51 protein-coding genes (2 of these 51 cut by a window edge) are annotated in these 57,671 nt (G+C 54.2%); 32 read left to right on the forward strand and 19 right to left on the reverse strand.

Going from position 1 to position 57,671, the window contains the following annotated elements; all coding sequences use genetic code 11:
* From F5984_RS20070 to F5984_RS20100, 7 genes are all read left to right on the forward strand, one after another.
* A protein-coding gene (locus tag F5984_RS20070; RefSeq protein ID WP_152126001.1) for a 4a-hydroxytetrahydrobiopterin dehydratase crosses the window boundary here: on the forward strand, positions 1 to 199 show its 3' portion. Its footprint begins 122 nt before the window's first position; 199 of the gene's 321 nt are visible here — the last part of the coding sequence; the start codon falls outside the window, past its left edge; it ends in the stop codon at positions 197 to 199.
* Between the two features lie 48 nt (positions 200 to 247).
* The gene (gene rsmI, locus F5984_RS20075; RefSeq protein ID WP_152126002.1) at positions 248 to 985 is read left to right on the forward strand and encodes a 16S rRNA (cytidine(1402)-2'-O)-methyltransferase; all 738 of its coding nucleotides are present in this window, start codon (positions 248 to 250) and stop codon (positions 983 to 985) included.
* Positions 978 to 2,201, forward strand: a complete 1,224-nt coding sequence (locus F5984_RS20080) for an Lnb N-terminal periplasmic domain-containing protein (RefSeq protein ID WP_246169184.1) — start codon at positions 978 to 980, stop codon at positions 2,199 to 2,201. The genes rsmI and F5984_RS20080 overlap by 8 nt, the downstream gene beginning before the upstream one ends.
* Before the next feature lie 45 nt (positions 2,202 to 2,246).
* Positions 2,247 to 3,059, forward strand: a complete 813-nt coding sequence (locus F5984_RS20085; RefSeq protein ID WP_246169187.1) for an inositol monophosphatase family protein — start codon at positions 2,247 to 2,249, stop codon at positions 3,057 to 3,059.
* Positions 3,060 to 3,150: 91 nt separating this feature from the next.
* The gene (locus F5984_RS20090; RefSeq protein WP_152126004.1) at positions 3,151 to 3,678 is read left to right on the forward strand and encodes a YfiT family bacillithiol transferase; all 528 of its coding nucleotides are present in this window, start codon (positions 3,151 to 3,153) and stop codon (positions 3,676 to 3,678) included.
* A gap of 299 nt (positions 3,679 to 3,977) precedes the next feature.
* Positions 3,978 to 4,136 (forward strand): FeoB-associated Cys-rich membrane protein, encoded by a 159-nt coding sequence (locus tag F5984_RS20095; protein WP_152126005.1) that lies wholly within the window; start codon positions 3,978 to 3,980, stop codon positions 4,134 to 4,136.
* A gap of 40 nt (positions 4,137 to 4,176) precedes the next feature.
* On the forward strand, positions 4,177 to 5,598 hold the full coding sequence (locus F5984_RS20100; protein WP_152126006.1) for a DUF4403 family protein: 1,422 nt from the start codon (positions 4,177 to 4,179) through the stop codon (positions 5,596 to 5,598).
* Positions 5,599 to 5,686: 88 nt separating this feature from the next.
* Here F5984_RS20100 and F5984_RS20105 read toward each other — a convergent pair whose 3' ends face one another.
* The 3 genes from F5984_RS20105 to F5984_RS20115 all read right to left on the reverse strand — a co-directional run bounded on the left by F5984_RS20105 (position 5,687) and on the right by F5984_RS20115 (position 8,356).
* Positions 5,687 to 7,276, reverse strand: coding sequence for an aldehyde dehydrogenase (NADP(+)) (locus tag F5984_RS20105; protein WP_152126007.1), 1,590 nt, complete (start codon positions 7,274 to 7,276; stop codon positions 5,687 to 5,689).
* Between the two features lie 81 nt (positions 7,277 to 7,357).
* Complete coding sequence (locus F5984_RS20110) at positions 7,358 to 7,813, reverse strand: GNAT family N-acetyltransferase (protein WP_185155587.1); 456 nt, start codon at positions 7,811 to 7,813, stop codon at positions 7,358 to 7,360.
* A 99-nt stretch (positions 7,814 to 7,912) separates the two neighbouring features.
* Complete coding sequence (locus F5984_RS20115) at positions 7,913 to 8,356, reverse strand: type I restriction enzyme HsdR N-terminal domain-containing protein (RefSeq protein WP_152126009.1); 444 nt, start codon at positions 8,354 to 8,356, stop codon at positions 7,913 to 7,915.
* A 108-nt stretch (positions 8,357 to 8,464) separates the two neighbouring features.
* Between F5984_RS20115 and F5984_RS20120 the strand changes: the two genes are divergently transcribed.
* The 13 genes from F5984_RS20120 to F5984_RS20185 all read left to right on the forward strand — a co-directional run bounded on the left by F5984_RS20120 (position 8,465) and on the right by F5984_RS20185 (position 24,872).
* Positions 8,465 to 9,238 carry an AMP nucleosidase gene (locus F5984_RS20120; protein ID WP_152126010.1) on the forward strand — a complete coding sequence of 258 codons (774 nt, stop codon included), beginning with the start codon at positions 8,465 to 8,467 and terminating at the stop codon, positions 9,236 to 9,238.
* 117 nt (positions 9,239 to 9,355) lie between these two features.
* Positions 9,356 to 10,552 (forward strand): tyrosine-type recombinase/integrase, encoded by a 1,197-nt coding sequence (locus F5984_RS20125; RefSeq protein ID WP_246169189.1) that lies wholly within the window; start codon positions 9,356 to 9,358, stop codon positions 10,550 to 10,552.
* A 1,084-nt stretch (positions 10,553 to 11,636) separates the two neighbouring features.
* Positions 11,637 to 11,963, forward strand: coding sequence for a hypothetical protein (locus F5984_RS26595; protein ID WP_185155588.1), 327 nt, complete (start codon positions 11,637 to 11,639; stop codon positions 11,961 to 11,963).
* A gap of 367 nt (positions 11,964 to 12,330) precedes the next feature.
* On the forward strand, positions 12,331 to 12,768 hold the full coding sequence (locus F5984_RS20140) for a hypothetical protein (RefSeq protein ID WP_152126011.1): 438 nt from the start codon (positions 12,331 to 12,333) through the stop codon (positions 12,766 to 12,768).
* Positions 12,769 to 13,120: 352 nt separating this feature from the next.
* Positions 13,121 to 13,309 carry a DUF4177 domain-containing protein gene (locus F5984_RS20145; RefSeq protein WP_152126012.1) on the forward strand — a complete coding sequence of 63 codons (189 nt, stop codon included), beginning with the start codon at positions 13,121 to 13,123 and terminating at the stop codon, positions 13,307 to 13,309.
* 307 nt (positions 13,310 to 13,616) lie between these two features.
* The gene (locus F5984_RS20150; RefSeq protein WP_152126013.1) at positions 13,617 to 15,227 is read left to right on the forward strand and encodes a tetratricopeptide repeat protein; all 1,611 of its coding nucleotides are present in this window, start codon (positions 13,617 to 13,619) and stop codon (positions 15,225 to 15,227) included.
* 813 nt (positions 15,228 to 16,040) lie between these two features.
* A complete protein-coding gene (locus F5984_RS20155) occupies positions 16,041 to 16,280 on the forward strand; it encodes a hypothetical protein (protein ID WP_152126014.1) in 240 nt (79 codons plus the stop codon).
* 59 nt (positions 16,281 to 16,339) lie between these two features.
* Positions 16,340 to 16,681 (forward strand): hypothetical protein, encoded by a 342-nt coding sequence (locus tag F5984_RS20160; RefSeq protein ID WP_152126015.1) that lies wholly within the window; start codon positions 16,340 to 16,342, stop codon positions 16,679 to 16,681.
* A 101-nt stretch (positions 16,682 to 16,782) separates the two neighbouring features.
* On the forward strand, positions 16,783 to 18,948 hold the full coding sequence (locus F5984_RS20165) for a polysaccharide lyase family 8 super-sandwich domain-containing protein (protein WP_152126016.1): 2,166 nt from the start codon (positions 16,783 to 16,785) through the stop codon (positions 18,946 to 18,948).
* A gap of 231 nt (positions 18,949 to 19,179) precedes the next feature.
* Complete coding sequence (locus F5984_RS20170) at positions 19,180 to 20,739, forward strand: NAD(P)-dependent alcohol dehydrogenase (RefSeq protein WP_152126017.1); 1,560 nt, start codon at positions 19,180 to 19,182, stop codon at positions 20,737 to 20,739.
* Positions 20,740 to 22,554: a serine hydrolase domain-containing protein gene (locus F5984_RS20175; RefSeq protein WP_152126018.1), complete on the forward strand. Its 1,815-nt coding sequence runs from the start codon at positions 20,740 to 20,742 to the stop codon at positions 22,552 to 22,554.
* Between the two features lie 11 nt (positions 22,555 to 22,565).
* The gene (locus tag F5984_RS20180) at positions 22,566 to 23,177 is read left to right on the forward strand and encodes a hypothetical protein (RefSeq protein ID WP_152126019.1); all 612 of its coding nucleotides are present in this window, start codon (positions 22,566 to 22,568) and stop codon (positions 23,175 to 23,177) included.
* 3 nt (positions 23,178 to 23,180) lie between these two features.
* Positions 23,181 to 24,872 carry a CocE/NonD family hydrolase gene (locus tag F5984_RS20185; RefSeq protein ID WP_152126020.1) on the forward strand — a complete coding sequence of 564 codons (1,692 nt, stop codon included), beginning with the start codon at positions 23,181 to 23,183 and terminating at the stop codon, positions 24,870 to 24,872.
* A 2-nt stretch (positions 24,873 to 24,874) separates the two neighbouring features.
* Here F5984_RS20185 and F5984_RS20190 read toward each other — a convergent pair whose 3' ends face one another.
* Positions 24,875 to 25,963 (reverse strand): acyl-CoA dehydrogenase family protein, encoded by a 1,089-nt coding sequence (locus F5984_RS20190; RefSeq protein WP_185155589.1) that lies wholly within the window; start codon positions 25,961 to 25,963, stop codon positions 24,875 to 24,877.
* A 189-nt stretch (positions 25,964 to 26,152) separates the two neighbouring features.
* On the opposite strand from F5984_RS20190, the gene F5984_RS20195 reads away from it, so the two are divergent.
* Genes F5984_RS20195 through egtD form a run of 4 tightly spaced genes read left to right on the forward strand, consistent with a single transcriptional unit; the run spans position 26,153 to position 30,962 of the window.
* A complete protein-coding gene (locus F5984_RS20195; RefSeq protein ID WP_152126022.1) occupies positions 26,153 to 27,685 on the forward strand; it encodes a T9SS type B sorting domain-containing protein in 1,533 nt (510 codons plus the stop codon).
* A 23-nt stretch (positions 27,686 to 27,708) separates the two neighbouring features.
* Complete coding sequence (locus F5984_RS20200) at positions 27,709 to 28,731, forward strand: SAM-dependent methyltransferase (protein ID WP_152126023.1); 1,023 nt, start codon at positions 27,709 to 27,711, stop codon at positions 28,729 to 28,731.
* 39 nt (positions 28,732 to 28,770) lie between these two features.
* Complete coding sequence (egtB, locus tag F5984_RS20205) at positions 28,771 to 29,967, forward strand: ergothioneine biosynthesis protein EgtB (protein ID WP_152126024.1); 1,197 nt, start codon at positions 28,771 to 28,773, stop codon at positions 29,965 to 29,967.
* Complete coding sequence (gene egtD / locus F5984_RS20210; protein WP_152126025.1) at positions 29,931 to 30,962, forward strand: L-histidine N(alpha)-methyltransferase; 1,032 nt, start codon at positions 29,931 to 29,933, stop codon at positions 30,960 to 30,962. The genes egtB and egtD overlap by 37 nt, the downstream gene beginning before the upstream one ends.
* Before the next feature lie 330 nt (positions 30,963 to 31,292).
* Here the strand turns inward: egtD and F5984_RS20215 are convergent, their stop codons facing one another.
* Positions 31,293 to 32,633 (reverse strand): tetratricopeptide repeat protein, encoded by a 1,341-nt coding sequence (locus tag F5984_RS20215; RefSeq protein ID WP_394367442.1) that lies wholly within the window; start codon positions 32,631 to 32,633, stop codon positions 31,293 to 31,295.
* Between the two features lie 449 nt (positions 32,634 to 33,082).
* Between F5984_RS20215 and F5984_RS20220 the strand changes: the two genes are divergently transcribed.
* The 3 genes from F5984_RS20220 to F5984_RS20230 all read left to right on the forward strand — a co-directional run bounded on the left by F5984_RS20220 (position 33,083) and on the right by F5984_RS20230 (position 37,941).
* Entirely contained in the window at positions 33,083 to 33,508 is a 426-nt protein-coding gene (locus tag F5984_RS20220; RefSeq protein ID WP_152126026.1) for an Hsp20/alpha crystallin family protein, read from the forward strand.
* A 263-nt stretch (positions 33,509 to 33,771) separates the two neighbouring features.
* Positions 33,772 to 37,161: a ThuA domain-containing protein gene (locus tag F5984_RS20225; RefSeq protein ID WP_152126027.1), complete on the forward strand. Its 3,390-nt coding sequence runs from the start codon at positions 33,772 to 33,774 to the stop codon at positions 37,159 to 37,161.
* Between the two features lie 105 nt (positions 37,162 to 37,266).
* Positions 37,267 to 37,941, forward strand: a complete 675-nt coding sequence (locus F5984_RS20230) for an START domain-containing protein (RefSeq protein WP_152126028.1) — start codon at positions 37,267 to 37,269, stop codon at positions 37,939 to 37,941.
* 69 nt (positions 37,942 to 38,010) lie between these two features.
* Here the strand turns inward: F5984_RS20230 and F5984_RS20235 are convergent, their stop codons facing one another.
* The 5 genes from F5984_RS20235 to F5984_RS26790 all read right to left on the reverse strand — a co-directional run bounded on the left by F5984_RS20235 (position 38,011) and on the right by F5984_RS26790 (position 42,487).
* Positions 38,011 to 39,300 carry a Y-family DNA polymerase gene (locus F5984_RS20235; protein WP_152126029.1) on the reverse strand — a complete coding sequence of 430 codons (1,290 nt, stop codon included), beginning with the start codon at positions 39,298 to 39,300 and terminating at the stop codon, positions 38,011 to 38,013.
* A gap of 3 nt (positions 39,301 to 39,303) precedes the next feature.
* The gene (locus tag F5984_RS20240) at positions 39,304 to 39,774 is read right to left on the reverse strand and encodes a LexA family protein (RefSeq protein ID WP_152126030.1); all 471 of its coding nucleotides are present in this window, start codon (positions 39,772 to 39,774) and stop codon (positions 39,304 to 39,306) included.
* A 167-nt stretch (positions 39,775 to 39,941) separates the two neighbouring features.
* Positions 39,942 to 41,465 (reverse strand): L-piperidine-6-carboxylate dehydrogenase, encoded by a 1,524-nt coding sequence (gene amaB / locus F5984_RS20245; RefSeq protein WP_152126031.1) that lies wholly within the window; start codon positions 41,463 to 41,465, stop codon positions 39,942 to 39,944.
* A 215-nt stretch (positions 41,466 to 41,680) separates the two neighbouring features.
* Positions 41,681 to 42,073, reverse strand: a complete 393-nt coding sequence (locus F5984_RS26785) for an HAD family hydrolase (RefSeq protein ID WP_246169194.1) — start codon at positions 42,071 to 42,073, stop codon at positions 41,681 to 41,683.
* A 42-nt stretch (positions 42,074 to 42,115) separates the two neighbouring features.
* Entirely contained in the window at positions 42,116 to 42,487 is a 372-nt protein-coding gene (locus F5984_RS26790) for an HAD family hydrolase (protein WP_246169196.1), read from the reverse strand.
* A gap of 30 nt (positions 42,488 to 42,517) precedes the next feature.
* Here F5984_RS26790 and F5984_RS20255 point away from each other — a divergent pair, with 30 nt between their 5' ends.
* Positions 42,518 to 43,153: an HAD hydrolase-like protein gene (locus F5984_RS20255; RefSeq protein WP_152126032.1), complete on the forward strand. Its 636-nt coding sequence runs from the start codon at positions 42,518 to 42,520 to the stop codon at positions 43,151 to 43,153.
* A gap of 57 nt (positions 43,154 to 43,210) precedes the next feature.
* On the opposite strand, the gene F5984_RS20260 is transcribed toward F5984_RS20255, so the two are convergent.
* From F5984_RS20260 to F5984_RS20270, 3 genes are all read right to left on the reverse strand, one after another.
* Entirely contained in the window at positions 43,211 to 44,008 is a 798-nt protein-coding gene (locus F5984_RS20260; protein ID WP_152126033.1) for an acyl-CoA desaturase, read from the reverse strand.
* 84 nt (positions 44,009 to 44,092) lie between these two features.
* Positions 44,093 to 44,758 (reverse strand): DUF4159 domain-containing protein, encoded by a 666-nt coding sequence (locus F5984_RS20265; protein WP_152126034.1) that lies wholly within the window; start codon positions 44,756 to 44,758, stop codon positions 44,093 to 44,095.
* 88 nt (positions 44,759 to 44,846) lie between these two features.
* Positions 44,847 to 45,545 carry a 16S rRNA (uracil(1498)-N(3))-methyltransferase gene (locus F5984_RS20270; RefSeq protein ID WP_152126035.1) on the reverse strand — a complete coding sequence of 233 codons (699 nt, stop codon included), beginning with the start codon at positions 45,543 to 45,545 and terminating at the stop codon, positions 44,847 to 44,849.
* 153 nt (positions 45,546 to 45,698) lie between these two features.
* Here F5984_RS20270 and F5984_RS20275 point away from each other — a divergent pair, with 153 nt between their 5' ends.
* Positions 45,699 to 45,962 carry a hypothetical protein gene (locus tag F5984_RS20275; protein ID WP_152126036.1) on the forward strand — a complete coding sequence of 88 codons (264 nt, stop codon included), beginning with the start codon at positions 45,699 to 45,701 and terminating at the stop codon, positions 45,960 to 45,962.
* A 29-nt stretch (positions 45,963 to 45,991) separates the two neighbouring features.
* Here F5984_RS20275 and F5984_RS20280 read toward each other — a convergent pair whose 3' ends face one another.
* The 6 genes from F5984_RS20280 to F5984_RS20305 all read right to left on the reverse strand — a co-directional run bounded on the left by F5984_RS20280 (position 45,992) and on the right by F5984_RS20305 (position 53,526).
* Positions 45,992 to 47,194, reverse strand: coding sequence for a vWA domain-containing protein (locus F5984_RS20280; protein WP_152126037.1), 1,203 nt, complete (start codon positions 47,192 to 47,194; stop codon positions 45,992 to 45,994).
* A gap of 92 nt (positions 47,195 to 47,286) precedes the next feature.
* Positions 47,287 to 48,141: an AAA family ATPase gene (locus F5984_RS20285; RefSeq protein ID WP_152126038.1), complete on the reverse strand. Its 855-nt coding sequence runs from the start codon at positions 48,139 to 48,141 to the stop codon at positions 47,287 to 47,289.
* A 100-nt stretch (positions 48,142 to 48,241) separates the two neighbouring features.
* Positions 48,242 to 48,802 (reverse strand): hypothetical protein, encoded by a 561-nt coding sequence (locus F5984_RS20290; RefSeq protein WP_152126039.1) that lies wholly within the window; start codon positions 48,800 to 48,802, stop codon positions 48,242 to 48,244.
* A 4-nt stretch (positions 48,803 to 48,806) separates the two neighbouring features.
* Positions 48,807 to 49,967: a M20/M25/M40 family metallo-hydrolase gene (locus F5984_RS20295; RefSeq protein WP_246169198.1), complete on the reverse strand. Its 1,161-nt coding sequence runs from the start codon at positions 49,965 to 49,967 to the stop codon at positions 48,807 to 48,809.
* A gap of 132 nt (positions 49,968 to 50,099) precedes the next feature.
* Positions 50,100 to 52,289: a glutamine synthetase III family protein gene (locus tag F5984_RS20300; protein ID WP_152126040.1), complete on the reverse strand. Its 2,190-nt coding sequence runs from the start codon at positions 52,287 to 52,289 to the stop codon at positions 50,100 to 50,102.
* 214 nt (positions 52,290 to 52,503) lie between these two features.
* A complete protein-coding gene (locus F5984_RS20305; protein WP_019987159.1) occupies positions 52,504 to 53,526 on the reverse strand; it encodes a glutamine synthetase beta-grasp domain-containing protein in 1,023 nt (340 codons plus the stop codon).
* A gap of 435 nt (positions 53,527 to 53,961) precedes the next feature.
* On the opposite strand from F5984_RS20305, the gene F5984_RS20310 reads away from it, so the two are divergent.
* The 3 genes from F5984_RS20310 to F5984_RS20320 form a co-directional block, all read left to right on the forward strand.
* A complete protein-coding gene (locus F5984_RS20310) occupies positions 53,962 to 55,785 on the forward strand; it encodes an LTA synthase family protein (protein WP_185155590.1) in 1,824 nt (607 codons plus the stop codon).
* Positions 55,786 to 55,870: 85 nt separating this feature from the next.
* Entirely contained in the window at positions 55,871 to 57,226 is a 1,356-nt protein-coding gene (mtaB, locus tag F5984_RS20315) for a tRNA (N(6)-L-threonylcarbamoyladenosine(37)-C(2))-methylthiotransferase MtaB (protein ID WP_152126042.1), read from the forward strand.
* Positions 57,227 to 57,446: 220 nt separating this feature from the next.
* A protein-coding gene (locus tag F5984_RS20320; protein WP_152126043.1) for an efflux RND transporter periplasmic adaptor subunit crosses the window boundary here: on the forward strand, positions 57,447 to 57,671 show its 5' portion. Its footprint extends 1,029 nt past the window's final position; 225 of the gene's 1,254 nt are visible here — the first part of the coding sequence; it begins with the start codon at positions 57,447 to 57,449; its stop codon lies off the right edge, out of view.

Below are 57,671 nucleotides of genomic sequence, written 5' to 3' on the forward strand. Positions count from 1 at the left end.
TCAGGAAGCCTTCGCGTTTATGACGCAGGTAGCCCTTATCGCCGAAAAAATGGATCATCACCCGTGGTGGTCGAATGTGTACAATCAGGTCAGAATTGAGCTAACCACCCACGATGCGGGCAACACTGTAACCGAAAAAGATCGGACGCTAGCCAAAAATATTGACCAGATTTTGAGCCGTATGGGCCGGACGGCCTAATTTTTGTCAGCGTCCGCTACCCTGTTTGCTTTATTTGTTCGCCTTTTTATGAAGTTATTTCTCGTTCCTACCCCGATTGGCAATCTGGAAGACATTACGCTCCGGGCGATCAATGTGCTTAAATCGGTCGATGCTATTCTGGCCGAAGACACCCGTACCTCCGGCATTCTGCTGAAGCACCTGGGTATCAGCAAACCGCTTCAGAGCTACCATATTTTCAACGAGCACGGGTCGGTACAACGGGTCATTGGGCAGTTGAAAAATGGTAAAACCCTCGCGCTGGTATCCGATGCAGGTACGCCGGCGGTATCAGACCCTGGTTTTTTGCTCGTGCGCGAATGCCTGCGTCACGACATTCCGGTGGAGTGCCTGCCTGGTCCAACTGCTTTTGTACCGGCCCTTGTTAACTCAGGCCTCCCCACCGACCGGTTTACGTTTGAGGGATTTCTGCCCCACAAAAAAGGCCGACAGACCCGTCTCCTTCAGTTGGCCAATGAAGAACGGACGATGGTCTTCTACGAATCGCCCCACCGGTTGCTGAAAACCCTCGGACAGTTGTCCGAGGTATTTGGTCCCGATCGACAGGCGAGTGTAAGCCGCGAACTCACCAAACTCTTTGAAGAAACGGTGCGCGGTACGCTAACCGAAATTTCGGCGTACTTTGGCGAGAAACCTGTAAAAGGTGAAATTGTCCTGTGTGTACAGGGTTGCGAGCCCAAGAAAGGAAAAGACAAAAAGGATTACCGGTCGGAGCAAGAGCCGACCGATGACGACGACGATGAATAAACTCCGCCTGATTTTGTTTAGCTGCCTGCTGCTGGCAGCCCCGAGTTGGCTCCCGGCTGCATTTGGGCAATCAATGCCCATGCCGACGCTGTCGCCCGAGGCCCGGGTGAGCCTGATTACCTACGGCCCCGGCAACGACGACATTTCGTCGTCGTTTGGGCATACCGAAATTCGTATTTACGACCCCTCGCTTGGTATCGACCGGAACTACAGCTACGGCGGTTTTAATTACAACACCGACTATTTTATTCTGAAGTTTCTGCGGGGCACACTCCCCTACTGGCTGTCGGTGCATAGCCTGTATCAGGCGGTGTATTACTACCAGCAGAATAACCGGAGCATTCGGGAGCAATTGCTGAATCTGTCGCTCGCCCAACGTCAACGGCTGTTCAATAATCTCGAAACCAACTACCTGCCAGAGAACCGGGAGTATCGATACAAGTTTTACTACGATAACTGCGCAACCCGCCCCCGCGACATGATCAAGGAGGCCTGCGGAGACAGCCTGCAGTTTCCGGCCCCGGAACAGCTCACCAAGTCGTACCGCGACTGGATGAACGACTATCTGGGCGAAAAACCCTGGGCGCAGTTGGGCATGAACATCGCCATTGGCCGCCCGTCGGATCAGGTGACAACCAACTGGGAGTCCATGTACCTGCCCGACAATGTGTTCAACCAGTTGGCACAATCGACCATTAAGCAGGCCAATGGCCAGCAGGTTCCGGTGGTGAGCAGCACACAAACCCTGTTTCAGCCGCAAAATCTGCCCAAACAAAACCTGCCACTCCCGCTCTATCCCGCGTTTGTGTTTGCCGTACTGGGGGCTGTACTTGGGTTTATCACCTACCGGCAGTACGTGCAGGGTCGGGTAAGCCGCTGGATCGACCGGGTGCTGTTCGGCTTTGCAGGTTTGTGCGGTTGGTTGTTGTTTCTGCTCTGGGTCGCTACCGATCATGGCGTGACAGCCTGGAACCCCTCGCTGTTCTGGCTCATGCCGTTGCACATGCCCTTAATTTTCTGGGTGACACGCCAACGTAATCAACGGTACATCAACCGTTATTTTGGGGTTACAGCGGCTTTAATCGTCATTGGCTTGTTTACCTCCGACGTGCCGGGCGGGGCGCATATTCTGTTTATGCTGACCCTGCTGATTCGCTGCGTCGCTAATATCCAACAGGTTCGCCGGGCGAACCGGGAGCTGGCCTTAGTCCGGTAAACCCTCGTCAGGCTCTATCGTTCAGCGTTTCTTTTCATTTTACCTATGATCTTGACCGACGCATTACTCGCTTCCATGTGCGCGATTGCACGCGATGCCGGGGCTTTTCTGTTGCAGGAACGAGCCCGATTTAGCCGTGACGACGTGGAGTATAAAGGCACCAACGATCTGGTGTCGTATGTTGACAAAGAAACCGAAAAACGGCTGGTGGAGGCCCTGAGCCAACTCCTGCCCGAAGCGGGCTTTGTGACCGAAGAGGGTACCACCGGGAGCGGCAGCGACCGGGCCGGTTTAAACTGGATTATTGACCCACTCGACGGAACAACCAACTTCATCCACGGCCTGCCTATTTTCTCGGTAAGCATCGGGTTAGCCGAGGGTAACCGGCCGATTGCGGGCGTTATTTTCGACCCTAATCGGGACGAATGCTTCTTCGGACGCGAAGGAGCCGGGGCTTATTGCAGTCGCGGTACGGCTGCGCCCGAACGGATTCGGGTGTCGGCAGCTACACAACTGAGCGACTCGCTCATTGCCACCGGGTTTCCGTACTACCGGTTCGAGGGGATGCCCAATTACCTCCGCATTCTGGAAGACCTCATGCACCAAACCCACGGTTTACGACGTATGGGCTCAGCAGCTATCGACCTGGCCTATGTTGCCTGTGGACGCTTCGAGGGCTTTTTCGAGTATAACCTGCACGCCTGGGATATTGCTGCTGGCACCCTGCTCGTGCGTGAAGCTGGCGGCATCGTCACCGACTTTGACGGGGGTGACTCGTTTCTGTACCGGGGCGACATTGTAGCCGGTTGCGGGGCCCAATCCGAACTCCTGGCAACTATTCAAAAATATTGGCGTTAAAGGGGGAATAAAGGAGGAAAGGAAAAACGGAAAAACCTCCCTCCTCCTTTTTCCTTTCTCCTTTCCTCCCTCCTCCTTTCCTCCTTTGTCTATGACCAACCTCCAGTATCCCATAGGTCCGTTTGTGTACGGGCAAGCTCACACCTTCGAACAGGTACGTGAAGCAATCGATCACATCGCGAATCAGGCTCATCGCTTCACCGAGCTGGTAGGTAAATGGGGCGACGACCGCCTGGATACCCCCTACCGCCCTGAGGGCTGGACCGTGCGGCAATTGGTGCATCATGTGGCCGACAGCCATATGAATGCCTACATCCGCACTAAACTGGCGCTCACCGAAGATAACCCGACCATTAAACCCTACGAAGAAGGCGAGTGGGCCAAACTTCCAGACTCGGTGCTGCCCGCATCGCACTCGCTGGTGATTCTGAGCAACCTCCACGACCGTTGGGTGGCCGTGCTCCGGGGCCTGAACGAAGCCGATTTCGACCGAACGTATTACCACCCCGGTAGCAACCGGACATTTACCCTCGGCGAGGTGATTCGGAACTACCAATGGCATGGCGAACACCACTACCAGCACATTTACCGACTTGCGGAACGGAATGGCTGGGTGTAGCCGTTATCCTACTGAAAGCGGTCAGTTTTTTGGGTAGGAAAGCAGAATTAAACTGAAGTATTTAAAACAGACGCTTTTGTCATCCCGACGAAGGAGGGATCTTACAATCAGTCAATTAGAAAGATCCCCGCTCCGGCGGCCCGGTCCTTCGTCGGGATGACGAACTAAAGTCCAAACTAATTTTGCTGCTTAATGAGTAATCGTTTACCAAGCTGATAATCAGCCTTCCCATTACTCGTTATACACTGTACATTACCCATTTGACTCTGTGTCAGCCGCTCTCCCAACCTGAAACAACTATGCAGGACGTACTCATTCTTTGCTTTTTCCTGGCGGCAGTGGGTTACCTCAGCTGGCGCGGCTACAAAGCCATGAACCGACGCGAAGCGGGCTGTGGCAAAGGGTGCGGTTGTGCCTCCGATAAGCCCCATGCGCAGGCCCTTGGGGCCAGACGCTAAGGTGGCTCAACTTTTTGTAACCCGGTAGGTTTGTCCAGTAATGAAAACTGGACAAACCTTTTTTTTATGCCTTTTCTTTTCTACGATTCTGCTTGCGGTTGGTTGTCAGCGTGTAAACCCGAAACCTCCCGAAGCAAAAGGGTTTGATGAGCCCATATCAGCCACTACGTCGTACCTCACAGGCCGCATCACGTTTGAACTGGCCGACCTCGAAAAGAAAATCAACAACGAGCTGGGCGTTGTCCTGGTGACGGAAGAAACCCTCAAGGGGCAGAAAGGCGAAAAATGGCAACTGCGCATAGAACGTAGCGGACCGGTGCGGCTTCGGTACAGCCGGGGCCGGGTGTCGTTTACTACCCCGTTGCGCGTCTGGATTAGCAATCCACTGGCCTTCAAACGACTGCAACGTAAGCGTGAGGCCGATCCTGATTTTTACAAGAGCAAACGCCCTCTGTGCGCTCTCACGGTCAATTTTGATACCCCATTGAAGGTAAACAACAACTGGTCGCTGACGACGAAAGCCCGCTTTGTTGATTATCAGTGGATCGAAAAACCCAAAGTGCGGGTATTGGGCGTTGGCCTGTCGATTCAGCGAATTGCCGAGCGGATTCTGGACGCCCGCAAGCAGGATATCGAAACGGCCATCGATAAGGCGGTTTCGAGTGAATTGCACCTCGAAAAAGAGATATCTAAAATCTGGCGCGACATTCAACGGCCGCTGCTTCTCAACAAACAACCCGATTCAGTTTGGCTGGTCCCCACACCGTCGAGCGTGATTGCCGGGCCTATTGTGGGAAATCAGCGATACATCACGATTCCGCTTCGAATTGGTTTCTCGGCAGCCACGCGTTTCGGCCCACGGCCCTCGTTCAACCCTTCACTCAAACTACCCGTACTGCGCAAAGTAGCGAAACTGGAGCCGGTTTCAGACCTGAAAGTCCTGTTTACCATTCCGTTTGCCGACCTCAACCGGGTTATCAGCCAAAACCTGTCGAAACGCGAACTGGAATTAAAAGAGGGGCTACTGAAAATAAAAAAAGCGTCGCTCTACGGAGGACAACGCTCTCTTATTCTTAAAACCGAAGTGGGCGGGGCTGTAAAAGGCACCCTGTATCTGCACGGTCGGCCGTATTTCGATACGTTGACAAACACGCTTCAGATGCGCAACGTGGACTTCGACGTGCATACCGAAGAACGACTGCTGGCCACCGCCGACTGGCTCCTGCACGATGACCTGCGCGACACCCTGCAAACGGCGCTCAAACTTCCGCTGGGCGATAAACTGGCCGCTATTCCCGATAAAATTGAAACGGCCTTTGCCCGTGGGAAAGCCGGCAAGAAAACAGACCTCGACATTGCTGCCTTCCGGTTGGTACCCCAGCGTATTGCCATCCGCCCCGAGGGCGTTCAGATTCTGATCGACATCAAATCAAAAGTGACCCTTCAGGTAGAGAAATTGTAATGAATGAGCGGGGCGCGTAGCCTGACTGAGCGAATTTGAACACATTTCAACTCGCTCAATCAAACTGCGCGCCCCGCTCATTTGCTACCTATTCTTTACCCCGCACGCCGTCGATTTCGCGCCAGATACCGAGTGGATTCTCTTGCTGTAGGGCAAGCGGTAACAACGCGTTCGGGAAGCTTTGGTAGGTGACCGGCCGCGCAAACCGTTCGATAGCCGCTGTCCCGACAGACGTGGTACGGGCGTCGGAGGTAGCCGGGAAAGGGCCACCGTGAGTCATGGCTTCGCACACCTCTACCCCGGTCGGGTAGCCGCCAAACAACACCCGACCAGCTTTTTGCTGTAACAAGGCGACCCAATTGTAGGCGCTCGTTTGCAGATCGCTGTCGGCGGCAAAGAGCGTGGCCGTGAGCTGCCCCTCCATGGTTTGCAGGCAAGCCGCGACTTCGGCCTCGTCCTGGCAAACAACCACGAGCGAGCTGGGGCCAAATACCTCGTGGCTCAGGGCCGGATTACTCCGAAAAGCCGCACCCGTGGTGGTCAACACCGCCGGGCGTCCTTCGGTAGCTTCAGACCGGGCATCGGTTTCCGACTCGGCCAGCACCTCTACCTCCGCCGAACGGCTCAGGGTGTCGAGCCCCGTGCGGTAATGGTCGCAGATACCGGCATTGAGCATGGTGGCCGGCACAGTGGCCCGGATCTTAGCCCCCAACGTTCCCAGAAACTCATTCAGCTTATCGGTCTGGGTCACAAACACCAGACCCGGATTGGTACAGAACTGACCAACGCCCAGCGTGATCGAGCCCGCCAGCCCTTCGGCAATGGCCGTGCCCCGCTCCTGCATGGCCCCGGCCAGAATCACCGTCGGATTCACCGAGCTCATCTCAGCGTATACGGGTATGGGTTCGGGACGCGCCTGCGCCACGCGCAACAGGGCAAGGCCACCCGCCCGCGAACCAGTGAAGCCAACAGCTTTGACTACCGGATGCCCTACCAGTGCCTGAGCCACCGCATTGTCGGCATGAACAAGGGCAAACGTACCATCGGGCATCTCTGTTTTGAGCGCAGCCGCCTGAATAGCCCGGCCAACCAGCTCGCTCGTGCCGGGGTGAGCCGGGTGCGCTTTTACAATTACCGGACAACCGGCCGCCAGGGCCGAAGCCGTGTCGCCCCCGGCAACCGAGAACGCCAGCGGAAAATTGCTGGCGCCAAACACCACGACCGGCCCCAGCGGAACGAGCATCCGGCGGAGGTCGGGCCGGGGTAAGGGCTGCCGATCAGGCAGAGCCGGGTTAATGCGCGCATCGACCCAAGAGCCTTCGCGCACGAGCCGGGCAAACATACGCAACTGCCCACAGGTACGGCCACGCTCGCCCGTGAGCCGAGCCATGGGCAGGCCACTCTCGGCATGGGCACGCTCGGGCAGAACATCGCCCAGGGCTTCGATTTCGTCGGCAATGGCCTCCAAAAACTCGGCCCGGCGGTGCGGGTGCAATTGGCTGTACGGCCCAAAAGCCGCACTGGCCAGCTGCACAACCTGCTCGGCCTGCGCGGGACTAATGTTGAAAAATGATTCGGGCAGCGATTCGTTGCGGGCGGGGGCTGTTGCCGTGTAGGCCGCGCCTTCGCCGGTCAGGGTTTGGGAGCCAAAAAGGCTCGCTCCGGTTATGGTTGACATGGTCTGCGTAGCCTGCCGGGCACTGACCGGTAAGCCAAGGGGCCGTTAAGCGTCTGGTTTGATGGCGTCGATGCCAGCCGGTCAGTGCCCGGCAATACGTTCGGCGGGTAGCTCCATATGACAGAGGTGAATACCCGGTGCCCAAAAATCGGGCTTAAAGTCGACTTGCACAAAGCCAAATTTGGCAAAAAACACGTCGGCGTGCTGCGATGTCCGCACGTCGATACGCGCCATGGCCGGGTAACGCCGAATTTCGGCCAGGCAATGGGCCACCAGTTGGCGCCCCACGCCTTGTTGCTGGCAGTCGGGCGCGACAAATACCCACGCCAGTCCTCCCCAGGTTTCGTTGGCACGGATGTAGTATCCCGCCGTACCCAGCACCCGGCCCTTGTCGACATACACAAACTGCGGGTTTTCGCGCCGGTTCAGGTAGTCGATCAGGTCGGTTTCTTCGTGGTCGGCGAAGTACAGGGGCGTGTTCTGCCGAAAAACAAGGCAGAGTGGTTCGAGGTCGTCGGGGTGGTATGGGCGAATCATGTAGCAAGTGTAAGAAAACGGAGACATTAGACACTGGACGTTAGACCTTACTGTACCATCAAAACGTCTATTGTCTAATGTCCAACGTCTTAAAGTCTATCAATCAAACGGCGGAAAATCGTCGAGAAACGTGACCGCGTCGGTTTCGTGATCTACACAGCAGCAATAGTGCATCAGGCCGTTGGTCACAATCAGATAAGGTGCCCGATGCACGTGGTTGTACCGGGCAATCTGATCGAACACCGACTGATTAATGGGTACGTGCGGAGCCTTGCACTCAACCAGCAGAAAGGGTTGTCCCTGCCGGTCGAACACGAGCAAATCGGTCCGTTTCTGTCGCTGATTGAGCAACAGCCCGCCCTCGCACCGAATCAGGGCTTTCGGGTAGCGGTAATGGCTCAACAGCAGATGAATCATGTGTTGCCGCACCCACTCTTCGGGCGTCAGACGGACGTACTTTCGGCGCAGTTCGTCGAAGATGTGCGCCTTCCCGTCAATCTCGCTAATTTTGTGTCCAAATGTGGGCAGGTTCAGCGTGTCCATGTACAAATATAATGAGTGAATGAGCGATTGAGTGATTGAGCGAATTTCATACGTCGACTGATAACCCATCGCTCATTCACTAATTCACTCATTCACTCAATAAATTGGATGAAAACCAAAGAAGACATTGTACAAAACTGGCTTCCGCGCTATACCGGAACGCCCATTGAGCAGTTTGGCGAGTACATTCTGCTGACCAACTTCATCAACTACGTGGAGCTGTTTGCCAACAAATTCAACGTAGAGATTTACGGCCTCGGACGGGCCATGCAAACGGCTACGGCCAACAACATCACCATTATCAACTTCGGGATGGGCAGCGCTATGGCGGCTACCGTGATGGATCTGCTGTCGGCCATTCAGCCCAAGGCGGTGCTGTTTCTGGGCAAGTGTGGGGGCCTGAAACGCTCTACCCAACTGGGCGACCTGATTCTGCCCATTGCGGCTATCCGGGGCGACGGTACGAGCAACGACTACATGCGGCCCGAAATTCCGGCCCTGCCCTCGTTCCGGTTGCAGCGGGCGGTATCGTCGATGATTAAAAAGCACGAACTGGACTACTGGACAGGTACCGTGTACACCACCAACCGGCGGATTTGGGAGCACGACGAGCAGTTTAAAGAGTACCTCCGCGAAACCCGCGCTATGGCTATCGATATGGAAACGGCCACCATTTTTATTGTGGGCTTCGCCAACTCGATTCCGCACGGGGCGCTACTGCTGGTGTCGGACAACCCGATGATTCCTGAAGGCGTGAAAACCGAGGAAAGCGACAAGAAAGTGACTACCAACTTCGTGGAAAAACACCTTCAAATCGGAATCGACTCGCTGCACGAACTGGCCTCGTCGGGCGAATCGGTGAAGCACCTACGATTTGAGTAAACCAATGGAATAGGAACGCGGATGACGCGGGATGGTGCGGATTTAAACGGATTTTAATCAAAAGAAATCCCTGAAAATCTGGCCAATCTGCGTCATTCGTGTTTCAATTCCCTTTTCATGGTTACCATTCAAATTGACGAACGCGACCCCAGCCTGCTGGGCGTTTACTTTCCGGCCGATCCCATTGGCAACGACTTGATACGGGAAGTGCCGGGCCGACGGTTTAGCCGATCTCGGCAGGGCTGGCTGGTGCCCAATACCCGCGAGTCGGTTGTGAAGATTGGACAGTTATTTGGCCGCGAATACTGCCGGTTCGATGAGGCCGTAGTGCGGTTATATAAACCCACTGCGACGGCTACCGAAGTGGAACAGGCCACGAATCCGGCCTGGCCCCCACTCCCTAAACGCCCAACGGGAGTACGGCCTTCCGGCTCTCACCGATTGCCCTTTCGGTACCGTCCCCCCGTAAACGAGTACGACCACCATCCGGTTATCAGGGCCGTTTGCGACGCGCTGCGTATCGGCAACTATTCGTACAAAACGCTCAAGAACTACAAGCAAGCCCTGATTGCGCTGATTCGATATGCTGATCCGAAACCAGTTGATGAGCTGACCAAAGCTGACTTTCTGAAATACCTGCTGTTTCTGGTAAATAAGAAACGCCTGCAAGCCGCTACGATCAACGTCCACATCAACTCGTGGAAATTCTACCAGGAGAAAGTACTGCAGCGCGACAAGGAGTTATACGACGTTCCGTACCCTCGACAGGCGCAAAAACTCCCTACGGTGTATAGCGTGGAGGAGGTTAAAGCCATTTTCAGGGCAACCACCAGCCTGAAATATCGGACCCTATTTCGGGTTGTTTACGGAACAGGCCTGCGTTTGAGCGAAGTGGCCAACCTTAAACTGACGGACCTTGACCGGGCCCGTCGATTGCTGACTGTACGAGCGGGTAAAGGTAAAAAAGACCGGATCGTGATGCTATCCGCCAAATTAGAGGATTATTTGAATGAGTATCTAACTCAATATCATCCCCGCACATTCCTGTTCGAGGATGCCGAACGGTCTGAACCTTTGGCTAATCGTACTATTCAGCAGGTGTACAGCGATGTCGTTCGTTATGCGGGGATTGCTAAACGTGGAGGTATTCACTCGTTGAGGCACAGTTTTGCTACCCATCTGCTCGAAGGGGGCACTGATATCCGTACCATTCAGGCATTACTCGGTCATGAAAGCATTTTGACCACGATGCGTTACACGCACGTAACCGCCGACCGCATTGGCTCCCTTAAAAGTCCATTGGACCATCTGTAGCTGGATCATGACGACGGAGCAACGGGCGCAACTGGGCAAGGCTGTAGAATCGCCCCCTGAGAGAATACCCCTGGGTGTATCGCACAACGATTCGCTTATTTTTTCGAATTGAGCCTCTACCATCGTACCGATATAGTTGCTTATCGGCTCCGAAGAAATATCCGGGGAAACCTTCAATATCCCAAACTCGCACGATTAATAAATGGGCAGTAACTTTTCGGGGCATCCGTTTTGTAAATGATTGTTCAGTCACCTATTATTGCAACTGCCCAGTCAGACAATGGCAAAGGTAAAATAGTATGCCAGACTAAACCACATCCGCCTGAATAGTAGCAATTTGTGGTTTAGTAAACTTGCGTACAATATAGCGTTGGGTGCGGTAATAAGCGCTTGTTGCAGGGGCGGGTTCTAGGCGACAAAATGAACGTCCCGACAGATAGCTTTAAGGCTCTTTAGTTAGGTTTTGCGTAACACGAGAAATGCCTCAGATAGGCAAGTCCTAAAGCGAGTTCGTTTACTTCCGGTCGACACTAAGCACTTGGGAGTTATTTAATACATATGAAAGGGATGTCAGTTTGGACGAAAAGAGTGATATGGATTATAGCAGGAGTAGCAATATATATCTGCTTGGGCATCCTATCTATTCCTTTCTTCTTTACGTACGGCTATACACCGACTTGGCAGTCGATTCTTATGTCCGTATTGGACCCTTACAGTATATTTCAGTGGCACAAAGAAAACCCATTGCTAGGGTTGCTTATTAGTGCATTAACCTGGAGTGTTGTTATTCGCTTAATATTTGAGAAATTGAGCAGGGCAACGTCCCGGCGACAGGCAGCGCGTCCCGAAAGCGAGTTTTGAGCCCAACGAAAATGAGAGTGCAAAGGTCAGAAGTATGTGCGCTCTTGCTATCTTACTTGCTCATCCATCAGCCCTCATGGGCGTTGGGTGATAGTCCAAAAAGTGCTGGCAGGGTAGCTTCCGGGCGACAGGCCAACCGCCCCGTTAGAGAAAGTTAAGTTTGCCGGGTAGTGTTCGTGCGACAAGGTGAACGCCCCTAAAATTCAGGTTTGAAAACGGCAGTATGGAAGAACAGATTGACAAAGATTGGAAGTTGAAGTTACGCTATGGCAAACTCCAAACTCCATTTCAACATTTTACCGTACTCGCTGAGGGTATTGTTGGTGATCTTGAAGAGGGGTTTTCTTGTCCCACAGGGAGTGCTTGGATGGGAATGAAGGTGTGGGCTACTGATTCTGAGGAAGCGGCTGATATGATACAGGTCATTGGTGAGAATATAGGCTTCACGGTGACAGGAAAGATTGAGGTTTATTCAACTGAACCCGTCCAGCCCCCAAGTGAAAATCCACATGGGTACGACATTCAGTTTACCCCATACAAAGAGGATTAAAAGTTAGTGTGCCGTGTCGCGGGCGACAGGCAGCACGCTGGTAGATCAAGGTTTTCAGCCCAACCAAACGGGTGTGTAAAGGTTCAGGTACGTGTATTCAGTTTGTTGCATCGCCCACCATCAACACCCGTTGACGTTGGGTGCCGGTCCATGCAAGGCCTGAGTGCCAGCTTGCGGGCGACAAGCCAGACTTGTGTGACAGCATTTTTTGTTTGTATGGATGCGTTTGGGGTAGCGAACAGGATTCGATAGAGCGTTTAGCAGCGCGGCAACGTACCTGCCGAAAGGCCAGAACCAGTCTATAAAGCGTGTCCAATCATAGTCCGTTTCGTATACTTAGTTCGACTAACGTCTTCCATTCGCTCACATGATTCGACTCCTCTTTGCAGTGCTTTTTTGTGCGTTGTGTGGTTCTTCTGCTTTCAGTCAAACCGTAAGCGATACAACAGTCACCCCAATCGAAATCAATCCAGAGTTTCCCGGTGGGCACAAAGAATTTTTCAATTACGTCAATTCCAGTTTGAAGCTTCCCGAATCTGTAGTCAAGACATTGTATCAGGGCGTCGTTGTAGTCTTTTTTACTGTTGACACCGACGGAACTGTAGTAGTGAACGACGTTAATCAAAACAAAATGGCGTTTACCAAAAAACGAATTGATGACGAAGACAGAGTTACCACTCAGCAGGAGTTAGCAGCGGCAGTAACAAAAGCTTTTACTTCAATGCCGAGATGGAAGCCCGGTACCCAAAATGGTAAAGCAGTGCGGGTAAAATACAGTATGCCATTTACTATTCAGTTCGGTTGAGCTGACAAACTCCGTTAGGTCAGGTCACCGTTGACGGGCAGCACTTGGGTACACGACGCAACAGTGCCCAACGAACCGGGGTGTAAAGGTGTTGCGGACTTGTGTGGGTTTGGCTACCTTGCTTCCATCAGCCCTCGCGGGCGTTGGGAGAACTGCCCGTCAAATACTTGTTTCAGCGTCTTGTCTATAGGCAGCGCATCCCAAAGGTCGAGTTTTTGACTTCCATTCCGTGTCTCTGTCGACAGAGCAGCACGTTTAACAGTCAAGCGTTTTACTTCCAAATCGGGCAAGCCGGCGACAGGGCAAATGCCCCAAGTAAACGAGTTAATCGAACCAGTAAATTTGTAAGAAGATGAAAGAGTATAAAGTTGAAATCGTGCGTTACGTCCAAAATACATTCGATTCGAATAAGGCTATCGCAGAAGCCAAAGCCGAAGCTCAAACAAAACTCGATGAATATGCTTCAAAAGGCTACAGGTTGGTCTCCACAACGGCCTCGGATTCAGCTACAATTTACCTGTTCTTTGAAAGAGATATTTAGCAGCTCATCGCTCCGGATAGGCGGTTAGTGGAGCGACAGACCGTCAGGCCCATCAGCTCAACCGGCAAGGGTACAAAGGTGGCAACTTACCTGCGTTTAGCTTATCTTGTGTCCAATACCCTGCGAGCGTCGGGTACTGACAATGAGTTGTTTAAAAGCGACCCTCTTCTTAGCCGCGAATATGACACCATTACGATTACTCATCTTGTTGAGTGGGGCACTCTTGGGGCTGGGTCCGCTACTAAGTTGCCAACCGAAGCAGAAACCGGCTGACAACCCACCGACCTCGATCGTCGTTTGTGGTACCATGCCAACGGACAAGGACTGGTACGGCGCTAACGAAAAAGCCATGCTCTTCGACAGTATCGGCAATATCCATTTCCCCATCACAACCCGGAGTCAGGAAGCGCAACGATATTTTAATCAGGGTCTTATGCTGGCGGTGGGCTTTAACCATGCCGAAGCCGCCCGGTCGTTTTACGAAGCAACTCGGTTAGACTCCACCTGCGCTATGGCCTACTGGGGCTTCAGTTACGTGCTGGGGCCAAACTACAATGCGGGCATGGAACCTGACAACTACGAGCGGGCCTATACAGCCATTCAGCGGGCAATCAGGTTGTCCGGCAATTGCACCGATAAAGAAAAAGCGTTGATCAAGGCACTGGCGAAACGCTACCCAGCCACGCCTGTCGATGATCGGAAGCCGTATGATGTAGCCTACTCTACTGCGATCAGACAAGTCCACGAACAGTTTCCCGACGACGCAGATATTGCCGGGTTCTACGCCGAATCGTTGATGGACCTGCATCCGTGGGATTTATGGGAAAAAGATGGGCGCCCAAAGCCCTGGACACCCGCTATTGTGACGGTGCTGGAAAAGTTGATGGCTCGCAATCCCGACCACATTGCCCTGAACCACTATTATATCCATGCCGTAGAAGCCTCTCATACACCGGAACGAGGACTACGAAGCGCATCTATTCTGGCTAAGGTAGCACCGAGGGCCAGCCATCTGGTCCATATGCCGTCGCACATTTACATCCGAACGGGCAACTACCACGAAGGGTCGATACGCAACCAGCAGGCCGTAGCCATTGATAGTATATACCTGATGAACAAACACGCCCAAGGGGCGTTTCCCCTGGTCTACTTTCCGCACAATTACCACCTGCTGGTTGCCACCGCCACGCTCGAAGGCAACTACGCCTGGGCTATGCGCTCGGCGCAAAAGACAGCCGAAAACACGAATAAAACATTGATGGCTCAACCCGCCTGGTGCGCCCTCCAGCATTACTATACGATTCCCTACCACGTAGCCATTAAGTTTTCCCGATGGGATGAACTCCTTCGGATGTGCGATGCCGACACGGTCCGGTTGACGTATCCCACCGCTATCCGTCATTACGCCCGTGGATTGGCGTTGGTCGGTAAAGGGCAACTGGCACAGGCAAAATTGGAATTACAACAACTTGATCGGTTAACCGCCAACCCTGACCTGGGCAAGCTGCTGGTTGGGCCAGTTAACTCGATGCGTTCTATTCTGGAAATTGCCCGTCGGGTGCTAAAGGCCGACATTCTGGCGAACGAAGGCCAATTAGATCGTAGCATTGGGGTATTACGGGAAGCCGTTGCGCTGGAAGATGCCCTGGGCTATAACGAGCCGCCCGACTGGTTTTTCCCGGTTCGCCATACCTTAGGTGCCACGCTGTTGAAAGCGAAACGTTATGCGGAGGCTGAAGCCGTTTTTGCCAAAGACCTAACGATATTCCCCCGCAATGGCTGGGCGTTATCGGGCCTTCGTCAAGCTCAATTAGGGCAGGGATTGACTGATAAAGCCGGACAAACGCAGGTCGCCTTAACGCAGGCCTGGAAATGGGCTGATAGCGACCTGAAGGCGGCCCAAATAGGTCGTCTGTAGATTTACCTAACCAACGGAAGATATAAAAGCATAACATACCTGATTATAAGCTACCTTGCGATCACCATCAACCTTCACGGGCGTTGGGTACAGTTCATGAAATTTTGAAGCAGCATCTTGCCGACAGTTCGGCAAACAATTGATCGGTTAGATTACAGCACCTTCACATTTATATTTCTATGAGACGTGATTATGTCGCCTTTATAGCCCTCGGAATCGTCTTCTTAGGTTTAGCCGCTTCGGGCCGAAGCAATGTCTACTATGGCATAGCTGTTATTTTCTTCATTGTTGCTTTTGTCCGTAAACGTCGGGCAACAAAGCAGTAATGGCATCGTATCGGCTCCGCGTGGGTGGCTTGTAGGGCAACTTGGCTGTCAGGAGGTGTCTTATTCCTGGACGATCACGGATGACCTGCTGAAGTGATCGGTTTTGTGTATCTGTGATTAGGTTGTGCTCACCCCTCAAACGTTCCAACGCCATGCTTACTCTCTCCTTATCCTCGCTCGAAGTCCTGTTTGCGTTACTGCTTTTGCTCAATGTGGCCGGTATCGTCAATTTGGTCTGGAGCCACAAAACGAAAAATAAATCGAATTAGTAACGCCTGAGTGAATGCACAATGTAAAATGAGTAATTGGGTTACCTGTTGAGGATCAAGCCTTTCATTACACATCTTGCACTATTCATTGTACATTTAATTCTGTCTGATTACGTAGTTACTTAGCGTTTATTTCATACATTGCCCTACCTAAAGCCGCTCAGTACTGAGCTGGAGCTTTCCGTATTTTTCCGGGCGGGTTCCACCAACCATACCGCATGTCTGTACAAAAACTCTCTCCTACCCTAATTCTGGTCTTTTTCTGCGTAAACGTCGCCCTTGGCCAATCTACTTCCTCTGGCCAACAAGTCGTTGTCAACAACGGGATTGGATTGGGTTCAGCCATTGCGGTAGCCATCTCATGGTCGCGTAATAAGTCGATTCTGTGGGCTATTGTTCACGGGATTCTTGGCTGGCTGTACGTGATTTTTTACTTTTTTACGCACCCCGACAAATAGCTCCCCGCTACCCTCCGACGCGTTATCGTCTGTTCAATTCAACCAAATCCCTATCCATCATGAAAACAGTGCTATTGGGTATCCTCTGCTTTGCTCTGAGCTTTACAAGCTACGCTACCGGTGAACCGGGTTTACGGGTTGAAAAAACATTCACCGATTCCCAGATCCGCGCGGTTGAGCGTCAGGCGATCCAATCGTATGGGGTGAAGGTGCAGATCCGCGTCCTGTCGCGCAACGCACGCAACGAGATCACAAACCTGTCGTTTGTCCGGTACGGGCAGGATGGCAAAGAGGGCGGTGGTTGCTCGTCGGATAAGTTTGGGGTGCTGCTTATCATGAAGTCGGGTTGCCAAATCGCCGACGCGGGCTTTGAGTCGCGGATACCGATGCCCGAAAAGTAAGCGCGCGTTAGTGGGTCATGCTCCCCGCCACGTAACACAGCGATAGAAACCGGCTCCGAATGGCTTTATCAATCAGCCAATTATTAAACGTGCCCGATTGTATGAAATCCATCCGCCAACGGCTGTTGATCGCTCCCCTCCTCCTGTTGCTAACCTCGCTTTGCGTAGCCCAGAACGACCTCAAGCTCATTAAAGAACGCGTCGTTACCGACCTCATGGCCGACCCGGTCAACGATAAACAGGTCGAAACCATTCTGGCCAAAATAAACGAGGATGGCAGTTTTAAGGGTATCAACTACGCCGATCTGAGCCGGACGGCGAGTTTCCCGCACGGAGGCCACACCCGCGACCTTGTCACGATGGCGAAAGCCTACAAAAGCAAGGCCTCGAAATACTACCGCAACAAAGCCCTGAAAGATCAGATTATCAAAGGGCTTACGTTCTGGGTGAAAAACGATTTTGTGGGCGACAACTGGCACGATAACCAGATTACCACCCCCACCAACCTCGGCAATCTGATGCTCGTGATTGGTGATGAGCTCCCCAAAGACCTGGTAGCTCAGGCCCAACCCATGATTGGCCGCGCCAACATGAACGCGTCGGGTGCGCGCCCGAGTGGCGACCGCGTGGTGATTGCCGGTATTCTGGCCAAAAACCTGCTTTTTCAGGGCGACTTCCAGGAGTTCGATAAAATCATCAAAATCATTGAGGGAGAGTTGAAGTTTTCGACTGGTGAACGGGGCATGCAGCACGACTACAGCTTCCACCACCGCGTCGACCGGGTCAATAACACCTCGTCGTATGGGTACGGGAAATACGCCAACGCATTTGGCGAATGGTCGTACTACGTGTCGGGCACGAAGTATGCTTTTGCCAAAGAGAAAATAAACCAACTGATTGATTATTACCTCGATGGCATCTACAAACAGATGGTGTACGGCATCTACGAAGACATCAGCGTAAAAAACCGGAGCATCTCCAACAAAGCGAACTTTGCGCCCCACAGCACCCTCGAAATCGAACGGGTGATGGTTAGCACCGACTACCGCAAGGCCGAACTTGAAGAGATCATCCGGCTTCGTAAAGGTACGGCCAAGCCCTCGGCCTCGTTTGCCAAATTCTTCTGGCAAAGTGAGCACTTTGTATTTCAGCGGCCCGGTTTTTACACCACCGTTCGGATGTACTCAACCCGGAACCGCAACATGGAAGAGCCCTACAACGGACCGGGCAAAACCACCCATCACCGGGCCGACGGCACTAACTACCTCATGCTCAAGGGCAACGAGTACCACAACATCTGGGCGGTTTACAACTGGCAGCGGATTTCGGGCACTACCATTCTGCAAAAACCGCAACTACCCGGCCCCGACGCTATTCAGAAAGACGGCCTGACCGATTTTGTGGGTGCCGTGACCGATGGACTGTACGGGGCCGTTGTGTTCGATTTCAAGAGCCCCCACGATGGCGTAGAGGCCCAGAAATCGTGGTTTTTCTTCGATAATGAGTACGTATGCCTTGGCACCGACATCAAATCGAAACCCGACCTGCCGGTAGTTACGACCGTCAATCAGGTACTGATGCGGAGCGATGTACGTCTGATGCAGACCGGCGCGCCCGTCACCCTAGCCAAAGGCAGCCGGCCGCTCGACAACGTCAAATGGGTACACCACGACAATGTGGGCTACATTTTTCCGAACCCCGCCAAGGTTCACCTCTCAAACCAGGCCGAAACCGGGCGTTGGTCAGATATCACTGATCAAAAAAACATCAGCAAGGAACTCGTTAGCGAAGACGTCTTTGCGTTATGGTTCGATCACGGCAAGAAACCGACCGGGGCTTCGTACGAATACATTGTGGTGCCCGGCGTGACCGAGCAACAGGTAAGCGAGACAGCCGGTACGAATCGGTCCATTGAGATTCTGGCTAACACCTCGGATGTGCAGGGCGTGCGACACAAGGGGCTGGGCCTTACGCAGCTGGCTTTTTACAAAGCGGGGACGCTCGAAATCGAAAAGGGGGTGCAGGTGAGCATGGACAGTCAGGGTATGGCCATGCTGAAACTGGAAGGCGGCCGGCTGAAAGAACTGACCGTAGCTGACCCGTCGCGGAAACTAAACCGGATCGGAATTTCTGTAACGGGCATTTACACCGGCAAAGGCGACCATTACCGCACCCTGGTGAACGAAGGGCAAAACAGCACCTTGTTCATTGTTGATCTGCCCCAGAACGTATACCTCGGCAAGAGCGTACACCTGAAAGTTCAGTAAAGCAGTCAACCTGTTAGACCTCATACCGCCTTACGGCTCTACTTACCACCGGACCTGTCTCGCTCGAATAGTTTGGAGCGGGAACAGGTCCGGTGTGTTTCGGTGCCCTGCCATTCCATCCGGCGTAGGTTGAGCGACAGTTTCTACGTATTTCTTGACTTAAGTTAACGAGTTGGGCGGGCCGGTCATCCTAGTTTTGCAACGAACAGAACAACCTGCAAGACCTTGACAATGAAAGCTGTCATGTACCGGACGTATGGTCCACCCTCAGTACTGCATGTGTCGGAACTGGAAAAGCCAGTTCCGAAGCCCAACGAAATACTGGTTCGTGTGCATGCCTCGACCGTTACGTCGGGGACTGTCTGGCTGCGACGCGGTGCTTTCCCCGGCTCCCGGCTGATGACGGGTATGCTTCGGTTGATAGCGGGCATCTTCCGGCCCCGGCGGCCCGTACTCGGCGTTGAGTTTTCGGGCGTGGTGGAGGCCACAGGCAATCGGGTCACCAAGTTTCATCCCGGCGATGCGGTGTACGGCACCACCACGGGCTTACAACAGGGAAGCTATGCCGAGTATTTGTGTGTACCCGAATCGTGGCGCGGTGGCGTAGTGGCCCTGAAACCCAGCCGCCTGACGTTTGCCGAAGCCGCTGCCCTGCCCGTGGGTGGTATGACCGCCCTCACGCTGCTCAATCGGGCGGGCAACCTAAATGGCCGAACGGTGCTCGTCTACGGTGCGTCGGGTAGCGTAGGTACGTATGCCGTTCAACTGGCTACGTACCACGGAGCATCGGTAACCGCGGTGTGTAGCACAACAAACATGGCCCTCGTTCGGTCGCTGGGAGCCGACGAGGTGCTGGACTATACCCAGACGGACCTCACACGATTGGGCCGCCGGTTCGATGTGGTGATCGATGCCGTGGGAAAACTTCCGGCTTCCTCCCGGAACGCACTCTTGCGGCCGGGCGGGCGGTTCGTATCAGTCATGTCCATGACGGGTGAGACCAATCAGCAACTGGAGAGGCTGCACCAACTCGTAGAAGAAGGGCGGCTCAAACCCGTCATCGACCGCATCTACCCGCTGGACCAAATCGTGGCGGCTCACGACTATGTCGATTCTGGCCGGAAGAAAGGAAATGTAGTGGTCGACTTAGTAACCGCTGGCCGTAAGCAGCTCACCAGTGCGCTTCTTGCGTTCGGTTTGTTTATCGTAGCCATAGGCTGCTCCCCTACCCACATGCGGTTGAAAAGTGAGCAACCCGACAACCCGGTCCTGGAGAAACTGTATCGTCAAGACGTAGCCATCCGAAAATTAGATGCCGAAACCGATACGGTGAATCTGGAGCGGTACGACAAGGTGCATCGGGAACGCGTGTTTACCTTACTGGCCGAAAATGCAGTCATAACCCCGTTAGACAAACTGAGAGCAGCCTGGATTTTACAACATACGGCGGCCCAACTGTGCGAAGGGACTTTAACCAGTATAAGCCCGGAGAATTTTCTGTTAGCCTACAAGCTGTCTTCCAGCGGTCTGCATGACCTTGTGCAGCAGCAAGACACGGCCACCATTCGGACGTACAACGTAGCCAGAGTAGTCGCGTTGAATTACGACAGGTATTTGCTGTACACAACTGGCTACCAGAAGTTTGGTACTCAGTTTGTCTTTGACGACAAAACGGGGGAAATGTGGCTGGCCCCCATCGATACCACCCTGGCCACGGATGAGGAGCGCAAAACGTATCAGGTAGCCCCCCTACAGCAGTTACGGGCTACCTACAAGATAAAACCGAAGTAAATGACACGCTACTACGCGCTCTTGTTCTTCCTGCTGCTGGCCGGGGTGACTCAGGCCCAAAGCCCGGTGCTCCTTAGGCAACAGCTTCAGCAGGTGCTCGACGAGGAAAAGCTGGTGGGGGCCGTTTGGACAACCGTCGATTCAGCGGGGCAAATCACCGTAGGTTGTGCCGGCTACCGAAACAAACCGGCCGGGCAACGGCTCAGCCCCACCGACCGGGTGCATGTGGGGTCGATCACGAAAACCGTGCTGGCGATGGGGCTGCTGCGGCTGGCCACAGAAGGCAAAATCAGGCTCGATGCTCCCCTAAGCCGTTACCTACCCGACCTGCCCATGCAAAATCCCTGGGCCAAAACGCACCCCGTTCGGGTTGGGCATCTGCTCGACCATACGGCGGGGCTGGAAGACCTCCGGCTGTGGCATATGTTCAGCGCTGAAGCCACCCCCAACACCCCGCTGACCGAGGTGTTTCGGCGCGACCCATCGGTATTGCAGGTACGTACCCGGCCGGGTAGTGCCTTTGCGTACTCCAACATCGGCTATACGCTGGCCGCTATGGTGATTGAGGCTGTTACGGGTGGCCGCTACGAAACCTACCTCGACGCGCAGTTGCTCAAACCGCTGGGCATGACACGGAGCACGTTTCAGTTCGTGAGTCAGCAGGCAGACCCTACGCTGGCCTACGGTCATCTGGACAATGGCGAGGTCGTGGCTGCACTCCCCATTTTTCTGCGTCCTTCTACACAGCTAACCACCACTGCCCACGACATGGGCGTGCTCATGCGTTTCCTGATGAGCGATGGCACCCTCGGCGGTCAACCCTTTATCGACCCGGCCTTGCTGGCGCAGTTGGGTAAGCCCGTAGGCACCGATGCGGCCCGGCAGGGACTCGCGTCGGGCTACAGGCTGGGGCTGGTCACGAGAGACCGGTACGGTGTGGTAGGGCTGGCGCATTCGGGGAATATGGTGGGTTATAATGCCATGTTGTACCTGTTCCCCAGGCAGAAAAAGGCGTTTTTTATCACCCACAATATGGATAGCGAAACCGCTAACTATGACCGCTCGAATCAGGTGCTGGTGAGCTACCTGAACCTACCCCGGCCAACGCCCCCGTCGCCGAATGCGCAGCTTCCTAACGGTTTTGCCGAGTGGGCCGGGTACTACCTGCCGATCGTGCCGAAATTTGAGCCGCTGGCGTTACTTGACCGATACACCAACGTATTGCAGGTACGTGTCCAGGCCCAGGAAATACGCATAGAACCTATGCAGAAAGAAGCTTTTCGGCTCGACTATGTTGGTCACAGGCTGTTTCGGGCCGAGGGGCGTCAGCTCCCATCGACAGTCTTTTTTCGGAACGACGACGGGCAGATGATGCTGGTTGCCGACGGCCGGACACCCTTCGTGAAAACGTCGGGCGTTTGGGTGTGGGGGGTTTGGCTGAGTCTGAGCCTGGGCCTGGTGGGTTTATTTTGGCTACTATTGTCGGGCTTTGTTCAGTGGTTTCGGCTGGGTATGTCGGTTCGGTATCGACCCATTGTCTGGGCATGGCTGGGTATCCTGCTGCTGCTGGTACCGGTGCCGTTGCTGGCCACTCAGTCGTTCACAACCTGGGGCGACTTCACAGCGGGTAGCGGTCTGCTGGCGTTGGTGACGGCTTTACTGCCCCTGTGCCTGCTGCTGGCAGGTTGGCGGCTTTGGCGGTCGGGCTTTGCATCGTTTGGGACCAAGCTCGACGGGCTGGCGGTGTTGCTTTCGCTACAGGCCGTTGGGCTCCTGGTTTATTGGCATCTGATCCCATTCCGGCTATGGATTTAACCACAACCTGTATGCACCGCCTTCACTACGTTGCGGGTCTGATCATGACCGTTTTCATCAGCATTCACCTGCTCAATCACTTAGCCAGTTTGTACGGTCCTGAGCAACACATTGCTACCATGCATACGCTACGAAGCGTGTACCGGCATCCGGTGATGGAGACACTGCTGTTGGGGGCAGTACTGGTACAGATGGTCTCGGGTTGGCGGCTTTTCCGGGCTACACGCCACACGGCTACCGGTTTCTTTCCCAAACTACACCGCTGGACAGGCCTGTATCTGGCCCTGTTCTTTCTGATTCACCTAAGCGCGGTGCTGGGCGGACGGTTGGTGCTGCACCTCGACACTAACTTTTATTTCGGCGTGGCGGGTCTGAATACCTTTCCGTTAAACCTGTTCTTTGTGCCCTACTACGGGCTGGCGATCATCTCATTTTTTGGACACGTGGCCGCTATTCACCAAAAGAAAATGACCCGAACCGTAGCGAGCCTGTCGCCAACGGCACAGGCCGGGGTTATTCTGGCGGTGGGTGCCGTGCTGACGGTCGTTATTTTCTACGGGCTAACCAACGGTTTTCGGGGCGTTGCGATTCCGGCTGAATACAGAGTGCTGGTAAACCAATAATTGATGAAAACGATCCATTCAGTATGGCTCATTGGGGTGTTGGCTCTGCTGAGTCTTTCCAGAACCGCCTTTGCTCAACAACCGGCACAAGCCGACAGCCTTTACGCCATTCAGGACAGTGTGCTGATTCCGACGCGGAGCGGCATGGCCATCTCGGCAATCATTGTCCGACCCAAAACGGCTACTACTCCGTTACCAGCTCTGCTATTTTATACCACCTATCATCAAGGGCCTGGCGATGCCATCCTCGGCAAACGCTCCGCCGATAGAGACTATGTCGGGGTGGTGGCCTATGCCCGGGGTATTCGATCGGACGTCCGGCAGTACGCGCCCTATGAACACGAACAAACCGATGTTTACGACATCATCGACTGGCTCAGTAAGCAGCCGTGGTGTAACGGAAGCGTAGGGATGTTGGGCGGAAGTTACACCGGGTTTTCGCAGTGGGCAACGGTCAAAAACCGTCATCCGGCCTTAAAAACTATTGTTCCGCAGGTGGCCGTTATGCCGGGTTTCGACGTACCCATGGAAAATAATGTGCAGGCCAATATGGGGCTGTACTGGCCGCACGACAACATTTACAAAAGAGAGCCTATTCGCCGAAGCTTACCTTTCGAGTGGTTCGAGAGTGGCATTACCTTCGCGAGCCTGGATAGTCTGGCGGGCTACCGGAACGAGATTTTCCAAAAATGGCTTCAGCACCCCGCCTACGACGCCTATTGGCAGGCGATGGTGCCGACGCCCGCCGAGTACAGCCGTATCGACATCCCCGTTTTATCAACAACGGGCTATTACGACGGTTCGCAGCTTAGTGCCCTTGAATACTTCCGGTTGCATACGCGCCACAACCCCAACGCCAACCACTACTTCGTCATTGGGCCGTACGACCATGTGGGCGGGCAACGTCGACCCGCCAAAACGCTGATGGGGTATGCCATTGACAGCGTAGCCAACGTCAGCATGATGGAGTTGGCGTACCAATGGCTCGATTACGTGCTCAAAGGAAAACCCAAGCCCGCCCTGCTCAGAGACAAGGTAAACTATCAGGTTATGGGCACCAACACCTGGAAACACGCGCCCTCGCTCCAGGCCATGAACAACGATACGCTGACGTTTTATCTTGATCAGAAGATGTTGACCACCGTGAAACCTACGAAGCAAGGCGCGGTGAAACAGACAGTAGACTTTCGGGATCGGAAAAGCCAGAACAACTATTTCACCCCCGAAATCCAGTTCGATACGCTCGATGCGAGCAATGGCCTGGTCTTCACATCAACGCCACTGGAGCATGCCTTTGAGCTGAACGGTTCATTCGCGGGCAAGCTCTGGGCAACTATCAATAAACGAGACATGGACGTGTCGTTGGCCCTCTACGAACGTATGCCCAACGGTCGCTATTTTTTCCTGACCCGCTACGTTGGGCGAGCGAGCTATGCGAAAGACAATACTAAACGACAGCTCCTGGCGCCCAACAAGCGAGCGGGCATTCCCTTCAACAAAACGCGATTCGTGAGTAAGAAGATTGGCGCGGGGAGCCAGCTTGTGATCTTACTCAACATCAACAAACATCCCTTCGAGATCATCAATTATGGTTCGGGCAAACCTGTATCCGCCGAGACCATCCGCGACGCTGGCCACCCCTTACAGATTCAATGGCACAACGACAGCTACATTCAGATTCCGGTTTGGCGATGAACTCAGAACGGAAACGTCAGCAACGAATGTCCGCTCGCGGTGTGTATATCGCGCCAAACCCGGCCCAGCTCCGTGCCAGACTTTACGGTCTCCAGACCACCGTACGGAAACAGCCGATCGACCACCTCACGCGCCGTGTGGGCCAGTTGGCGACTACAGTTACTCACTTGCCGAAGAGTAGACTCGGTTACCTCACCCGAATGGTCCAGTTCGCGGCACGACTCGGCCACCACTTCGTAAAACAGGCCCCGATGGTTCATAAACAGGTCCCGTTGGGCGCGCATCGCCTGCTCCACGTACCGGGCCTGCTCGGCGGTAAAGGCTCCGCTACGCAGCCGACTATCAACACGCTCACCGATCAGCGCCAGAAAATGCCGGGCCATACCCGAAAAATTAACGGCCAGAGTGGCCTCAGCTAATTGAAGAAAGGGGTAATTTCCAACATTAATGGTTTGTTGAAGCGGGCTGTTGATGTCGAAACTACGTTCCTCGCTCACAGTCTGTCGGTGTACGGCAAAACCATGACTCCCCGTACCAACCATACCCACCGCCGACCACGTAGGCAACCGCTCAACCTGGTCGGCAGTAAACAAAAATGAGCGAATCAACGGCTGACCGCTTTCGGTAAGCACCGGCAGGCCGTCGGGCGCGAGTATCCGGCAGTTTGCCGTAAAATGGGTGGCATGCAGCGCGCCCGTTGCGTAGGGCCACGCCCCCTCTACCACATAGCCACCAGCAGTTTGGGTGGCCGTACCACTCGCGGCCCCGCTTCCGGTTACACAGACATCGGGCCGGTTAAACACCTCTCTGACCAACGTTTCGGGCCAGAAACCCGCAAACCACGATGCCCCGCTACACAGGGTCACTACCCAGCCCGTGCTACCGTCGGCTTCGGCAACGGCTTCGAGCAAACCCAACAACGAAGGCAGGTCAATATCGATACCGCCGAGATGAGCGGGCAGATACAGCTTGAATAGCTTCTGGGTATAAATCAGGTTGAGTACCTGGGGGTGCAATTGGCCTGCTTCTTCGGAAGCGCCCGCCTGGTTACGGATAACGGTCGCGCTGTCGGGATCGAGGTAAGGTTGCATACGTCGGTCGGGGCTGGAGGTGCCCATTAAGTAAACCAAATCCGAAAGGGGCTATCGCTCTACACGATGCGCCGGATTTTATACCACGAATCTGGCCCGACAATAGCTACGAACCGACGATAACACTTAAATTTACAATTTGTCAGTCAAATAATTACATCAACAACACGTTCAGGTTACTGTCTTCACATGAGCTGGGCACTCGTTCGGATGCTGTTTGTGGCCTTCATTCTACCGCTCGGAGCGGCTGGGCAGGAGCTTATTCCTAATGGTAGTTTCGAAAAATTCGACAACTGCCCGCAAAAAGACAATCTGCTATTTGAAGCCCGCCCGTGGTACAACCCGAACAAAGCCACGCCCGACTTTTACCACAACTGTTTTCCGACTGCCCAAATTGAGGTGCCGCCCCGGACCGGCAGTGGCCTTGCCCGCCTGTTCATGGACTTCGGCTGGGCCGAATACCTCTCTACCCCGCTCAAAGAGCCACTGAAGGCGGGCGAAGCCTACCAGTTTGAACTGTACGTCAGCTCGGCAACGCCTAACCGCTACCCGGCCGAGTCGTTTGGGGCTTACTTTTCAGCACAGGCCCTCTCGTCGGCCGAAAAAGACCTGCTCACGCTTACCGGCAAACCTCAGTTCATTGATAATGTACCGCAACGACTCACCAAACGGTTTGGCTGGGAGAAAGTGGGTGGCTGCCTGACCGCCAAGGGGGGCGAAAGCCACGTGACCATCGGTAACTTCAGCAAACTACCCGTTTCGCTGGGGTTGGGGTACTACTATCTGTTTATCGACGATGTGTCGCTGGTGCCAATTCGGATGAATCTGGGCAAAGACACTACGCTCTGCGGGGCCAAAAGTACCCTCCTGCTCAATGCCGAAACGCCCGGTGCTATCGACTACAAATGGAGTAATGGCAGCTCCGCCCCCACCCTGCGGGTTGCCAAGCCGGGCAAGTACTGGGTTGAGGTGACAACCCCCTGCAAAGTGCTGCGCGACACGATCACGGTGAACTATCGGCTCGATTTCAGCCTCGGCCCCGACACCACCCTCTGCGATGCGGCCACGTTGCCACTGCGCGTAAACCAGACAGGTACATACCAATGGCAGGATGGTAGCACCCAAAACAACTTTCTGGTGAAACAGGCTGGCACGTACCGGGTGCAGGTAGCCGACGGAACGTGTACCGTAAGCGACACCATCCGGGTGCGGTACGTGCGTGCGCCCCGACTCGATCTGGGGCCCGATCAACGGCTGTGCGGTACCGAGGTGTACACGGTGTTTCCGACCATAGCCGAAGGCAAATTCCGGTGGCTCGACCCCTACGAGCAAGTCGACCGGGTAGTGGCTCAGTCGGGGGTGTACCGGGCGGCCGTCACCAACGACTGTGCTACCATCACCGACTCGGTTCGGGTCGACTATAGCGGTTGCGAGTGCACGATTTTTACACCCGATGCCTTTTCGCCCAATGCAGACGGGCTCAATGACCTGTTTACGCCCGTGGCCTGCAACGATATCCGGGTGCGGTCGTTGGCCGTGTACAACCGGTGGGGCGAACTGATTTTTCAGACCAGCCGCCCGCCGTTTGCGTGGGACGGTACGTTCCGGGGAACACCCTGCCCGGCGGCCGTGTACACCTGGCATATCGACTACCAGATTCAACAGGCCGATAAACCCGCCGAGGCCCGCAAGATGCAAAACAGGCTACTACTTGTGCGGTAGCTCTCCACCATCCCTTCCTGACCATGTCTATCCGCTCTGAACTCAACGTTATCACCCATCGCCTTCTCGACACGGCCCCGACCGATTACGGCACCCTGCGTGCGGTTTGCCACGAACTGCATGACTTTTTGGTCCAGACAACCCGCATTGACCCACATAACCCGGACAATCGGAAAAACCGGGTACATTCGGATATGGGGTATGCTATCAGCCTGACCTGGGCGGCCATGTGTATTCACGACTTCCAGCGGACTAAAACGTTTACCGACGGCCTGTTTCGGGCCGTTTCAGACCGGTTAGCCCAACAGCCCGACCTCCCGGTGCATATTCTGTACGCGGGTACAGGCCCGTTTGCTACACTGATTTTACCCCTCGTGGCCCGGTTCTCACCCCAGCAGGTGCAGTTTACGCTGCTCGAAATAAATGCGCAGAGCTACGCCTGCCTGACTCAGCTAATCACCCTACTCGACCTCGCCCCCTACGTCAGCTCGGTCCAGCAAGTCGACGCGACCACCTGGCAGATTCCCGACCCACACTCGGTCGATGTCTTCGTAACCGAAACCATGCAGAAAGCACTGAAGGAGGAGCAACAGGTGGCTATCTCCTTAAACATAGTACCTCAGTTACGGCCCGACGCCCTGCTCATTCCAGAGCAGATTCGGCTCACCCTCGCACTCATCCATTACCAGCGCCCGGCCGAGGCCCATCAGATTCCGGTACCGATTGTCAGCCCGGTAGCCGATGTCTTTCTGTTGAACCGCGAAACCCTTTGGCAGCATAGCCCCTCGTACCGGCCTCATCACCTGCCCTATGTGTTCCCCTCTATGACCATTGCCACTCCGCAGGAAGGAGTTCAGGCATCCACACAGCCACATTTGCTTACCGAAATCACCGTTTATCAGAACGTTACCCTCAATTTCAACCAAAGTGGCCTCACAATGCCGTTCCCGTTGAGGCAGTTTTCGGGGAAGATTCCCGCGCAGATGCGTTTCGAGTACAACGTAGATCGGGTGCCGGGTTTGCGGGTTACGGCCCTGCCCGACTAAAGCCCCGATCTGCCCTACTGATCCGGTCAATTTGTGTTTATGTCTCCCATCACGCTATCACCAGCGGCTACGCTCGCCGAGACCTACGGGCAGGTCAGGGCGTGGACCGAACGGCTATGCGCTTCGCTCGAAATTGAAGATTACGTCGTGCAGCCCGCCCCCGACGTCAGTCCGGCCAAATGGCATTTGGGCCACACAACCTGGTTTTGGGAAACCTTCGTGCTGGTACCCCACGCACCCGGTTATACGATCTTCCACGACGACTTCAGCTTCGTATTCAACAGCTACTACGAGTCGGTAGGTCGGCGGGTACTGCGCACGCAACGGGGTAACCTAAGCCGCCCCACTGTGGCACAAGTGTACACATACCGGGCCTACGTCGACCGGGCTATCGGGCAGTTTCTGGCACACACCACCCTCTCGCCTGAGCTGGAAGCCCTCATCAGGCTTGGGCTCAACCACGAGCAACAGCATCAGGAACTGCTGACTACCGACATCAAATACACCTTGGGGCATAATCCGCTGTTTCCACCCATCAGCTTACCAATTGCTGAGCAAGCCCCCGATCAACCAACCGAACCAATCCGACTGAGGGCGGGGGTGTACCCGATTGGTTTCCGGGAAGGCGACGGCCCATTCTGCTTCGATAACGAGCTGGGCGCGCACTCAGTGTACCTCAACGGGGCCACTTTGAGCGGCCAATTGGTGAGCAACGGCGAATACCTGGCATTTATCGAAGCGGGTGGGTACACGCAGTTTGGCCACTGGCTGGCCGATGGCTGGGCCTGGGTAAACGCCCAGCAGATTATGGCTCCGCTCTACTGGCACCGGATCGATGGGCAGTGGTACCACTATACGCTACAGCATGGCTTGCAGCCCATTGACCCGGCGTTGCCCGTTTGCCACGTCAGCTATTACGAGGCCGACGCCTACGCCCGCTGGCGGGGTAATCGCCTGCCCACCGAAGCCGAATGGGAAGTAGCCGCCCGGCAACAGCCCGAACTGGCCTGGGGCCTGCGCTGGGAATGGACAGGTTCGGCTTACCTCCCCTACCCCGGTTTCAGCACAGCCGAGGGGGCCGTCGGTGAGTACAACGGTAAGTTTATGAGTGGGCAAATGGTGCTACGCGGAGCCTCCGTAGCCACCCCCGAAGGCCATAGCCGCCCCACGTATCGCAACTTTTTTCAACCCGACAAACGATGGCAATACACCGGCATCCGGCTCATGCTGAGCTGACCGCTACCACCGACGCCCCCGACCGGCTTGATCTGGCCCGGGAAGTACGCGAAGGGTTGAACAAGACTCCGAAGCGCATCTCGTCACGTTTTTTCTATGATGCTGAAGGGAGCCGTCTGTTTGCCGAGATCATGCACGTGCCCGAGTACTACCTGACCCGGTCGGAGTACGAGATTCTGGATACCCACAAGGCCGACCTTCTGCACTGCTTCAGCCACGACGGCAAACCCTTCGAGCTGATTGAGCTGGGTGCGGGCGACGGCCTGAAAACCAAGGTTCTGCTGGAATACTTTGGGGCGCAAAACGCTTCGTTTACGTACGCCCCTGTCGACATATCGGCCGATGCCCTCCGGGAACTGACAACCGATATACAATCGCAGTGGCCGCAGTTGACCGTTAATCCCCAACACGCGGAGTACCTGACCGCCATTGCGCAACTGAGCCAACGGCGGGCCGACGAGAGCAGCCGGTTGGTGGTCCTTTTTCTGGGCTCGAACATTGGTAACTTTGCCCCGGCCGAGGCCGTTGATTTTTTCAGGACTATCAGCGAGGCCCTGCGCCCCGGCGACCTGATGCTAACGGGTTTCGACCTGCAAAAACACCCGGCTGTGATTCATGCCGCCTACAACGACCGACAGGGACTTACCAGGGCGTTCAACCTGAACTTACTCCGCCGAATCAACCGCGAACTGGGTGCCAACTTCAACCTGTCGGCTTTTGATCACTATGAAACCTACAGCCCCGAAACCGGCGAAGCCCGTAGCTATCTGGTGAGCCAGAAAAAACAGACGGTGACAATTGAAGACCTCCAGCAGACCGTTTCTTTTGAAGCGGGCGAGGTGATTCACACCGAAATTTCGCGCAAATTCACCCGGCCCGATATTGAGCATTTGGCCCGGCAGTCGGGGTTTGCGCTGACTAAGTGGTTTACCGATTGCAAACACTACTTCGCCGACGTGCTTTTTCGGAAAGTAGGTAACGTGAATTATGCATAATAGCTGACGCAAGGGCCTTCGACAGGCTCAGGCTGACGGGCAGCTCACAAATTTGCGGTCAGCCTGAGCCTGTCGAAGGCCCTTGCGTCAGCAACTACTTGTAGGACAAGGACTTTACCGTGCGTATTGTCCATAATTCACGTTAGGTACTAATCCAGAATGAACTGTGCAATGAATAGTGAAAAACGAATGATTAACTAGCTGATAATCAGCAGAAACATTATTCATTTTACATTATCCATTATCTATTCTCTCACAGCTCCAAAATACGTAGGGCCGACCCGGTATTACCCGGCGTCGGCCCTACGCACTCCTTTTCAGACGTTACGCTTAATTACAGTATTCACTGATGACTTTGTAGGCGGGCGTGTACCCTAACTCACCAGCCTTCGACAGATCGAGGCAACCGGCATTGTCGTCACCGAGGCTATGCTTGATAATGCCCCGCACGTAGAAAGCCTCCCCGTACCGTGGGTTCAGTTTGATGGCACTGTTGCAATCCATGATGGCCCCCTTCTGATCGCCCTGCTGCGAGCGGATAATTCCACGCGTAAAGTACGCTTCGGCATAGGTTGGGTTCAGTTCAATGGCGTGGTTCAGATCGAGCATGGCCGCCTTAGAGTCGCCCTGCTTATTGCGGCTCACAGCCCGGCTGAAATAAGCCTCCGAACGCTCGGCCGACAGATCGTTGATCTTATTCCGCTCCTGTACCACGTTGCGCAGATTGTCCAGTATAGGCCGGGTAATCTTGCCCGTGTAGTACACCTTACCTTCGGTGTTACCGTTGTTCATTTCAACGGCCATATTAAAATCCTGAATGGCCCCTTTCTGATCGTTCAGTTTGCTCCGGCACATGCCCCGGCCATAATACGCCCGGAAGTTGTTCGGAGCCAGCGCAATAGCCCGGTCGAAATCCGTGTAAGCTCCTTTGTAATCTTCGAGCTTACTTTTGGCAAAGCCCCGGAAATAGTGGGAATCAGCATCGTTGCTTTCAAACTCAATGGCTTTGTTCAGATCCTGCACGGCACCGGCAAAATCGTTGAGGTGAATTCTCGATTCGCCCCGGCCCGCGTAGGCCTGCGCCCGCTTGGGGTTCAGTTCGGCCACTTTGGTAAAGTCCGTAATGCTGCTACTCCAGTCTTCGAGCTTCTGTTTGGTAATCCCGCGAGCGTAGTACGCGTTGATGTTGTTGGGCTCCAGTTCGATGGTTCGGCTGAAATCCTGCAACGCTCCCCGGTGCTGATCGAGCCGGGTACGGCTGCTACCCCGGTTGTAATATGCCTGCGCATCGTTGGGGTTTAGTTCAATAGCCCGCCCGTAATCAACAATAGCTGAGCGGTGGTCGTCCTGCTTGCTTTTGCTCAGGCCCCGGCTCAAAAACGCGTAAGAGTCTTTCGGGTTCAGGTCAATGGCTTTGTCGTAGTCCAGAATAGCCCCCCGGTGATCTTTCAGGTTAGCCTTAGCCAACCCCCGGTTGTAGTAGCTCGGTGCATTTTCGGGGTTCATGGTGATAGCCATACTGAACGCCTGTAATGCCCCGGCAAAATCGCCCGCCTTACTCTTGCTTATTCCGTTCTCGAAATAATCCGCGGCAGTTTGCTGGGCAGTAGCCGACATACTCAACCCGACAGCAATAACCCCAATCGACAACTTCAGGAAACGTCGCATCATTGTTTTGTACAAAAAAGATGTTGGTAGGTACTAGTAACTTTTAATGGCCCTAAAAATAGATATTTAGGGGGTAGCGGCCAAGATAGACCTATGTTAAATTTGGGTTGTTGCCGTTCTTGTGGCCATTAACCCGTTGATTAATACCTTGCAAATAACCTGGGGGCTATAGACAGTAAGCGATGAGTGTCTATCTCACAAGAAGGTACTTACGAATGAGTGACGCCCAAAAAGCTGGCTAGCTTGTGGCCTTTTCCTACATCTGATCCCATCCATTTCTGCCGTCCTGTACTACCTCAAAGGTATAAACAAGTCATTTTGTCTGTCTTTTTGACTCTATCATCACTAAATAAGCCATTTTGTCATTACAAATTAGGCAAATTGCTATCGGCACAGGATTTGACTAAAGAGGAGTGTAACTGATTTAGAAACACCCAAAACAGCAACATACAATGGCAACGCTTGTTCGTTATAACACCTTACCTACTTTGTTCGACTCGCTTTTTGGCCGCCCGGCCATTGTTCGCTACCAGAAACCCGCTACGGCAGTTCCGGCAGTGAATGTAAAAGAAACCGAGACGGCTTACCAGTTGCAACTGGCTGCGCCCGGTCTCAAAAAAGACCAATTTACGGTAAGCGTGGAGCAGAATAAACTGACCCTTTCGTTTAAGCAGGAAGCCCAAACTGAAGAGAAAGCCGAAACGTACACCCGGCAGGAGTTTGGCTATGCGGCCTTTGAGCGCAGCTTCCGCTTACCCAAAAACGTCGACACCGAGGCTATTCAGGCCTCGTACACCGACGGTATTCTGAACGTGACCCTACCTAAAGTAGCTCCCAAAGTGGAGGAACCCACCGTGAAGCAGATCGCCATCAGCTAATCGGATATACGGCCACCGGCTATAAACCGGGGCGTATCTGACCCGAACGAACCGCTCAATTTGGGCGGTTCGTTTTTTTGTATCCCCCCTTCCCGAAAGGTACGGATTGGCCATTCGCCCCGTCCTCAGCCCAAGGCGACAACTTTCCTCCGCCCGACCGTACTATGTATTTTTTCCTCTTGTATCTTTGATGGTTATAATTTGTCGGTTTCGGCGTTTTAAGAATATAATTCTGAGTTTGCACTTTCTACGTTTTATAATCTATGTTTAAATCCTTTCGCCCCTGGCGGTCGGCGCTTCTGGCCGGATGCCTGATGGCCACTACGGCCAGCTGGGCGCAACAAGCTGCCCCGGCCCTCAACCGGGTGCTGGTATTCTCCAAGACCAAGGGCTTCCGGCACTCGTCGATTCCGGCCGGTCAGCGTGCGCTGATGAAGCTGGGACAGGAAAACGGCTTTGCCGTTGACACAACCGAAGATGCGGGTAAGTTTACCGAGACCAACCTCAAGCGGTATGGTCTTGTACTGTTTCTGAGCACCACCGGCGATGTGCTCGATGATGCGCAACAGGCCGCTTTTGAGCGGTACATTCAGGCCGGCGGAGGGTATGTAGGTATCCACGCAGCCACCGACACCGAGTACAACTGGCCGTGGTACACCAAACTCGCGGGCGGGCAGTTTGCCAGCCACCCCGGCAACCCCAACGTGCAAACTGGGGAGGCTTACGTGGTGAATAAAGAGCACCCGTCGATGTTCGGATTCCCCGAGCGCTGGAAGATTAAAGACGAGTTTTACGACTTTAAAAACTTTAATAAAGACGTAAACGTACTGGTCAAGATCGACGAGACCACCTACAAGGATGGCAAAATGGGTGCCGACCACCCCATGATCTGGTATCATGAGTACGATGGTGGCAAGGCGTTCTATACCAACTTTGGCCACCCCGACGAAACCTACACGAACCCGGTTTTCCTGCAAAACCTGCTCGGCGGTATGAAATGGGCCATGGCGAAGCAGCTGAAATACAGCGCGGCCAAAACCATGCCTTACCCGGAAGAAAACCGATTTAACCAGGAGGTGCTGGCTGAGAAACTCGACGAGCCAACCGAACTGGTGGTGATGAACAGCGGGAAGGTTTTGTTTACGGAGCGTAAAGGAGCCGTCAAACTCTACAACCCCAAGACCAAAACCACGAAGCTGGTAACCAACCTGCCGGTTCACTACGACCGGGAGTACGGCCTGATGGGCGTAAACATCGACCCCAAGTTTAACGAGAACAAGTGGGTGTACCTGTACTACTCCGCCGTGAAGCCCGACTCGAACAACCGGCTTGTGCGGATGAAGTGGGACGATGTGAAGGACGAACTGCTGCTGAACACCGAGCAGATTCTGCTCACAGTAACGGAGCACCGGACGTACGACAAAGACGATTGCTGCCACACAGCTGGCTCGATTGCGTGGGACCGTCAGGGCAACCTGTACCTCTCAACCGGTGACAACACCAACCCGTTTTACTCAAACGGTTTCTCACCGAGCGATGACCGCCCCGACCGCAAAAAATACAACGCTCTGACTTCGTCGAGCAATACGAACGACCTGCGCGGTAAAATTCTGCGGATTAAACCCCGCCCGGAAGGTGGCTACGATATCCCTGAAGGCAACCTGTTCCCGAAAGGAACCCCCGGTGCCCGCCCTGAAATTTACGTGATGGGCAACCGGAACCCCTACCGGATTTCGGTAGATCAGCGCACAGGATTCCTGTACTGGGGCGAAGTAGGCCCCGATGCCGGTGAAAACAGCGAAAAACGCGGCCCCCGTGGACACGACGAGATCAATCAGGCCCGCAAAGCAGGCTACTTCGGTTGGCCTTTGTTCGTAGCCGACAACCGTCCCTACCGGCAGTATAATTTTGCCGACAGCACCAGCGGCCCCGCCAACGACCCGGCCAAGCCAATCAACTACTCACGCAACATCACGGGTCTGCGCGAGTTACCCCCCGCTCAGAAAGCCTTCATCTACTACCCCTACGCCGACTCGCCTGAGTTTGGCTCAATTGTGGGCAAAGGTGGTCGTAACGCCATGGGTGGCCCCGTGTACTACTACGACGATTTTCCAGAAACGGCCGTGAAGTTCCCCCGTCATTACGATGGTAAATTCTTCGCTTACGACTGGATGCGCGACTGGATTAATCCGGTAACGATGACCAAAGACGGCGACTTCGTGAAAATGGAGCGGTTCATGCCGGGTACCAAGTTTTCGCACCCCATCGATATGCAGTTTGCCAACGATGGCTCGCTGTACGTACTCGAGTACGGCACGCGCTGGTTTGCTCAGAACGACGATGCCCGCCTGACCCGTATCACGTACAATGCCGGCAACCGGAAACCCGTTGTAATGGCCTCGGTAAGCAAAAAAGTAGGAGCCGCTCCGCTGAAGGTGGCCTTCGACTCGAAAGGAACGATGGACTACGACGGCGACGCGCTCAAGTATGAGTGGACGTTTGGCAAAGGGCTGCCCAAGAGCACGCAGGCCAACCCAAGCTTTACGTACGCTAAGCCGGGCGTGTATCAGGCTACGCTCAAAGTGACCGACGCTGCCGGTAACACAACCAGCCGCAACCTCGAAATCAAGGTAGGTAACGAGGAGCCCACCGTGGCTTTGGCCGTAAAAGGTAACAAGACGTTCTACTTCGAAAACCGCCCCGTAGAGTACGAAGTAGAGGTGGCCGATAAGGAAGATGGTACGCTCAAAGGTGGCAAAATCAGCGCCGACGATGTGACCATGACCATCAACTACCTCGAAGGGTTCGACAAAACGATGCTTGCTCAGGGCCACCAGGCTAACACGGGCTTCTCAACGGGCCGTCGTCTGATCGAGCTGAGCGATTGTAAGTCGTGCCACGCTATCGACAAAAAATCGATTGGACCTGCTTACACCGAAGTAGCCGACAAATACCGGAAAGACAACACAGCCCTGAACAAACTGGCCCGCAAGGTCATCACCGGTGGTGGTGGTGTGTGGGGTGAGCAGGCCATGAGCGCCCACCCACAGCTGAAAGAAGACGAAGCCAAAGACATGGTTCGGTACATTCTGTCGCTGGGCGATAGCAAGGCTGTACAACGGCAGCCCGTAAAAGGTGCTTATGTAATGGCTCCGCAGAAAAAGCCCGGCTCGTATGTATTTACGGCCTCGTACACCGACAAAGGTAATGGCTCAGTAGGCCCGCTCACGGGTAGCACAACAGTAGCTCTGCGTAGCCCACGCCTGAAAGCCAGTCAATACGACGGCGGCCGCAACATGATGAAGTTTGAACTGCCCGGCACCAAAACCGAAGTAGCCATTGGTACGCAATCGGGTAGCCATTTCCACTTCAACGACATTGACCTGACGGGTATCAATGCCCTCAACGTAGCGGCTGTCGCGGCCGATGAGCGCCTGGCTGGTGGTAAACTCGAAGTCCGGTTAGGCTCAGAAACAGGTCAGCTTCTCGGTTCGGCGGTGGTGAAGCCGGGCTCAATTGGTGCGGTTTCGGTACCTCTCACCAAAGCGCCTGAGGGTATGCACAAGCTGTATTTTGTACTGGTGAATCCCGATGCCAAGCAGAAGCCCCTCTTCGCCGTCGACACGGTTGAGTTTATCGGAGGAAGCATGTAAGTCATCAGTCATCTGACAATTCCGAAAGCGGCCTGGGGTTATCCTCAGGCCGCTTTGGCTTTCAGGCCCGGCTTGCTTATCTTTCAACAAAAACCCGCTTAACCCATGCCCCTCGTTGTGTTGAAAGCCTTGTTTTTGAGCAGCCTGTTTTTGGCCGATCCACCGGTGAATACATCGGTAACGCTGCCCCAGCAAACCGATCACTGGAAGCTAGAGAAAGACAAAAACGGAATTCGGGTGTACTCACGACCCATGCCCGGCAGTCGGCGGAAAGAGATTAAGGTCAACTGTGAAGTAAACGGCACAATGGCGCAACTGGTAGCTTTTATCTCAGACATTGACCACTACAAAGAGGCAGTATTCCGGGTGGAGCAGGCATACCTGGTCAAGCGCATCAACGACCACGAGTTTTACTACTACAACGAAACCGACATGCCCTGGCCCACCTCGAACCGGGACCTGGTTATGCACATGACGTTTCAGATGGACCCGGCCACCCGTATCCTGCACATCCGGGCGAACAACGTACCGGGCATGGTGCCCGAACGCAAGGGCGTGGTCAGGATTCCGCATTGGCGGTCGCTGTGGACGGTTCAGCAGATTACTCCCCAACGGATGCGTATTGAGTATTTATTTCAGGTCGACCCCGGTGGCGATTTCCCGATCTGGCTCGCCAACGCCCTGATTGCCAGTGGCCCGTACCAATCGTTTGCGGGTATGGAAGAACTCCTCAAACGCCCGTATTACCAAAACCGAACCTTCAGTTTTTTGCCCCATTGAGCCAGTCGTTGAGCATCCCTTGCTGTGCCTGCTGCTTTTGCTAACAGAATACCTGCCCCTTCCTCCCGGTTACACCGTCAGCAGGTCGCTCCAGCGGGTGGTAAACTGCGCCGACAGATGATCGCGTCGTCCATCCCAGCGGGCTTTACCCGACCTTTGGCTTGGCCCCTCAGCCGCCAGCCGAACCGTTTCAAGGCCCATTGATCCGTTCAGTTCGTCCATCAGGTTCATCAGCCGGGCCCTGCGAGGGTCGGGCGGAGAGGCAAACAAGTCGGTTTGACAACTCCCCTCTGGCACCAGCCCCGACACCATCACCCCCGCTTTCATGTACAGGTGCTCAGGTAGCCAAAGTGATTTGAGCAGGTGCAGAGCCGATTCGAGCAGGTCGGGTGTGTGGTTAGTGGCTACCGGCAAGGTGATCGTACGGTGGGCCTGTTGTTGGGGCAAATCGGGCCGGTGCTTGTTTGTCCGGATAAACACCGTGAGCAAATTAGCGGCCGACTGCTGCGCCCGTAGTTTACGCCCTACCCGCCCCACAAACGTCGCAACAGCCTCCGATAAAATCGCATACTCGTTGGTGGGCTTCCCAAAGCTCCGCGAACAGGCAATCGCTTTTTTGGGATCGTGAGCATCACCCAGCCGATTTTCGGGCTCCCGGCACGATACCCCACGCAACTCCATCACGAGCCGGAGCCCATCAACCGTCATGGTTCGGCGCACCCAGTCGTCGGTTTGGCGGGTGAGGTCGCCCGCTGTTTGTATGCCGTGGCGCTCCATCAGTTTACCGTACTGCCGACCAATGCCCCACACGTTGTTCACGGCGAAAGCATTAAGCACTTGCCCTATCTGATCAGGGTTTTGCAGCCAGCATACACCACCGGATATTTTCTGTTGCTTGACCCATTGGTTAGCCAATTTGGCCAACGTACGGGTAGGGCCGATCCCGATGGATACCGGAATACCCGTCCACTGCTTCACGGTTTGCCGTAACTGCTGGGCAAACTGCGCCAAATCGGGCTGAGTCCGTTCATACCCCGACAGGCTCATAAAAGCCTCATCAATGGAATACACCTCTACCTCGGCCACAAAATGCGCCAGGGTTTGCATAACCCGGTCCGACATATCGCCGTAGAGCGCATAATTACTGCTGTAAACAGCGACATCGTGTTGTTTAACGAGGTTATGTATCTGAAAAAACGGGGCACCCATAGCTATACCTACGGCTTTAGCCTCGTCGGAACGGGCAATCACACAGCCATCGTTGTTACTCAACACCACCACCGGCCGACCGTTGAGTTTGGGGTTAAATACCCGTTCGCAGGATGCGTAAAACGAATTACAGTCAACGAGTGCGTACATAGTTCAGCCGTTGCCCCGACGTCGGAGGTTACGAATCGAGAACGTGACTACCCCCCAAATTTCAAATTTCTGACCGGGATGCACGTATTGAGGCTCATAATCAGGATTTGAGGGCAAAAGCACAATCATCCGGCCGGCTCGTTGCCACCGCTTCACTGTAAATTCCCCATCGACGCAGCAAATGACCACATCGCCCGGCTGAGCCGTCAACGACCGGTCGACCACCAGGATGTTACCATCATGGATATCGTCGTCAATCATCGAATCGCCCGAAACCCGCACGTAATAGGTAGCCATAGGGTTGGCCACCACGAGCTTGTTCAGATCGAGTTTGAGGTCGATGTAGTCGTCGGCGGGGCTGGGAAACCCGGCCGGAATAGAGCTGACAAAAAACGGTAATTCGAGTTCCGTTTCGGTTATGGCCCGGTGCCAGTTAGGCGGTACCGGACCGGGTAGGTTTGTGTTGAGCGTCATGTTGTATCAGGAAAAGCTGCCGTAATACAACAATACAGTATTTATATAATACAAGTCAAATATAAACTAGTAAAACAACAAACTCAGGCTAACCTTCAGCTTCGTCGCTTGAGGTCAACCTGAGTCCATACATAGGCGAATCAAGCGCCGTTTTCACCGGCCAATTCTCAAATATCAAACTTGATACCCTGTGCTAAGGGTAGCGTTGTGCCGTAGTTGATGGTATTGGTTTGGCGACGCATGTAGGCTTTCCAGGCATCGGACCCCGATTCGCGGCCCCCACCTGTTTCTTTTTCACCCCCAAACGCGCCCCCGATTTCGGCTCCCGACGTGCCGATGTTAACATTGGCAATGCCGCAGTCGGAACCAGCCGCCGACAGGAATTGCTCGGCTTCGCGGAGGTTGAGCGTAAAAATTGACGACGAAAGCCCCTGAGGCACCCCGTTTTGCAGGGCAATGGCTTCATCGATGGTTTGGTACTTCATCAGGTACAGAATAGGCGCGAAGGTTTCGTGCTGTACGATGGCCCAGTTATTTTGAGCCTCGGCAATGCACGGGCGCACATAGCACCCCGATGTGTAGGCTTCGCCCTCCAGCACACCCGGCTCCACCACAAACCGGCCACCCGCCTGCTGTACGGCCTCAACCGCGGCCAGATAGCCCTCTACGGCCCCCTTGTCGATCAGCGGCCCCACGTGGTTTGTTTCTTCGAGCGGATTACCAATGCGTAATTGCCCGTAGGCTTTCGCCAACCGCGCTTTCACATCTTCGTACACGGTTTCGTGCACAATCAGCCGTCGGGTGGTCGTACACCGCTGACCAGCCGTACCCACAGCCCCGAACACAATGGCCGGAATCGCCACGTTCAGATCAGCATGTTGCGAGACAATAATGGCGTTGTTACCCCCCAGCTCGAGCAGGCACCGGCCCATACGCTCGGCTACGGTTGCTCCCACGGCCCGTCCCATACGGGTGCTCCCCGTAGCAGACACGAGGGCCACACGCGGGTCGCGGGTGAGCCACTCGCCCGTATCACGGCCACCCGTTACCAGGCACGATACCCCCTCGGGCACATCGTTATTCCGGAGCACATCGCCAATAATCTGCTGGCAGGCCAGAGCGGTAAGCGGTGTTTTTTCCGACGGTTTCCAGACGCACACATCCCCACAAACGAGGGCAATCATAGCATTCCATGACCAGACAGCCACCGGAAAGTTGAACGCCGAGATAATACCCACCACACCCAGCGGGTGCCACTGCTCGTACATGCGGTGGGCCGGGCGCTCCGAGTGCATGGTAAGGCCGTACAGTTGCCGCGAGAGGCCCACAGCGAAGTCGCAGATATCGATGATCTCCTGCACTTCGCCCAGCCCTTCCTGTAGCGATTTACCCATTTCGTAGCTTACCAGCTTACCCAAGTCGGTTTTGTAGAGCCGGAACTGCTCGCCCATTTGCCGGACAATTTCGCCCCGGCGGGGAGCGGGTACTAGTCGCCACTGCTCAAAAGCCTGCCGGGCTGTCTCGATTACCCGGTCGTAGTCGGCACGGGTTGAGGTGTACACCCGTGCCATGAGCTTGCCGTCGACGGGTGAATATGAATCAATGGTTTTGTCGGAGGTGTGCCAAAATTGCTGGCCTGTACTGGTGCCCGGCTTAACGGCCTGGGCGGGAAGGGGAAGGATAGAATCCATACTATGCGTAGATTGTTGATTCAGTTTGAGCGCAAGATAATACCTCTGCAGCAGTTGCCCGAACGCAATTAGCCAACCGCTTATATGTACTAAGCTCAGTACTGGACATTAGATGTTGGACATTAGACGTTAGACCTCCACATATAGAGGTAGCAAGTCTAAAGTCCAGTGTCTGAAGTCCGGATGTCCAGTACTGAATGCGCATTTTACATTGTTCATTCACTTAGCAGAAGGGGCAGGCAATCGCGCAGACTATCGAGCTGCAGGTACTGGATATCCGTATCGGGTGGGGTAACCTGCTCAATGTGCCAGGTGGTATGATAAGGAATGTAGATAGCCTGAGCTCCCAAAGCCGCCACGGGCAAAATATCCGATTTGAGCGAGTTACCAATCATCAGAAACTCGGCTGGTTGCAAGCCATACCGATCCAGTATTTTCTGGTAAGCAGCTTCATTTTTTTCGCTGACGATCTCCACATGGCTAAAATAGGCCCCAATGCCAGATCGAGCCAGCTTACTTTCCTGATCCAGCAAATCGCCCTTCGTCAGGAGCATCAGTGAATATTGGGGCGTCAGTGCATCCAGCACCTCTTCAACGCCATCGAGCAACTCAATCCGAAACCGCAGCAGGTTTTTACCCTGATCAATAATTTACTGGATGGCCGTACCCGTTACCTGCCCCCCCGTCAGCTTAATAGCCACCTCAATCATGGAAAGCGTAAATCCCTTGGCTCCGTAGCCCAGCAGGGGCAGGTTTTCGATCTGTACCTGTCGCAGGGCCTCGTCGAGTTCGGTGGGCGTACCGTATTGTGTCAGAAAGGCTTTGAGGTCGGCTTCGGCCTGATCGAAATGGGGCTGGTTGGCCCACAGCGTATCGTCGGCGTCGAGGGCAATTAATCGGGGTTTGGTAATCATTCGGCTTTGCTTGGCCCCAACGGACCGGTTGGTAAACGGGTGCAAAGCTATACAACAAGTACCGCCAACAGTCACATTGGGGAGGATAAACCAGACAGCCCGCGCCATTTTCTCCGGGTTTGCCTCTAATTTGCCCCTATGAAGTACCAACTCGTCATTTTCGATTTTGACGGCACCCTGGCCGATTCGTTCTCCCTGTTTTTGCGCACGTTCAACGCCGTAGCGGGGCAATATGGTACCCGGCCGATTCTGGATACCGAACTGAACACCCTGCGGACGATGGGTGCCCGGGGGCTAATCCGTCATTTTGGGATTGCCCCGTGGAAGGTGCCTTTCATCGCTTACAGCGTTCGTCGGCGCATGGCCCAGTCTATTACCGAAGTGCGGCTGTTTGAGGGCATCCCGGAGTTATTGACGCAACTGAATCAGGCGGGTGTTCGTCTGGCCATTGTCAGCTCCAACTCCGAAGCCAATATCCGGCGGGTACTGGGGCCAGCGTGTTCTGCAACCATCACCGACTATGTTTGCGGAACTGCCATTTTTGGTAAGGCGAAAGCGTTCAGTAAGGTACTCCGGCTAAGTGGCGTTTCGCCCGCCCAAACGCTCTGTGTGGGCGACGAGCTTCGCGATTGGGAAGCCTCTCTGGCCGTAGGTATCCCGTTTGCCGCCGTCGGCTGGGGCTATACCTATTTCGATGCACTACCCACCCTCCCCGAAGGGCAGGTCATTAATCAAGTCGAAGCTATTACGAACGTGGTACTCGCTTCGGAATAAACAAAACGCCCCGCTACTCTCTGTAGCGGGGCGTTTCAATTCGATACGAAAACCGGGTTACGCGTGCTCTTCGATGCGACGCTCGTGGCCGGTTTCAAACTCTTCCGACGCACCTTTGGTCGGGCGCATCTTAATAATTTTCAGCTTCTCAAGGCCTTTAATTACAGGGTACGTGGGGTCCATTTCGAACCATTTAGCCCCGAAGTTAGCCGAGTTCGGCCGCTTGTGGTGATTGTTCTGGAACAGCTCGCCCATCATCAGAAAATCCAGCATAAGCGAGTTACGCGACTTATCGTGGTTGTCGAAGTTCTGGTAACCGTACTTATGACCGCTCCAGTTTACGATAGCGCCGTGGATGGGTCCCATCAGGAAGTGAATGGGCAACAGGAAGAAGAAGGCCCAGTGCATGTCCAGATACAGGAACGCGAAAATGTAAAACAGCGCGTAGGCGATACCCCAGCCCGCCCGCGAGATCCACGAGTCGCCTACTTTCTCGATCAATGCCCACTCCGGGTAGTTCCGGTCAAACTGACGTTCCACCTTCTGGGTGCGGTGCAGCACGGCATTGTAAATGTTTTTGGTTTTCCACATCATCGTCAGAAGATTCTTCGTGTGATGGGGAGAGTGCGGGTCTTTGGGCGTGTCGCTGAATGCGTGGTGCATTCGGTGCAACACGGCGTAAGCCCGTGGACTCAAATACGACGACCCTTGCGAGACGTACGTCAGGAAATAAAAGAAACGCTCCCAGAATTTGCTCATGGTGAACATCTTATGGGCAGCATAGCGGTGCAGAAAGAATGTCTGGCAAAACAGGGACAGATACCAATGCCCCACAAAAGCGACGATAGCAACCACAGTGGAATTGTTTTGAACGTTTATTTTAAACAAAAATACGATTAAACCTTGAATATACCCGCTCTAATCGGTTTAAAGCCGGGTTTAATTGGACGTTGTCGCGTATTGCAATAGATTGGCCCCCATCCGAAGTGCCTGTTGCCGAACGGGTTCAGGGTCATTGTAAACGCTCTGATCCTCCCAACCGTTGCCAAGGTCACACTCATAACTGTAAAAACAGACTAAACGTCCCTGATAGACCAAACCAAACCCCTGCGGAGCCTTGCCATCGTGCTCGTGAACCTTGGGTAAACCCGTCGAAAACTTGAACCGTTGGCTGTAAACGGGGTGATTGAAGGGTAATTCGACAAACGACAGCTCCGGAAAAACTTTTTTCATCTCGCGCCGGATAAACTTGTCCATGCCGTAATTATCGTCGATGTGCAGAAACCCGCCCGACATCAGATACCGGCGCAGGTTCTGAGCCTCGGCCGCCGAAAACAGTACGTTTCCGTGTCCGGTGAGGTGCACAAACGGGTAGCTGAACAGGTCGGGGCTGCCCACCTCCACAATGTCTTCTTCGGGGAAGATGTTCATGCGCAGGTTCTGATTGGCAAACTTAATCAGGTTAGGCAACGAGGTTTTGTTGGCGTACCAGTCGCCCCCACCGTTGTACTTCAGTTTGGCAATTTTATAGGCGTATTGCGCCTGAGCCGGGGCCATGAAGAAGGCACAATGCAGAATAAGTAATGTACTGAGTATCTTTTTCATCGTAAATCAGGGCTGTACGTTTAGCGATATGTATACGGTACGTATGCTGGTCGGCGCGATGGCATCACAATCAGGTTCATCCGCGCAATCACAGTTCCGTATTTTTCAGGTTTAGAATCTGGCAGGCCGCGAGGGCTGCGGTTTCGGTTCGGAGCCGGTTCGAGCCGAGCGTTACCGGCGCAAAACCAGCCTGTTGGGCGGCACTTAATTCAGCGGGCGCAAAGTCACCCTCTGGTCCGATTAACACCGTGTAGCTACCGTTTATTGTGGCCTTGCTGAACAAATGTTCCGGCGGAGCATCGGCGGGCAAATGGGCAATAAACCGTTGACCCTCGGTGATGGTAGGCAGCAGCTTTTCGAGGGGCAGGGCCTCATCCAGTTGGGGCATCCAGCTTTGCAGCGACTGTTTCATGGCGGCTATGGCAATTTTTTCGAGCCGCTCCAGCTTGAGCACCCGCCGTTCGGAATGTTGCCCAAAGAAAAAACTGATTCGTTCGATACCCAGCTCAACGGCTTTCTCCACAAACCACTCAATCCGGTCAATGTTTTTGGTCGGGGCCACGCAAATGCGCACCGAGAAAGGGCGGGCGGGTGTGTACTGCTCGTCGAGAATCCGAAAGGCGCACTGCCGGGCGTCGGCTTTTGTGATTTGGGCATCGAAGCGGGTGCCCCGCCCGTTGGTCACGGCAATAGAATCGCCCGCACCCAGCCGAAGGGTTTTAACGGCATGACGGGAGTCATCTTCGGTCAGTTGAGAAATAGAATCGGGCTGGTAAAACAAATGCACTTTTTACTACTGTTTGGGCTATTTCAGGCAAGATACTGATTATTTTAGCTTAATTTAAAGCGACCTTCAGTCCCTTCGAGTCAACAAGATAAATACAATCTCAATTTGTAGGGTTCCAATTTCTTTCATCTCACCCGACTTTACCTCCGACCAATGGCTACCAAAAAGAAACCTTCCGAAATGACATTAGATGAACTGTATGCTGAAGAGCGAGTTTTGAATAGCACATTTTTTTCCACCAGGAATTTGATTGGCAGTCTCTCAATTGTCGCCCTGACAATAGTTTTAGCCCTCTATATTATGAAAGACTCGTTTAGTTATTTCTTTGCGGCCTTGATTCTCTGGCTACTCTATTCTGTTGCAAGCAAGTTTATCTACAGAAGTAAACTTGTTAAAGAAATAAAGTCCCGCCAGTAGTAGCCTCAAACGGATGGCCGGTGGCCTGTCTACACGTCAAACGTCACTTTCGGATTTTTCAGGCTTCTCATGGCGCCCGTCAGGCCATTGAGCGTGAGCGGAAACATCCGATTGCCCGACCATTTCCGCACGATGTCGATGCTCTGGGTGTACGACCAATACGCCGGAATCATGGGGTTGAGCCACACCAAATGCGGGTATTGCTCCCTGAACCGATTGAGCCACACCAGGCCTGCTTCTTCGTTGTAATGCTCCACGCTACCCTTGGGGGCCGTAATTTCATAGGGCGACATGCTGGCGTCGCCCACAAAAATGACCTTGTACTCTTTGTTGTATTTATGGAGCACCTCCCAGGTCGGAATACGGTCTTTCCGGCGCGTATTATCTTTCCAGAGCGTTTCGTACACGCAGTTATGAAAGTACAGAAATTCCAGATGCTTAAACTGGTAGCGGGCCGCCGAAAACAACTGGTTGCAGAGTTCGATATGTTCGTCCATTGAACCGCCTACATCAAACAGCATTAGCACTTTGACCCGATTCTGACGAGAAGGCTGCATCTGAATATCGAGCATCCCCGCGTTGCGGCTCGTTCGGTCAATGGTACCGTCGATGTCCAGTTCATTGTCGGCCCCTTCACGCGTCAGAATCCGCAACCGGCGCAGGGCCATTTTGAGGTTCCGGGTATTCAACTCAATATCGTCGGCGTAGTTTTTGTAAGCTCGGTCTTCCCAAACTTTCAGCGCCCGCCCGCTCCCCTTGCCGGGCGCACCTTTGTCGGTTTTGAAGCCTTCGGGGGCATAACCGGCCGCGCCAAAGGGCGACGTCCCGCCCGTTCCAATCCACTTTGAACCACCTTCATGGCGTTCGTCCTGCTCCTGAAGCAATTTCCGGAAACGCTCCCAGAGCGCATTGAGCCCCCCGGCCGCTTCCAGAGCCGCTTTTTCTTCGTCGCTCAGAGACCGCTGCATGGCATCGCGAAGCCACTCGGGCGGAATATCGGGCAAGCCTTCGGCCCCAACCGACTCCCGGCCCGTCACAAACAGGCCAAACACCCGGTCGAACAAATCCAGATGCTGTTCATGCTTGACCAGGGTCGTTTTACTCAAGAAGTAAAAATCGTCGATAGTCGGCTCGGCCACATCGCTCCGCAAAGCCTCAAGCAGCGTCAGGTACTCCGGTAGGGTAACCGGCAAATGATGTTGACGAAGCAGCAGAAAGAAGTCGAGAAACATGTTTAGTAGCAGTAAGCAGTAGGCAGTGGCAGGGAGCAGTGGCAGTACTCTTGCGTCAGCTACTGCCTACTGCCACTGCTTACTGCTACTCATCAATACGGTCGGGCTCCCTTTCGTTTCAGTGCCCCCAGCAAGTCCGAGTCCTGCTCATTTTTGAGCAAAGCGCCGAGGTAAGGCGGCAGCTCGGTGAGCGTGTCGAGGTCGGTGAGGTCGTCGTGCGTGACGCCCGATGCCAGCAGCAACCGTACCCAGTCGATCAGCTCGCTCGTTGAGGGTTTTTTCTTGAGCGCCTTTACGTCCCGGATGTTGTAAAACGCCGACAACGTTTTGGCCAGCAACGCCTGCGGCAAATCGGGAAAATGAACCGCCACAATCTGCTCCATCGTCTCGCGGTCGGGAAACCGGATGTAGTGAAAAAAGCACCGGCGCAGAAACGCATCGGGCAGCTCTTTCTCGTTATTCGAGGTGATAATCACCACCGGGCGATGCCGGGCCGAAATGGTTCGTTGCAATTCGTAGCAGTAGAACTCCATCCGGTCGAGCTCCTGCAACAGATCGTTCGGAAACTCAATATCGGCCTTGTCAATTTCGTCGATCAGCAACACGGCCTGCTCTTCCGACTCGAAAGCTTCCCAGAGTTTTCCTTTGCGAATGTAGTTCGAGAGGTCGTTGATGCGCGCTGATTCGAGGCCTCGGTCGGCAAGTTGAGAGTCACGCAGCCGCGACACCGCATCGTATTCGTACAGCCCCTGCTGGGCCGAGGTGGTCGATTTTACGTGCCAGGTGTACAGGGGTTTTCCAAGTGAGCGGGCTACTTCGAACGCCAGCAGGGTTTTACCCGTACCGGGTTCCCCTTTGATCAGCAGAGGCTTCTGAAGCAGCACGGCCGCGTTAACGGCCGTGCTGAGTTCGCGCGTAGCGATGTATGAATCAGTTCCAGTGAACATAAACCGTTCGTAGTCTTTGGTTTGTAGTTTTGGTTTATCGTGCGTAACTACCTAATCATCAACAACCAAAACGATAAACCATAAACTAAAAACCAAAACCTTATTCTTCGCCGTCTTCGGTAAACGAGTACAGGGTTGTATCCAGCTTGAGAGTGCCGCCGTTGAAATTCTGGATGAACTCTTCAATTACCTCTTCGTTGATTTCTTCTACGTTAAGGCATACGTCGAGTGCAATACCGTAGTCCGATTCGAGATCAAGTTCAACATGCTCCTGCACTTTCACAGCCTCGGTTTCTTCCAGCTCCTCAATCAACTCGGTTAGCGCGGTTTCGGCTTCTTCCTCATCTTCGGGGCTAATTTTATAATTCGCCTTACGCTCTTCGGGTGGCACGTAGCTCGGAAACGAGGTTTTGAGTTGTTCAACTGCCATCTCGTACACCATGCTACTGTGGTGCAAGCGCAGGGTGTACACCAGGGCATCATAAATAACGTCCTGACCTTTGTAGGTACCCACAAACTGAATGTGCTCGCACTCGCCCGACTCGAGCATATCGAGATCGGGATCTTCGATGTACACAAACGAGATTCCTTCTTCGCGGCACTCGGCACGCAGCTCTTCGATTTCTTTCGGGTCAAAGCCCGGATTCTGATTCGTTGCCATATACTTACAAAGCTACAGACAATCGGCGGAAAACCGCTTCGGCCAGATCAACCGCTATATCTAACGGTCTCTGATCCACCGCGCTAATGGTATCTTCGGGGCGATGAATCCGAGGCATCTCGCCGTTTTCGTTGAGCGCACACAACGCCAGAACGGGGATGTGCTGCCGCACGAACCAGACGCTATCAAAATCGGCCGTGTGCCAGCGCCCGGTTTGCGCTTTACTCAGAAACGGCTCATCCTGAAGCAGTTCGCGGGCCGTTTGCGTAGCTATATTTTTGTACTGAATAACCTCAACGGTACCGGTTTGTTCGATTACCGTTAGTTTACCAGCCCCCAGCGTATCAAAGTTGATCGCGGCCGTTTTGCCCGTCGGCCAGCTTTGGCGGTGTTTTTCTACGTAATAATACGCCCCCAGCATCCCAACCTCCTCGGCACTGGTGAGCACTACTTCCAGGTCTACGTAGGCCGGTTTGTTCTGCCGGAGTCGGTCGGCCGTTTTGAGAGCTGCCACCACACCGGTTGCGTTGTCGCTGGCTCCGTTGGTGTAGCCATGCAGGTAGTAGCCAATGGTACCCAGCACCGCCTGCAACACAAAGTAGGCCACCAGTCCGTACCGGGCATACGGCAGCCACTCCCACCCTACCCCGATAGCCTCAAGCGTAGCCAGCACAGCCGCCAGCAACATAAGCATCAGTGAGATTATAAGCGACGCCCGAAACGTTCGCTGACTTGACCCATACAGGGCCGATACCGGGGCGGTATCGTAATGAGCCATCAGAATCAACTTCCTGACCGACTCAGGCCGGTCGGTGGTGGCGGCCCATCGACCCACCACATTATGGGCTGTATGCAATACCGGAAACTGCACCACGGGTGAATATCGCCAATTGAAATACAGCCAGGCCAGCACCACGTACACCCACGCCAGGGCGGGCGTCCACCAGGCTCCCGGCCGCACCAGCAGCAACCCCAACACCAGCCCACCAATGAGCCAGTACACCACCGTTACGTAGGTTTTGGGCGTTCGAAAGGATTCGAGCCGAACCTCGGCCCCCATGTCGGAGAGGCTTTGACTCAGCAACGCTGCGGCTTCCCGCTCGCAGGGGGTAGCCGCCCCGCGGTGGGGCAATCGGGTCAGGTGCGCAAGCAGGTCGGAATGCACAGGATACAGGAGATGGTCAGGAGGTCGGGACAGAACTAAAAAAATACGGGTCCGGTGTTAATCAAAACACCAGACCCGCACAGAACTAATCATATCGGCCCGCAGAAATGCCACAGCGGCCCGCTTCGCCCCTTACTTCACAAAGAGCATCTCGCGGTATTTCACCAGCGGCCAGTCTTCATCATCAACAATCTGCTCCAGCTTGTCTACCTCGTACCGGATTCCGTCGAAGTATCCGATCACCTCAGTAGCATACAACCGGGCCATCTCAGCGGTATCGGCCTTGTTGTTGGCGCGCTTGCGGGCTTCGATCATCTCTTCCACGTTCTTCTTAATCACGGCTACCCGGGTCGAAATCTCCCGAAGGATGTCTTTCACAGGCTCGGCTTCAGTCACCATACCCAGATCAACCAGGTTTTTAGCCGTCTCGGCCAGCTTAGCCTGGTATTTCACCGCCGTCGAAACAACGTGGTTAATGGCCAGATCGCCCATCACACGGGCTTCGATCTGCACTTTCTTGACGTACTTTTCCAGCTCAATTTCGTAGCGTGAATGCACCTCGGTATGGCCCATAACGCCAACTCGCTGGAACACATCGAGCGACTCCGAATTCAGATAAACTTTCAGCGCTTCGGGCGTCGAGTTGATGTTCGACAGACCCCGGCGGGCGGCTTCTTCAACCCACTCATCCGAGTAGCCGTTGCCTTCAAACAGAATCCGCTTGCATCCTTTATAGTACTGCTTCAGGATGTCGACAATGGCCAGTTCTTTCTTCTCCCCGTTGTTCAACCGCACGTCGAGGTCTGCCTTGAACTGTTGCAACTGAGCCGCCACAATGGTGTTCAGCACAATCATCGTCGACGATGAGTTGGCAGCACCCCCTACCGCCCGGAACTCAAACTTGTTGCCGGTAAAGGCAAACGGCGAGGTACGGTTACGGTCGGTATTGTCCCGAATCAGCGACGGAATCCGGTTCAGGCCTAACTTGTAGTACACGTTATCGCCTTTGTTAAGCGCGATTTCGTTTTTGGTTTCGAGGTCTTCGAGTGCCTTGGTGAGGGTTTCACCCAAAAACACCGACATAATGGCCGGAGGAGCCTCGTTGGCACCTAACCGGTGCTCGTTGCCCGCCGAGGCAATACTGGCCCGCAGCAGATCGGCATGGTCGTGTACGGCCTTGATTACGTTCACCAGGAACGTGATAAACCGGAGCGTTTCTTTCGGCTTGGTGCTGGGTCCGAGCAGGTTAACACCCGTGTTGGTACCCATCGACCAGTTGTTGTGCTTACCACTGCCGTTGATACCGGCAAATGGTTTTTCGTGGAACAGCACCTTAAAATCGTGCCGCTCGGCCACACGCTCCATCAAATCCATGAGCAGGGCGTTGTGGTCTACGGCCAGGTTAACCTCTTCAAACGTCGGGGCTACTTCAAACTGACCGGGGGCTACTTCATTGTGGCGCGTCCGAACCGGAATACCCAGCTTCAGGGCCTCAAATTCGTAGTCGACCATGAATGCGTTAACCCGGGGCGGAATAGAGCCAAAGTAGTGGTCTTCGAGCTGCTGCCCGCGCGCTGGCGAGTGACCAAACACGGTACGGCCCGCCATGACCAGGTCAGGCCGGGCGTAAAACAGGGCTTTGTCGATTACAAAGTATTCCTGCTCAGCACCAAGGGTGGCCGTTACTTTGTCGATGTTCCGGTCGAAATACTGGCAAACAGCCGTAGCGGCCTTGTCGAGGGCCGACAACGACTTGAGGAGGGGCGTTTTGTAGTCAAGAGCCTCACCGGTGTACGAGATGAATACCGACGGAATACAGAGTGTTTTACCACCGGCTCCGTTGTCCATCAGAAACGCGGGCGACGACGGGTCCCAGCCAGTATAGCCACGAGCCTCGAAGGTATTGCGCAGGCCCCCGTTCGGGAACGACGACGCGTCGGGCTCTTGCTGCACCAAAGCTCCCCCTTTGAACTTCTCAATGGCTTTTCCGTCCATCGTCAAGTCAAAGAAGGCATCGTGCTTTTCGGCCGTCGAGCCGGTCAGCGGCTGAAACCAGTGGGTGTAGTGGGTAGCTCCACGCGATACGGCCCACGACTTCATGGCGTTGGCCACCTCGTCGGCAATGTCGCGGTCAATTTTGCCACCCGTGTCAATGGCTTCGGTGATACGGAGGTATGCCTCGGGCGAAAGCAGCGCCCGCATGGTTTCTTTATTGAATGTATTAACGCCGTAAAAATCGGCCACGCGCTCGGCAGGCGGAGTCACGGGTTTAGCGTAACGATTCTGGGCTATTTCGAGGGCTTTGAAACGGTAATTCGACATAACAAGTCAGTGGCATTTATATGCGGTGAAAACAAGGCCAAAACTAAACAGATTGGCTAAAAATCAATGCAACAATACTGAAAAACCCCACCTGCCAGGCAGATGGGGTTTGATTTTATGGGGTTGGTAATTGGATTCAACTGGTTTACGACCGAAACGGGTTGTGATTACATACCGCGACCTGAGCGATTGTATAGAACCCTACCCCTACCCATTATACGAGCACCTCGGCCGACTTCACGGTCTTGATGATACGTGAAGCTACTTTGTACGGATCAGCAGCCGAGTTGGGCCGACGATCTTCGAGCCATCCTTTCCAGCCCCGCTCCACCGTTGCGATGGGGATACGGATCGAAGCGCCCCGGTCAGACACGCCGTATGAGAACGTATCAATCGACTGAGTTTCGTGCTTGCCGGTCAAACGCATGTGGTTATCAGCACCATACACGGCAATGTGTTCTGCCACTACCGGCGCAAATGACTGACAGATGGTATCGTACACATCTTTGCTACCCGCAGTACGGAGGGCCGTATTTGAGAAGTTAGCGTGCATACCTGAACCGTTCCAATCGGTATCGCCCAGGGGCTTGCAGTGCCAGTTGATGGCAACATTGTATTTTTCACCGATACGCTCCAGCAGGTAGCGAGCTACCCAAATCTGATCACCGGCTTCTTTGGCACCTTTAGCAAAAATCTGGAACTCCCACTGACCGGTGGCTACCTCGGCGTTGATACCTTCTACGTTCAGGCCGGCATCGAGGCACACATCCAGGTGTTCTTCGACGATATGACGACCGAACGCGTTCATGGCACCTACCGAGCAGTAGTATGGTCCCTGCGGACGCTTGGGGAAACCTTCGGCGGGGAAGCCCATCGGCTTGTCGATGGCCACATCCCACAGGAAGTACTCCTGCTCAAAACCAAACCAGAAATCGTTGTCATCATCGTCAATCGTGGCACGGCCGTTCGACTCGTGGGGGGTGCCATCGGCATTGAGCACTTCGCACATCACGAGGAAACCGTTTTTGCGCTGTGGATCGGGGCAAACGAAAGCAGGCTTCAAGAGACAGTCCGATGAGCCGCCGGGAGCCTGCTCAGTCGATGATCCGTCAAACGACCACATTTCAGCGTCTTCTACCTTACCCGAAAAATCCGTTACGATTTTGGTTTTCGACCGAAGGCTTTGAGTGGGCTTGTATCCGTCAAGCCAAATGTACTCGAGTTTGCACTTTGCCATGATGATAAACGATATAGATGTTAGGTTTTGTTGCGATTAAACGGTAGCGGCAAACCGTTGATTATCTGTTGGCAAATGTAATAGCCAACAAGATAATAATAAAGTCAACCGCAAATCAAACCCCCATTTTTATCGAAATTTGTAAAAAATTCATAATTATAATTCGTAGTGTACAAAAATAAGACAATAAAATTCGGAAGCATATCCCTCAAATACCAAACATAAGTTTGCCCTATTGAATATAAACCTCTCTAAAATTTGCCCTTTTCAGAACCTATTTATCCAAAATCGAGACTTTTTCTACTTTAAACACCCCAAATCATACACCTACCTTTTACTAAGTCTGTACACCGTTCCTATAAATAGTGTAGCGTTGTTTGGCACGTATTCATGTATTTTGTGGTTATCATCGACATTGGTTTCCGTAACTTGAACATGATTACACGCGTACTGTGGTTGCTTTTGTACGGCATTGGCTGGACACTCTGGCTCCAGTTTAACCGTTGCATTTTTCTGATATATCAGGCGGCTCATGGCACGGCCGACCTCACCCTCTGGCCAGACATTATGCTGCATGGCCTCCGCATGGACTTATCGGTTGCCGGGTACGCCGGTCTGCTACCGGGGCTGGCACTGACTTTTCTGCCGTCACGCTGGTTGCCGGGGTTCTTTAGCCGCTATACGTCGTTGCTGCTGATTCTGGTCAGTTTCATGACCACCATCGATATGGAGATGTACCGCACCTGGGGATTCCGTCTCGACACGACCTTTTTACGGTACCTTAAAACGCCCACCGAAGCCCTGGCTTCCATCGGTTCGTCGCCCCTCGAATGGCTCTCGGTTGTCCTTATTGGGCTGATCGTGCTGGGCCTCCTGTTTTTCAACCGGCTCAACCACCTGGCGTTTGTGTTGCTTCGGCCGGCTCCGCGCTGGTCATTTGTGCCGCTGTTGGGGGCCACGGCCGCCCTCATTATCCCAATTCGGGGTGGGTTACAGCAAATCCCGATGAATGTGAGCGGGGTTTTCTTCTCGCCGGTTGCGTTTGCCAATCATGCGGCCATTAACCCCCAATGGAACTTCATTTTTTCGGCCCTCGAAAAATCCGACGATCAAACCAACCCGTTCCAGTTTCTGCCCCAGCACGTAGCTAATCAGGCGGTGCAGTCGCTGTACCCAACGGGTAGTCAGCCCCAGTCGGCGGGGGTGCTGAACACACCGCGCCCCAACGTACTGCTTATTGTGTGGGAGAGCCTGACGGCCAAGATTGTCTCGCCCGTGGGCGGGCGTACGGGGGTTACGCCCGAGTTCGATAAGCTCTGCCGCGAGGGGATGCTGTTTACCAATTACTACGCCAGTGGCGACCGCAGCGAAAAGGGGCTGGTGGCCCTGCTGAGCGGTTTTCCGGCTCAGCCGCTCACGTCGATCATGACTGTGCCGCAGAAGTCATCTAAGCTCCCGACATTGGCCCGTACCCTCCGCGAACAAGGCTACCAAACAGCGTTTTATTATGGTGGAGAGACCGAGTTTGCCAACATCCGGTCGTATCTGTTCCATAGCCAGTACGACCGGATTGTCTCAAAAGCCGACTTCCCGCCCGAAAGCTGGAACTCGAAATGGGGTGCCCACGACCATGTGGTGTACAACCGGGTACTGACCGATCTGGGCAAGCAGAAAGCGCCATTTTTTACCACATTCTTCACCCTCAGCAGCCACGAGCCTTTTGAGGTGCCTATGCCTACGGCCATACCCGGCAAAAGCGAGGAAGCCCTGTTTCTGAACGCCCACTACTATGCCGACAAGAGTTTAGGCGAGTTTATTGCGCAGGCCAAACAGCAACCCTGGTGGAATAACACGCTCGTGATTATCGTGGGCGATCATGGCCACCGACTCCCTCATATCGGCACCAACAAAACCGCTGAGTTTCATATCCCAATGCTATGGCTGGGTGGGGCGCTCAAAAAACCGGGCGTACTCGATCAGGTGGCTTCACAAACCGACCTGGCCGCTACGCTGCTGCACCAGTTGGGTATCGAATCAACCGCGTTCCGGTGGAGCCGCGATGCGCTGGCCCCCGTACCCGAGTCGTTTGCTTACTTTGCGTTTCATAACGGGTTCGGCTTTGTGCGGCCGGGGCGGGCACTGGTATTTGATAACGATGCCCGGCAGATTATCGAACAGCACGGAACCGTGTCGGATACAGACCTTAAAACGGGGATGGCTTTCGAAGCTGTCAGCGTAGGCGACTACCTGAGCAAATAGGCTGGCTCGTGGGCGCTCACCCGGGCAGCAGAGACCGCCAATCCGACGTTTTTTTGTACTTTTGCAAGCCAATCGGCCGGAAATCATGAAAAAAGTTGCCTTTTATACACTCGGCTGTAAGCTAAACTTCTCCGAAACGTCGACTATCGGGCGGTTGCTCGAAGGGCAGGGCTACCAACGGGTGGAGTTTAATCAGCAGCCCGACATATTCATCATCAACACCTGCTCGGTGACCGACAATGCCGACAAGAAATGCCGGAAAATTGTGCGGGAAGCGCAAAAAATCAATCCTGATGGCTACGTGGCTATTCTGGGGTGTTATGCGCAGCTGAAACCGCAGGAGATTGCCACCATTCCGGGTGTTGATGCGGTGCTGGGCGCAGCCGAGAAATTCCGGCTTCATGAGCTGATCGATTCGTTTGAAAAGGCCCCCACCGGACAAGCACGGGTATTCAATTCCAACATTGAGGAAGTGCTGGATTACCACGCGTCGTATTCGCTCAACGACCGTACCCGCACGTTTCTGAAGGTGCAGGACGGGTGCGATTACCCCTGCTCCTACTGCACCATTCCGCTCGCGCGGGGCAAAAGCCGCTCCGACACGGTGGCTAATGTGGTGCGGGCCGCCCACGACATTGCCGGGCGCGGACAGGGAGCCGCAGCCGTAAAGGAAATTGTGCTGACGGGCGTAAACATCGGCGACTTTGGCCTCGTCAACGGCGAACGGCAGGAAACATTTTTTGATCTGGTAAAAGCCCTGGACGAAGTTGAAGGGATTGAGCGATTCCGCATTTCGAGCATTGAGCCCAACCTGCTCACCGACGAAATTATCGAGTTTGTCGCCCAATCAAAGCGGTTTGTACCCCATTTTCACGTGCCGCTGCAATCGGGCTCCAACAAAATGCTGGGCCTGATGCGCCGTCGGTACAAACGCGAGCTGTACGCCGAACGGGTTGCCAAAATAAAGGAACTGCTGCCCCATGCCTGCATCGGGGTCGATGTGATTGTGGGGCATCCCGGCGAAACCGACGAGCTTTTCCGCGAAACCTACACGTTTCTGAACGAGTTGCCTATCTCGTACCTCCACGTGTTTACGTATTCCGAGCGGCCCAACACACACGCCCTGAGTATCCGGCCGGTGGTGCCGGGCAACGTGCGCGCCGATCGGTCGAAGATGCTGCATATTCTGTCGGACAAAAAACGCCGGGCCTTTTACGATAGTCAGGTTGGGCGGCAGTGTACGGTCTTGTTTGAAGAAGACGCCGAAAACATCGACCGGCAGTCGGGCCTGATGCACGGTTTTACCGAAAACTACGTACGCGTAGCCGCCAAATACGACCCGCTACTGATCAACGAGGTAGTGCCCGTGAGGCTAACCGGCGTCAACCCCGACGGCCATATGGAGGTCGAGGATGTTGAAGCCGTACTTGTTCACCATTAATTCGAAGCCCCGAAGTAGGTTTGTACCTATCTAAACGCAGCCGCCCCGACCAACACCGGGGCGGCTGTTTGCATTTGGGTAGGTCTGGTGTGCGTTTTCGCACAAACAGAGCGCTTGCGCACTTCAGTTCACCAGAAAAAAACGACCCAACCCATTCATTTACAATTAATTACCCAATGGCACATGATTCGCACCTACAGAGTACGAAACCAGACACTGTATGGACCGCGCCCTTGCTCCCGAACAAATTACCCGCTCCCGCCGTAAAAGCTGGATCATTGGCCTGATGGCTGTGGTCGGGCTGATCGGTGCAGCCGTGGGCATCCGCTCCCTGCTGCATACCTCGGTCGAAGCGTCCCGCATCCGAACGGCCGTTGCGCAAACCGGCCCCGTGGAGAACACCCTCACCGCTACCGGCGAAATTATTCCGGCCTACGAACAAATC

Source organism: Rudanella paleaurantiibacter (assembly GCF_009184635.1).
GTDB lineage: Bacteria > Bacteroidota > Bacteroidia > Cytophagales > Spirosomataceae > Rudanella > Rudanella paleaurantiibacter.

Bases quoted from the DNA above. Each gene is read 5' to 3' on its own strand.
- rsmI (WP_152126002.1), top strand. From the start codon at position 248: ATGAAGTTATTTCTCGTTCCTACCCCGATTGGCAATCTGGAAGACATT.
- F5984_RS20080 (WP_246169184.1), top strand. From the start codon at position 978: ATGAATAAACTCCGCCTGATTTTGTTTAGCTGCCTGCTGCTGGCAGCC.
- F5984_RS20085 (WP_246169187.1), top strand. From the start codon at position 2,247: ATGATCTTGACCGACGCATTACTCGCTTCCATGTGCGCGATTGCACGC.
- F5984_RS20090 (WP_152126004.1), top strand. From the start codon at position 3,151: ATGACCAACCTCCAGTATCCCATAGGTCCGTTTGTGTACGGGCAAGCT.
- F5984_RS20095 (WP_152126005.1), top strand. From the start codon at position 3,978: ATGCAGGACGTACTCATTCTTTGCTTTTTCCTGGCGGCAGTGGGTTAC.
- F5984_RS20100 (WP_152126006.1), top strand. From the start codon at position 4,177: ATGAAAACTGGACAAACCTTTTTTTTATGCCTTTTCTTTTCTACGATT.
- F5984_RS20105 (WP_152126007.1), bottom strand. From the start codon at position 7,276: ATGTCAACCATAACCGGAGCGAGCCTTTTTGGCTCCCAAACCCTGACC.
- F5984_RS20110 (WP_185155587.1), bottom strand. From the start codon at position 7,813: ATGATTCGCCCATACCACCCCGACGACCTCGAACCACTCTGCCTTGTT.
- F5984_RS20115 (WP_152126009.1), bottom strand. From the start codon at position 8,356: ATGGACACGCTGAACCTGCCCACATTTGGACACAAAATTAGCGAGATT.
- F5984_RS20120 (WP_152126010.1), top strand. From the start codon at position 8,465: ATGAAAACCAAAGAAGACATTGTACAAAACTGGCTTCCGCGCTATACC.
- F5984_RS20125 (WP_246169189.1), top strand. From the start codon at position 9,356: ATGGTTACCATTCAAATTGACGAACGCGACCCCAGCCTGCTGGGCGTT.
- F5984_RS26595 (WP_185155588.1), top strand. From the start codon at position 11,637: ATGGAAGAACAGATTGACAAAGATTGGAAGTTGAAGTTACGCTATGGC.
- F5984_RS20140 (WP_152126011.1), top strand. From the start codon at position 12,331: ATGATTCGACTCCTCTTTGCAGTGCTTTTTTGTGCGTTGTGTGGTTCT.
- F5984_RS20145 (WP_152126012.1), top strand. From the start codon at position 13,121: ATGAAAGAGTATAAAGTTGAAATCGTGCGTTACGTCCAAAATACATTC.
- F5984_RS20150 (WP_152126013.1), top strand. From the start codon at position 13,617: ATGCCAACGGACAAGGACTGGTACGGCGCTAACGAAAAAGCCATGCTC.
- F5984_RS20155 (WP_152126014.1), top strand. From the start codon at position 16,041: ATGTCTGTACAAAAACTCTCTCCTACCCTAATTCTGGTCTTTTTCTGC.
- F5984_RS20160 (WP_152126015.1), top strand. From the start codon at position 16,340: ATGAAAACAGTGCTATTGGGTATCCTCTGCTTTGCTCTGAGCTTTACA.
- F5984_RS20165 (WP_152126016.1), top strand. From the start codon at position 16,783: ATGAAATCCATCCGCCAACGGCTGTTGATCGCTCCCCTCCTCCTGTTG.
- F5984_RS20170 (WP_152126017.1), top strand. From the start codon at position 19,180: ATGAAAGCTGTCATGTACCGGACGTATGGTCCACCCTCAGTACTGCAT.
- F5984_RS20175 (WP_152126018.1), top strand. From the start codon at position 20,740: ATGACACGCTACTACGCGCTCTTGTTCTTCCTGCTGCTGGCCGGGGTG.
- F5984_RS20180 (WP_152126019.1), top strand. From the start codon at position 22,566: ATGCACCGCCTTCACTACGTTGCGGGTCTGATCATGACCGTTTTCATC.
- F5984_RS20185 (WP_152126020.1), top strand. From the start codon at position 23,181: ATGAAAACGATCCATTCAGTATGGCTCATTGGGGTGTTGGCTCTGCTG.
- F5984_RS20190 (WP_185155589.1), bottom strand. From the start codon at position 25,963: ATGCAACCTTACCTCGATCCCGACAGCGCGACCGTTATCCGTAACCAG.
- F5984_RS20195 (WP_152126022.1), top strand. From the start codon at position 26,153: ATGAGCTGGGCACTCGTTCGGATGCTGTTTGTGGCCTTCATTCTACCG.
- F5984_RS20200 (WP_152126023.1), top strand. From the start codon at position 27,709: ATGTCTATCCGCTCTGAACTCAACGTTATCACCCATCGCCTTCTCGAC.
- egtB (WP_152126024.1), top strand. From the start codon at position 28,771: ATGTCTCCCATCACGCTATCACCAGCGGCTACGCTCGCCGAGACCTAC.
- egtD (WP_152126025.1), top strand. From the start codon at position 29,931: ATGGCAATACACCGGCATCCGGCTCATGCTGAGCTGACCGCTACCACC.
- F5984_RS20215 (WP_394367442.1), bottom strand. From the start codon at position 32,633: ATGATGCGACGTTTCCTGAAGTTGTCGATTGGGGTTATTGCTGTCGGG.
- F5984_RS20220 (WP_152126026.1), top strand. From the start codon at position 33,083: ATGGCAACGCTTGTTCGTTATAACACCTTACCTACTTTGTTCGACTCG.
- F5984_RS20225 (WP_152126027.1), top strand. From the start codon at position 33,772: ATGTTTAAATCCTTTCGCCCCTGGCGGTCGGCGCTTCTGGCCGGATGC.
- F5984_RS20230 (WP_152126028.1), top strand. From the start codon at position 37,267: ATGCCCCTCGTTGTGTTGAAAGCCTTGTTTTTGAGCAGCCTGTTTTTG.
- F5984_RS20235 (WP_152126029.1), bottom strand. From the start codon at position 39,300: ATGTACGCACTCGTTGACTGTAATTCGTTTTACGCATCCTGCGAACGG.
- F5984_RS20240 (WP_152126030.1), bottom strand. From the start codon at position 39,774: ATGACGCTCAACACAAACCTACCCGGTCCGGTACCGCCTAACTGGCAC.
- amaB (WP_152126031.1), bottom strand. From the start codon at position 41,465: ATGGATTCTATCCTTCCCCTTCCCGCCCAGGCCGTTAAGCCGGGCACC.
- F5984_RS26790 (WP_246169196.1), bottom strand. From the start codon at position 42,487: ATGGCGCGGGCTGTCTGGTTTATCCTCCCCAATGTGACTGTTGGCGGT.
- F5984_RS20255 (WP_152126032.1), top strand. From the start codon at position 42,518: ATGAAGTACCAACTCGTCATTTTCGATTTTGACGGCACCCTGGCCGAT.
- F5984_RS20265 (WP_152126034.1), bottom strand. From the start codon at position 44,758: ATGAAAAAGATACTCAGTACATTACTTATTCTGCATTGTGCCTTCTTC.
- F5984_RS20275 (WP_152126036.1), top strand. From the start codon at position 45,699: ATGGCTACCAAAAAGAAACCTTCCGAAATGACATTAGATGAACTGTAT.
- F5984_RS20280 (WP_152126037.1), bottom strand. From the start codon at position 47,194: ATGTTTCTCGACTTCTTTCTGCTGCTTCGTCAACATCATTTGCCGGTT.
- F5984_RS20285 (WP_152126038.1), bottom strand. From the start codon at position 48,141: ATGTTCACTGGAACTGATTCATACATCGCTACGCGCGAACTCAGCACG.
- F5984_RS20290 (WP_152126039.1), bottom strand. From the start codon at position 48,802: ATGGCAACGAATCAGAATCCGGGCTTTGACCCGAAAGAAATCGAAGAG.
- F5984_RS20300 (WP_152126040.1), bottom strand. From the start codon at position 52,289: ATGTCGAATTACCGTTTCAAAGCCCTCGAAATAGCCCAGAATCGTTAC.
- F5984_RS20305 (WP_019987159.1), bottom strand. From the start codon at position 53,526: ATGGCAAAGTGCAAACTCGAGTACATTTGGCTTGACGGATACAAGCCC.
- F5984_RS20310 (WP_185155590.1), top strand. From the start codon at position 53,962: ATGATTACACGCGTACTGTGGTTGCTTTTGTACGGCATTGGCTGGACA.
- mtaB (WP_152126042.1), top strand. From the start codon at position 55,871: ATGAAAAAAGTTGCCTTTTATACACTCGGCTGTAAGCTAAACTTCTCC.